A 56,302-nucleotide genomic window follows, 5' to 3' on the forward strand; every position below is an offset into this window, starting at 1 on the left:
GTGGTCTTGGCCATTTTCAGCCGGTTGGCGACGCCCGGAATGGTGCCCTCTGCGATCTTGTAGGATGCGGCAAGCGCGAACGGGTTCTCGGTCACGAAGAACGAGATCGAGCTCACCTTGTCGAGAGTCGTCGTCACCGACACCGGGACCACGCCGCCATTCTCGGCGATCTCGGGCGCATCCAGCTTGACCTTGTCGGAGGGCTCGGCGTTCCTGCCATAGAGCGCCTTGATCGCGTCGGCCTCGTTCTTCTGCTTGAAGGCCTCTTCCGGATATTTGTCATTGGCCGCGGCACGCGCGGGCGCGAATGGCAGATTGCCAAGGCCGAGCAGGGCGACGGAGGCCGCGCCCTGAAGGATCAGGCGCCTTGTCGCAAGCGGGCCGCTGGTCGTGGTCATCTCAAATCTCCTGGGCAGCCGGCCGTTATAGGGTTTGCAGGAAATCGACGATCGCGCTGATCTCCTGTTCGGTCAAAATCCGGTTCCGGCCGAACGGCGGCATCATGGTCTGCGGGTTGCGCTTGGTCTCGTCGAAGATGATCGCGGTGAGTTCGCTGCGATCGGGGTATTTGGTCTTGAGGTCCCTCAGTTCCGGCCCGATCGTTCCCGGCAGGTCGCCGCCCTTGATGACATGGCAGGTCAGGCAATTGCCCTTGCCGCGATCGAAAGCGAGCTTCTGGCCGTCGGCGACAGCGGATTGTGCCCGCGCCGGAGCCACAGCCGCTCCGGCGGAGAGGACCAGCGCCACCAGGACGGCAAGCTTGCAAGGAAAGGCGGTCAAGGCATCGTCCCAAGCGTTATGTCGATGATCTCGTTTGCGGAAATATAAGCGTTCCAAAGCACAAAGGGCATCGCCTGACAATCAAGACTATGCTTGCGGCAAAATGGAGTTAATATCCTCCGCATTGCAACCGGCGAGATAAAGTTCGTTCATCTAACGGGGCGGTATTAGCAAATTATTCCAGGGGCGTTTGGCCCTTCTGGCCGGCTTTTGTGTTTCGCATTCATTGGGGACTCACTTGACAGAATATGTCGTCGAATTTGGCAGGGACGGCGGACGGGTCGAGCCGGACGGGCGGCTCGATGCTCCGGCATTTCATCGCAATCACGAGCCGCTATGGACGGCGCTGGAAAAGCACCTCGCCGGGATGACCGGCGACGTGGTCGAACTCGGCAGTGGAACAGGCCAGCACGTGGTCCATTTCGCTCGCCATACGCCCGGCCTGATCTGGTGGCCCAGCGACCTCAACCAGCGCCACCTCAAGAGCATCGAAGCCTGGCGCGTCTATGCAGGCCTGCCAAACATCCGCAGCCCGCTGCGGATCGATCTCACCGATCCCGGCTGGTGTCAGGAGATGAAAAGCGGGCAGGCGCCGGCGAGCCTTGCGGCCGTGTTCTGCGCCAATGTCATCCACATCGCGCCCTGGGCGGTGGCCGAGGGTCTGTTCGCTGGCGCCGGCCGCTACCTGCGACCCGACGGCAAGCTGTTCCTCTACGGCCCGTTCAAGCGTGACGGCAAGCACACCGCGCTCAGCAATGCGGTGTTCGACACCTCGTTGCGTGAAGGCAATCCCGATTGGGGCGTGCGCGACATCGGCGATGTCGAGATGCTCGCGAAGGCCGCGGATCTTCGCCTCGTCGATTCCATCGACATGCCCGCGAACAATCTGACGTTGGTGTTTGCGCGATAGCTACGCGGCAGGTGCGCTCCCTCCCCCGCTTGCGGGGGGAGGGCTGGGGAGAGGGTGTCTCCGCAACGGGACAATCCCCCAGAGGAGAGAACCCTCACCCGGCGCGCGGGACGATGCTTCGCATCGCCCGGGCGCGCCGACCTCTCCCGCAAGCGGGCGAGGTGCACCGCCTGTTGGGCTCGTGCTCAGCAAATCAAGACTCAATCACGTCTCGCCATCCCGCCACCCGATCTTCTCCTTCAAGAACCGATAGCCGAGCACCTCGAAGCCGGCGCGCTCCCTGTTGTCCTTGCCGTAGCCGTGGCCGCCGGCTTCCGGCTCGTAGAACCAGGCCTCGTAGCCCATGGCCTGCAGCTTCGCCGCCATCTTGCGGGCGTGGCCGGGATGCACGCGGTCGTCACGCCGCGTGGTGGCGATCAGGATCGGCGGATAGGATTGGCCAGCCCTTACGTTGTGATAGGCCGAGTAGGTCTTCAGCCACTCCCAATCTTCCGCCTTGTCGGGATCGCCATATTCCGCGATCCAGCTCGCGCCCGCGAGCAGCTTCGTGTAGCGGCGCATGTCGATCAGCGGAATGGTGCAGAACAGCGCGCCGAAGCGCTCGGGATAGCGCACCAGCATGTTGGTGATGAGGATGCCGCCGTTCGATCCGCCCTGTGCCGCGATCCGTCTTGGGTTCGTCACGCCGCGCCGGACGAGATCGGCGGCGACGGCAGCGAAATCGTCATGCGAGAGTTTCTTGCCGGCGAGCCGGCCAGCATCGTGCCAGCGCGTGCCAAACTCGCCGCCGCCGCGCAAATTGGCCTGCACAATGGTGCCGCCGCGCTCCAGCCACAGCTTGCCGAGCGAGGAATTGTAGTACGGCTTCACCGAATGTCCGAAGCCGCCATAGGCGCTCATATAGACCGGCGCATCGCCCGTCTCGCCTCGCGGGCCGGTCTGGACATAGGGAATGCGCTCGCCGTCAACAGAGATCGCTTCGTGCTGCGTCACCACGAGCCCGTCGGCGGTGAAAATCTTCGGCGCCTGCTTCAGCACGACCGGGCTTGCGACGCCGCGTTCGATCAACAGCAGCGACGGAGGGGTCAGCGGATCCTGCACATTGGCGAGCAGATCGCCGTTGCTCTCGGATGGATGACGATCCAGCGGCCAGACGTCGACGACGCCGATCTCAGGCAGGCCGGGAAGCGTCGAGCGGCTCCAGCCGGTCGCGGATGGCGTGCAGATCTCGAAGCGCGGGCGCAGCTCGTCGAGGATCGACAGCACGAGCTTGCCCGCCGCCCAGAACAGGCCTTGCAAGGCGCGCCGCGGCGACGGCTCGAACAGCACCGAAAAATCGCGGCTGCCGTTGAGGAACGCCGACAGCGAGATGCCGAGCACGGTGTCGGTGGCGTAGGTCCGCCCCTGCACGGCCCAGTCCTTGCGGAGCTTCATCGCGAACCAGTCGCCATGGGCCTGCAGCCAGATCCCGGTCGGCAGATCGAGTTTCGTCATGTGACCGACCGCATCGCGCAGCCAGACCGCGTGATTGAAGAAGTCGATCTGCTCGACGATCCAGGCCCGCGGCTCAGGTCCGGTGTCGTCGGCGCTGCCATAGATCATCATGTGATCGGCGGTGGTCTCGATGATCACCTCAGCCTGATCGACCAGCTGGCCACGCCGCCACAGCCGAACTGTCCGTGCATAGCCGGAGCTCGTGACCATGCCCTCGCCATGGGCGCTCGACAGCAGCAGCGTATCGGCATCGAGCCAGTCCGCGCCGCCCTTGGCTTCCGGCAGCGTAAGGCCGTCCGCCACGAAGCTCTTCGTAACGAGGTCGAATTCCCGCAACGTCACGGCGTCGCTGCCGCCGCGCGACAGGCTCAAGATGGCGCGCGGGCTTCCCGGAATCGTGGCGATCCCGCTCAGCAGCCAATCCTCGCCTTCGCGCGCTGCGAGCTCGTCGATATCCAGCATGGTCTCCCACGCGGGAGCAGCCTTGCGAAACTCGGTCAGCGTGGTCCGCCGCCACAGGCCGCGCGGGTTGGTGGCGTCCTTCCAGAGATTGTGCAGGTCGGTGCCGCGCCGGCTGACATAGGGAATGTTGTCGGAGCGATCGTAGATCGAAGCGAGAATGTCGCGGTCGTGCTCGAAGGCCTTGCCGCCGAACGCCGTGAGCGTCAGCTGATTCTGCCGCGCGACGAAATCGAGCGCCTGCGTGCCCTCGATCTCCTCCAGCCACAGAAAGGGATCGTCGTCGGGAGCGCTGAGCGTGGGCCTGGCGTCGACGGTCATGAACGAAACTCCGAAAAATGGCGGCGGATAGGATTTGATCGAGCGCAAGCCGTCAAGAGCGCGGCCCGCTATCATCGCACCGATTGCGTCAGAGGCATGGCCTGCGCCCGTTTGCGCCGGTTGCCCGGCCACGCGCGTCCCTCCATAGTGCCGGGAATCAACAAAGCCCTTGAGCTCCTTGATAGTCCCCTCGGGGCGGAAATGCCGATGCTTGACGTGACTTCTGCCCATGAGATCGCCGACGACGCCCGCGTGCGCGCCAATGTGGTGCGCCTGGCCGCAGCCCAGGCGCTGACCGGTGCCAACTCGGCCGTGATCTTCGCCACCGGCGCCATCGTCGGAGCCACGCTCGCGCCCGACATGTCGTTCGCGACCGTGCCGATCTCGATGTATGTGGTCGGACTCGCGGCCGGCACGCTGCCGACCGGCGCGATTTCGCGCCGCTTCGGACGCCGCGCGGCCTTCGTCATCGGCACCGGCCTCGGCACGCTCACCGGCCTGCTCGGCTCGTTCGCGATCCTGCACGGCTCGTTCGCGCTGTTCTGCATCGCGACCTTCCTCGGCGGCCTCTACGGCTCCGTGGCGCAGTCCTACCGCTTCGCCGCCGCCGACGGCGCCAGCGCGGCCTGCCGGCCCAAGGCGGTGTCCTGGGTGATGGCGGGCGGGGTGTTCGCCGGCGTGCTCGGTCCGCAGCTCGTGCAATGGACCATGGATGTCTGGCAGCCCTATTTGTTCGCCTTCAGCTTTCTGGTCCAGGCCGCCGTTGCACTGATCGCGATGGGGATCGTCGCCGGCGTCGACATGCCCAAGCCCGCGCCGGCCGATCTGCATGGCGGCCGGCCGCTGCTCACGATCGTGACGCAGCCGCGCTTCATGGCCGCGGCGCTGTGCGGCATCATCTCCTATCCCATGATGAATCTGGTGATGACTTCGGCACCGCTCGCCATGAAGATGTGCGGCCTGTCCGTCTCCGATTCCAATTTCGGCATTCAATGGCACATCGTCGCGATGTACGGGCCGAGCTTCTTCACCGGCACGCTGATCTCCCGCTTCGGCGCGCAGAAGGTCGTCGCCGCCGGCCTGCTGCTGGAGGCCGGCGCCGCCGGCATCGGCCTCTCGGGTCTCACCGCGATGCATTTCTGGGCCACGCTGATCGTGCTCGGCGTCGGCTGGAATTTCTCCTTCATCGGCGCCTCCGCGCTGGTGCTGGAGACGCACCGCTCGCAGGAGCGCAACAAGGTGCAGGCCTTCAACGATTTCCTGGTGTTCGGCATGATGGCGATCGGCTCGTTCTCCTCCGGGCAATTGCTCGCCAATTACGGCTGGTCGGCGGTGAACCTGGTGGTGTTCCCGCCGGTGATTCTCGGCCTCGTCGTGCTCTCGCTGGTCTCCTGGGCCCGCCGCCGCAAGGCACGGCTGGAGGCGGCGATGGGCGAGTTCCCGGACGCGATTTGACTGGCAGCAGGCTGTCAGCAACGTTGACACTTCGGTCGCGGTCGAAGTGATTTTCTGAGGGAAGATAATAGATGCTGCGTCATGGCCGGGCTTGTCCCGGCCATCCACGTCTCAGGACGTCGAAGAAGGAACGTGGATGCCCGGGGCAGGCCAGGGCATGACGGAGTAAGCGGCATGCTCGATAATCCTCAGACCCCAGCGCTCGACGAATCCTCCCTCCGCTACGAAGGCTGGCGCATCGTCGCGGTCTGCTTCCTGCTCGCGACCTTCGGCTGGGGGCTCGGCTTCTACGGCCAGAGCGTCTATGTCGCCGAGTTGCAGCGCGCGCGGGGCTGGCCGACCACGCTGATCTCGTCAGGCACCACGTTCTTCTATCTGTTCGGCGCGCTGCTCGTCGTCTTCGTCGGCGAGGCCGTGAGGAGATACGGCCCGCGCCTCTGCCTGGTTGCCGGCACGCTGGCGATGGCGGCAGCCAGCGTTGCCATCGGCGCGGTGCGCGAGCCCTGGCAGCTTTATCTCGCCGACGCCGTGCTCGCCTTCGGCTGGGCCGGCACCAGTCTCGCCATGATCACCAACACGATCAGCCTGTGGTTCGACCACAAGCGCGGCATGGCGATCAGCCTCGCGTTGAACGGCGCCAGTTTCGGCGGCATCGTCGGCGTGCCGCTGCTGGTGACCCTGATCGGCCATATCGGCTTTGCCGGCGCGATGTATGCCGCCGCCGGCGCCATGCTGGTGTTGCTGCTGCCGGTGATCCTTCTCGTCGTCGGCCGGCCGCCCGATCTCCGCGGCCGGCACGCGTCGGCGAAGGCGAAGCCGCAATCATCGACGCAGATCCGCGCATGGGCGCTGCGCGACGTCGGCTTCCTCACGGTGACGATTGCGTTCGCGCTGGTGCTGTTCGCGCAGGTCGGCTTCATCGTCCACCTGATCTCGTTCCTCGATCCCGTGATCGGCCGCGAGCGCGCCGCGGTCGCCGTCGCGGTGCTGACTGCGATGGCCGTGGTCGGCCGCGTGCTATTCTCATTGGTGATCGACCGCCTCAACCAGCGCCTGGCCTCCGCGCTGTCGTTCCTCAGCCAGGCGGTGGCGCTTCTGGTCGTCATCAACCTTCATAACGACTATGTGCTGATCGCAGCCTGCGCATTGTTCGGCTTCTCGGTCGGCAACCTCATCACGTTGCCTTCGCTGATCGTGCAGCGGGAGTTCGATTCGGCGTCGTTCGGCGTGCTGATCAGCCTCAACACCGCGATCAACCAGGTGACCTATGCGTTCGGCCCGGGTGTCGTCGGGGCCTTGCGCGACTGGTCCGGCGGTTACGCGCTGCCGTTCTATCTCTGCATCGCGCTGGAGGTGGTGGCAGCTGCGCTGATCATGGTGCGCGGCGTGTCAAAAGCGAAGCTCTCGTAGCAACCATTAAGGTTCTCCCGATTTTCCGCAAGCATGACGCCGGGCTTGCAGCCGTCAAGGTGTGGCCTGGCGGCAGCGAGTTTGACGCGGGGCGTTCGCGACGGCCAACCTTGACGGCCGCGGCGCACGGCGTCGTCCAGGCGGAAGGTCGGGACGAAGAAACGGCCGCCTGATCGAACAAAGAAACGCGATCAGGTGGCGGGCAGCTTGGCAGTTTGAGGCGCTTCGGCGATCCACGGAGTTCCGCGGGCGACCACGGCGTTGATCGTGACGAGCAACTTTCTGGCGCAAGCGACCAGCGCGCATTTATGAGATTTTCCGGCGGCGATCAGCCTTGTATAGAGAGCCTTCATCTGCGGGTTCCATCGGGAGGATGCCGGAAGAGCCGCGTTGTAGAGCGCCCAACGCAGCCGCTCACGGCCACCTTTGATGTGACGGGCACCGGATCGTTCGCCGCTATCGTCGTCGTAAGGCGCCAGTCCACTGAGAGCTGAGGCCCGTTCGCGTGTGATGTTGCCGATCTCGGGCATCCTGATCAGGACGGCAGCCGCGGTCGGCAGACCGCAGCCGGCGACGCTGTAGATCAGATCGAGCCGTGCGGCGAGATCAGGATGCTTGCGGATCGCCGCCAGCAGCGCCTTGAACTCGGCTCGTTTGGACTTTGCCAACAGCGCGATCTGCGCCTTCCAAACCCCTTGAATCCGCTTGTCGCGGCAACTCTCGAGCCGGTTCTTCAGCCTTGCGATGTCTTCCGTGATCTGATCGATCATGGTCAGATGCTCGGCAAAGGGCTGCAACCGCGGATCCGGTGCAGGATGGATCGTCTTGACCGCGGCAGTGCACGTCGCGATCAGCGCCGCGTCGATCCTGTCGTTCTTAGCCAGCAGCAGACGGAACGTGGCATAGGCGCGGACCTGCTTCGGCTGAAACAGCACGACGACGAAACGCTTGCGCCGCAGCTCCGCAACGACCGCCTGCTCGTAGCCTCCACTTGCCTCGATCCCGACCCTCTTTACCTTGCGGCACTTCAACCACTCCACCAGCGCCTGGTGACCTCTTGCCGTGTTGTCGACCCGCAACTGCTCAGAGTTGCCATCGATCGCCACGTCGAGCTTGCGTTTGCCGGTATCGATCCCGGCACAGATCGTGTTACGCTTGGCCATCTTCCTCGACCCTCCCTTGTTATGCGAACCTGAAGTTCGTTCAACCATGCGGGTCCCGATGAAGTGCCGACCGCGATCTTGCTACGAAACGCAGCCCTCAAGGCTTCGGTGGGCATCGATCCGATCGATCGGCGGCCCAGCCAGGGTGGCCACCCGGGCTGGGCCATTCCTCACGGAACGGGGCCAATCCTATACCGATGCGCTAATACAAGGGTGGGTAAAGGCGCGAAGCGCCGTGCCCACCATCTTCCTCTCGACGCGCGATGAGAGAATCGGTGGGCACGCTACGCTTTGCCCACCCTACGGACTACGGCATCATGCCTCCCGCTCTCGCAACAACGCCTCCACGTCCAGCCGCTTGGTGAACATCGAAAGCTTGCCGTCCGGCCCGAGCGGCCATTGCTCCTTCGGCCTGTCGCGATACAGCTCGACGCCGTTCTGGTCGGGATCACGCAAATACAGCGCCTCGCTGACGCCGTGATCGCTGGCGCCGTCCAGCGCAATGCCGGCCGCGAGCACGCGGTGCAGCGCATCGGCAAGAGCTGCGCGCGTCGGATAGAGGATCGCGGTGTGATAGAGCCCCGTCGTGCCCGGCGGCGGCGGCGAGCCGCCCTTGCTCTCCCAGGTGTTGAGCCCGATGTGGTGATGATAGCCGCCGGCCGAGATGAAGGCCGCGCCGGAGCCCATGCGCTGCATCAGCTCGAAGCCGAGCACGCCGCAATAGAAGCCGAGCGCGCGATCGAGATCGGCGACCTTGAGGTGAACGTGGCCGATCCTGGTGCCGGCATCGACGGCTGGGCTTTGCGACATGGGATTGCTCCGTTGAAAGCATGCACATAGGGCGAGCACCGGCGCGGTGCTACGGTCGGTCCCGAAACCCAGCGTTTCCGGTTGCGCAATTGCATCCCGGGATCGGAAGCTATGTCAGCTCCGGCACCTCGCCCTCCGGCAGCTCGAACTCGAACGTGTTCAGCGTCATCGACACCATCGTGTAATAACCGCACAGGCCGATCACCTCGACCACGCCGCGCTCGCCGAGCAGCTTCACCGCCTCATTATAGAGACCCTTCTCGACGCCGTGGCCCTCGTGCAGCGACTTCGCCAGATCGTAGATCATCTGGCCCTTGGGATCGTCGAACGCGGGCGTGCGGCGGTCGCGGATGGCGTCGATGATCTCAGGCTTCATGCCGCCGGCGAGCGCGAGGCGCTTATGCGCGTACCATTCGTAATGCGCGGTCCAGTGCCGCGCCGTGACCAGGATCGCGATCTCCGAAAGTTTTGCGGGAAACATCGTGTCGTAGCGCAGCACCTCGCCGAGCCGCGTGGCGTGCCGGGCCATGTCCGGGCTGTTGAGCCAGGCCATCATCGGCGCCGGCGGCTTGCCGCGCTTGCCGGCGATCGACTCGTCATAGGTCTGCCGCTGGCTCTCGTTCATTTCGCCAGGCGAAAGAAGTTTCAGGCGCATGGTCGTTTCCTCCATGTTTTCAAGCACTCTGTTGGAGGCGACTATAGCCGAATGTGGGCTCGCGGAAGTGGTTGAATTCCACGAGGGCTTGGCCCAGAGTCGTGCCCAACAAGTCGATTTTGATTGATGGAAACGCGACCATGAGCGACACCGAATCCGCCGAGCTCGAAAAATTCCGCGCCGAGACGCGCGCCTGGCTGGAAGCCAATTGCCCGCCGGAGATGCGCAAGCCCGCAACCTCGGACGCGGACGTGTTCTGGGGCGGCCGCAACGCCAAATTCTCGTCCGAGCCGCAGCGCGTCTGGTTCGAGCGCATGCGCGACAAGGGCTGGACCGTGCCTGATTGGCCCAGGGAATATGGCGGCGGCGGCCTCAGCGCCGCCGAGCACAAGGTGCTGCGCGCCGAGATGGGCAAGATCGGCGCCCGCCCGCCGCTGTCGAGCTTCGGCATCTGGATGCTCGGACCGGCGCTGCTCAAATACGGCAACGACGCGCAGAAGAAGGAGCACCTCCCGAAGATCGCAGCGGGCGAGATCCGCTGGTGCCAGGGCTATTCCGAGCCGAACGCCGGCTCCGACCTTGCTTCGCTGCAGACCCGTGCCGAGAGCGACGGCGACGATTTCGTCATCACGGGCTCGAAGATCTGGACCTCCTACGCCAACTATGCCGACTGGATCTTCTGCCTCGTCCGCACCGATCCCGCGGCCAAGAAGCACGACGGCATCAGCTTCATCCTGTTCGACATGACCTCGAAGGGCGTGACGACCAAGCCGATCCTTCTGATCTCCGGCTATTCGCCGTTCTGCGAGACCTTCTTCGACGGCGTCCGCGTGCCGAAATCGCATGTGGTCGGCACCGTCAATCGCGGCTGGGACGTCGCGAAATATCTGCTGCAGCACGAACGCGCGATGATCTCGGGGATGGGCGAGCGCGGCGTCGGCCGGCCGCTCGGCCAGATCGCGGCGGATTCCGTCGGCACCGATGCGCAAGGCAAGCTGGACGATTCGATGTTGCGTGCAGAGATCGCGACGTTCGACGTCGATGAAGCCGCGCTTGCGGCCTGCGCCGAGCGCGCGGTCGATCTCGCCAAGGCGGGACAGGCCCATCCGGCGTTCTCGTCGGCGATGAAATATTACGGCACCGAGCTCAACAAGCGCCGCTATGAGATCCTGATGGCGGCCGGCGGCATCGATGCGCTGGAATGGGAGAGCGAGCGCTCCAGGCAGGGCGCCCGCCCGCGCGCATGGCTGCGCACCAAGGCCAACTCGATCGAGGGCGGCACGAGCGAGGTGATGCTCGGCATCGTCGCCAAGCGGATACTCGATCTGCCGGGGGCTTAAGACACACACACTCACGACGTCATTCCGGGGCGCGCAAAGCGCGAGTCCGGAATCCATCAGACGGCATTCTCTGCGGTGAAATGGATTCCGGGCCTGCGCCTTACGGCGGCGCATCCCGGAATGACGAAGACCAACAGATTTCGAATCGGAAACACGCACATGGCCCTCGTCCTCACCGAAGAACAATCGATGCTCCGCGATTCCGCGCGCGGGCTGATCAGCGACAAGGCACCGGTCTCGCATCTGCGATCGCTGCGCGATGACAAGGACCCGACCGGCTTCTCCAGGGAGCTCTGGCATTCCTTCGCCGAGATGGGTTTTGCCGGCCTGCTGGTGCCGGAAGAATTCGGCGGCAGCGGGCTCGGCTATGTCGAGGCCGGTGTCCTGATGGAGGAGATCGGCCGCACCCTGATGCCGTCGCCGTTCCTCGCCACCTCCGTGGTCGCGGCCTCGGCGCTGAGCCGCGGCGGCAATGCCGCGCAGAAGTCGGAATATCTGCCGAAGATTTCGAATGGCTCGCTGCTCGCGACGCTGGCGATCGACGAAGCTGCAAAGCACCGTCCGCTTCAGATCAATTTGCAGGCCGTGCGCGCCGGCAACGGCTTCAAGCTCTCGGGCGCCAAAGCGCTCGTGCTGGACGGTCATGTCGCCGATCTCCTCATCGTCGCCGCGCGCACCGCTGGCGCCGCCGGTGAGCGCGACGGCTTGACGCTGTTCCTCGTCAGTCCCAAGGCCAAGGGCGTCGCGATCGAACGCACCATCATGGTCGATTCGCACAATGCGGCGCGGCTCGAACTCACCAATGTCGAGGTCAATGCCGACCATGTGCTCGGCGAGGTCGATCAGGGCGCCGCCCTGCTCGACGGCGTGCTCGATATCGGCCGCGGCGCGGTCGCCGCCGAAATGGTGGGCTTGAGCGAGGAAGTCTTCAATCGCACCGTCGAGTATCTCAAGAGCAGGAAGCAGTTCGGCAAGCTGATCGGCGAATTCCAGGCGCTGCAGCACCGCGCCGCCGAGCTCTATGTCGATATCGAGATCACTCGCGCCGCCACCATGAAGGCGCTGCAGGCGCTGGACGCCGATGTTGCCAAGGCAACGTCAGCCGTCGCGGTGGCAAAGGCCCGCGCCGGCACCACCGCCACGCGCGCGGTGCAGGAGGGCGTGCAGATGCACGGCGGCATGGGCATGACCGATCAGTTCGACATCGGCTTCTTCATGAAGCGCGCAAGGGTGTGCGAGGAGCTGTTCGGCGACGCCAATTACCACACCGAACAGCTGGCGCGGGCGCGGGGATATTGAGGCTGGCCATCGGGTAGGGCTTGTAGCCCGGATGAGCGAAGCGACATCCGGGAATGTCGCGCGGCCGGCCCCGCATATCGCTTCGCTCATGCGGGCTACGGTGCTGGCACGAGCCGTCATGGCCGGGCTTGTCCCGGCCATCCACGTTCGTAGCGTGCCTCCAAAACGTGGATGCCCGGGACAAGCCCGGGCATGACGACGGAGAGTGTGGCGCGACTCTGTATCAACCTCGTCATTGCGAGGAGCTCTTGCGACGAAGCAATCCAGTCTGTCACCGCGGAGGGATTCTGGATTGCTTCGCTGCGCTCGCAATGACGGCCGATAGACCGCCCTTACCTCATCGGCGGTGCATACTGCACGCCGCCCGCGTTCCACAGCTGGTTCATGCCGCGCGGGATCTTCAGCTTCGACTTCTCGCCGATGTTGCGCTCGTACATCTCGCCGTAATTGCCGACGTGGCGGATGATGCGGACGGCCCAATCCTTGGTGAGGCCGAGCTGCTCGCCGTAATTGCCTTCGGTGCCGACCAGCCGCATCACTTCCGGCTTCTTCGACTTCAGCGCCTCGTCGATGTTCTCCGAGGTGACGCCGAGCTCCTCGGCGTTGATCATCGCATAGAGCGTCCACTTCACGATCATCATCCAGTCGTCGTCGCGCTGGCGCACCACGGGGGCGAGCGGCTCCTTGGAGATCATGTCCGGCAGGATCATGTTGTCGCCGGGCTTCGCCAGGTTGATCCGCAGCGCGTAGAGCTGGGAGACGTCGGCGGAGAGCGTGTCGCACTTGCCGGTGTCGTAAGCCTTCACGACATCGTCGAGCTTGTCGAACTTCATCTCCTCATACTTCATGTTGTTGGCACGGAAGTAATCGGCGACGTTGAGCGCGGTCGTGGTGCCGGCCTGGACGCAGACCTTGCTGCCATCGAGGTCCAGCGACGTCTCCTTGTTGCGCGAACGCGGCAGCATGAAGCCGGCGCCGTCGTAATAGGCGACGGCGGGGAAATAGAGGTCGTAATCGAGCTCGCGCGCCATGCTCCAGGTCGAGTTGCGCGAGAGGATGTCCACCTTGCGGCTCTGCAATTCCTTGAAGCGTTCCCCGGCATCGAGCGGGATGAACTTCGCCTTGCCGGGGTCGTCGAAGATCGCCGAGGCCACCGCGCGGCAGAAATCGACGTCGAAGCCGGTCCAGGTCTTGTTGTCCTCGGAGTAGGAGAAGCCCGGCAGGCCCTTGTTGACGCCGCACAGCACCTCGCCGCGGCGCACGGTGCGCTTCAGCGTGCGGGTGTCGTAGAATTCGTAGATGATGGCCACAACGGCGACCAGCACGGCGACCGCGAGCCCGATCAGCAGGCCGCCACGAAAAGTGCGCATCATTTTTGATCTCTCGAATAATCGGGAAAAGGAATTAGGAAGGAGAGGCGACGAGCATGCTCCGGAGGACCATGCCCGGATCAAAGCCTCAGAGTTCGGGCTTCTGCCGGATCACCACCTTGGTGCCGACAGGGACGCGGTTGTAGAGATCGGCGACGTCGTTGTTGACGAGGCGGAAGCAACCCGAGGACACCTTGGTGCCGATCGTGTCGGGGCGGTTGGTGCCGTGGATGCGATAGACGGTGGTGCCGAGATACATCGCGCGGGCGCCGAGCGGGTTGCCGGGGCCGCCGGCCATGAAGCGCGGCAGATAGGGCTGGCGCTGGATCATCTCCGGCGGAGGCGTCCAGTCCGGCCATTCCTTCTTATTGGTGATGGTCACCAGCCCCTGCCACTGGAAGCCGTCGCGGCCGACGCCGATGCCGTAGCGGATCGCGCGCCCGCCCGGCTGCACCAGATAGAGATGCCGCTCGGCGGTTGAAACGATGATTGTGCCCGGCGCTTCGGTGGTGCGGAAATAGACGACCTGCTTCTGCCATTCCGGGTCGAGCTGGTAGGCGTCGTCGGCGACCAGGCCCGGCTCATCGCCGCGGTCGGGCTGCTGGGCGAAGGCCTGCGGGGCGGACAGGATAAGCCCCACCGCAGCCATGAAAATCCCGGTCAGGCGACGAAAATCCGTCATTTCAAAGCTCTCCCCACTGCCACGGCGCAAATCATTCGGAACCATCAAACCTGAGGGGCATGTTCATGGCAAGTTGATGGCGCGCCGTCCTGATATGTCACGAGAATGCTTTGGTTTTTTGACGGTATCGGAGAATGCCACAAACAGGGGATGGCGCGAAAAGCAGTATTCGTCGCCACGAGGGCGGTGTGCTCCCTCCCCCGCCTGCGGGGGAGGGCTGGGGAGAGGGTGTCTCCGCAACGGGGCACCCCAAGCGGATAGAACCCTCACCCGGCGCTGCGCGCCGACCTCTTCCGCAAGCGGGAAAGGCTCAGACCGAACGCGCGGTGAAATCGAACTGCGCCAATTGGCACGCGATGCCAGCTAAATCTTGTTGCTCTCCGCCCCAATCCCCAGCCGCCGCACGATCTCCGTCCCCACCGCCCGCGCCTCCAGCCGTGAGCCGATGCGCGGGCTGCGAAATCGTCGCCCCGAGTGCAGCCGGATCACGACGATGCAGTGCTCGTCCTCGGATCGGCCGCGGCGCTCGACGTTGATCGTCTTCACGTCGGGTCCTGCGATATGATCGGCGCGCAGGCTGCCGTCGCCCCACAGGCGTTCGACGCGAATGTCGGCCTGCCGGATGATCCAGAACGCGCCGGTCACGAGGTTGGCGTATCGGTAGACGGCGAACGCGGCGATCGCGCCGATCGGCAGCAGCATGATATCGACCGGGCCGGGCGGCAGGCCACGCCAGAGCTTGTAGGCATAAGGAACCGCGCACAACGCCACGGCGATCATCGCGACGATCCGGATGTCCCTGGCGGGGAACGGCTCCAGCGGCTCGCCGAGACGCATCTCGGCATTGCTGGCATCGAGCGGATTGATCGGGGCCTCGACGTCGGGAACGTCGAACTGGGCGGCGATCCGGGCCACGGTGTCATGAACATGCGTGACGTCGGAGATCGGCGGCGACGTCAGCCGTTCGCCCGAGGCCAGCGTGAAGGCCAGCTGGAACCGCGCCTTCGCCCGCTTGCTGCCGGGAACCTGTAATCCCGCGATGTCGTCCTTCGCGACGACCCTGGTGTGGAGTTTTCCGAACGGGCGCTGCTGACCAATCAGGATTTCGTCCGGCGTGATGATCCACACCACCGCCGGCGCCATCATGATGCCGACGACGAACACGGCACCGAGGACGAGCGCCACGACAGAGATGATCACCTCCGTCGTATCATGCGTGAACAGGCCCGGCGTGAAGCAGAGCGCGACGGCAGCGGAGAAGCCGGCCATCACCAGCCGCTGCGCGATCGAGGCGCCTTCACGAAGGCGAATGTCGGTGGTGGTGATTGTGTCGTCCATTGCGGGCGGCTGATTGCGTCAGCGCGAAACTCCACGGACGGGTCCGTGGAGTCAAGCAGCATCAAGGCCCGCTTCATCCAGCATCAGCTGTCGGCGTTGAGCAGCGGCGTACGAGGTTCCGCTCAGGGTGGCGGCCGGCCCGATCATTTCGGTGCAAGCCACAGTCTGAGACCGAATGAAATCACGGTGACTGCGCCCACGCCGCCGAGCCAGAGAACGGCGAACCATATCAGCCGTCGCCCCAGCGGCCTTGCTTCTGCTTTGTGCGGCATCAGTGATAACCGCTTCCGGCCCGGACCTTGCCGCGGAAGACCCAATAGGCCCAGCCGGTGTAGCCAAGAATGAGAGGCACCAGTCCGGCCACGCCGACGAGCATGAAGATCTGGCTGTTCTGCGGCGCAGCCGCCTGCCAGATCGTGATGCTCTGCGGCACGATGAAGGGATACATGCTGATACCCAGCCCGGCATAGGACAGCGCGAACAATGCCAGCGCGAGAAAGAACGGCCGGGAGTCCTGCTTTTGCCCGAGGCTGCGAATCAGAAGTACGGTGACGGCGGCGACCGCGATCGGCACCGGTGCGGCCAGGGCGACGTTCGGCCAGGCGAACCAACGCTGCGCGTATTGAATGCTGAGAAACGGCGTGGCGATGCTGACCAGTGCGATCGCCGCAAGCATCGCGAACAGCAGAACCCAGCTCAGCCGGTAGGCCTTCTCGCGCAGCGCGCCCTCGGTCTTCAGTATGAGCCAGGTGGCGCCAAGCAGGGAATAGCCAATCACCAGGGCAACACCCGTCAGCAGGCTGAACGGCGTCAGCCAGTCCCACCAGCCGCCGGCATAATGCCGGCCCTCGACATGCACGCCTTGCAGGATGGCGCCAAGGGCGACGCCCTGTGCCAGCGTCGCCAGCAACGATCCTCCGGCAAAGGCGATGTCCCATCGGTTTCGAGCGGCGGTGGTGCGCCAGCGGAACTCGAACGCGACACCGCGGAAGACCAGTCCGATCAGCATGGCGATCATGGGTGTGTAGAGCGCCGGCATCAGCACCGCATAGGCGAGCGGAAAGGCGGCCATCAGGCCGCCACCGCCCAGCACCAGCCAGGTCTCGTTGCCATCCCAGACGGGTGCCACGCTGTTCATCATGACGTCGCGGTCGGCCTTGGCGGGAAACAAGGGAAACAGCATGCCGAGACCGAGATCGAAGCCGTCCATCACGACATAGACGAATACCGCGAAGGCGATGATGAAGGCCCAGACAGTGGCAAGGTCGACGGCGGCAATCATGACAGCGCCCCCTGTCCCGCAACGCCCGAGGCCGGTGTGATGCCGGCGGCGCGCGCCGGCATGTCGCCGCGCGGCCCTTCCTCGCCGTGATGGGGCGAGGCCGCCATCAGGCGCAGGATGTAGATGGCGCCCGCCGCGAACACGATGAAATAGACGACGACGAAGGCCAGCAGTGACGAGCCGACCGCGGGCGCGGCCAGTGGCGAGACGGCGTCCGCGGTTCGCAACAGGCCGTAGACCGTGAAAGGCTGCCGGCCGGTCTCTGTGGTGATCCAGCCCGCGAGCACCGCGATGAAACCCGCGGGCCCCATCGTCAGCGCGAAGATGTGCAGCGGCCGGGAGTCGAACAAGGTGCCGCGCCAGCGTGTCCACAGGCTGAACAGCCCGAGCGCGAAGATCAGGAAGCCGAGCGCGACCATGATGCGGAACGACCAGAACGTGATAGCTACCGGCGGCCAGTTTTCGCGCGGTACGGTATCAAGTCCCGCCAGCGGCGCATCGAGGGAATGCTTGAGAATGAGCGAAGACAGCTTCGGGATCTCGATCGCGTAGTCGACCCGGCCGGCCTCCTGATTGGGCAGGCCGAACAGAATCAGCGGCGCACCGTCCTTGTGGCTCTGGTAATGCCCTTCCATCGCCATCACCTTGGCCGGCTGATGCTCCAGCGTGTTGAGGCCGTGCTGGTCGCCGGCCAGGATCTGGATCGGCGCGATCAGGGCCGCCATCCACATCGCCATCGAGAACATCACCCGCGGGCCGGCAAGATGCGGGTCGCGCAGCAGGTGATATGCGCCGACCGCGCCGACCACGAGCGACGTCGTCAGGTAGGCGGCGAGCACCATATGCACGAGGCGGTATGGGAAGGACGGATTGAAGATCACCTTGAACCAGTCGGCGACCACGAACTGGCCGTCGGGATTGATTGCGTAGCCGGCCGGGGTCTGCATCCACGAATTGGCGGAGAGGATCCAGAACGCCGAGATCAGCGTGCCGATCGCGACCATCAGCGTCGCGACGAAGTGCAGCCGCGGGCCGACGCGTTCGAGACCGAACAGCATGACGCCGAGGAAGCCCGCCTCGAGGAAGAACGCGGTCAGCACCTCGTAGGCCATTAACGGACCGATGACCGGTCCGGTCTTGTCGGCGAACACCGACCAGTTGGTTCCGAACTGGTAGGACATCACGATGCCCGACACCACGCCCATGCCGAACGCGATCGCGAAGATCTTCAGCCAATAGTGGAACAGGTTGAGGAATACCTCGCGGCCGGTCCACAGCCAGAGGGCTTCCAGCACCGCAAGATAACTTGCAAGCCCGATCGAGAACGCAGGAAACACGATGTGGAACGACATCGTGAAGGCAAATTGCGCTCGTGCGAGTACGATGGGATCAAGGTTCGATAGCATCGGCGCTCCCGTCACAACGCGACAAGTTGTGGGCTGCGGGGGCGCCGATCTCGCTGCTCAGCTATACTATCGCGCCCGGCCTATGCATGATGACCCATGCCGGGCTCTTATCCTATAGGACTCTTTGTCTAACCTGTATGACATCAGCTGTTCGCATTCAGTAGCCGCGCCACGGTGCGGTCGATCTCGTCGTAGCGGCCTTCGCCCGCGTGCTGAAATACGATCTTGCCATTCTGGTCGATGATGTATTGGGCCGGCCAATACTGGTTGCGGTAGGCATTCCAGGTCTTCGAATCGTTATCCTGCGCCACCGGATAGGTGATGCCGTGGCGCTTCAGCGCGGCCTGGACGTTGGAGGCCGAGCGCTCGAACGGAAATTCCGGCGTGTGGACGCCGACCACGACGAGGCCCTTGTCCTTGTATTTGGCGTAGAGATCGGTGACGTGCGGCAGCGTGTTGACGCAGTTGACGCAGCCATAGGTCCAGAAGTCGACCAGCACGACCTTGCCCCGGAGGTCTGCCAGGCTCAGCGGCTTCGAGTTGAACCAGTTGTTGATGCCGGTGAAATCGGGCGCGGTCTGCTGGCTTGCGGCCGCGGTGACGACGGGCGTGGCGCGCGCGGCCTCCTCGCAGATGCCGGGGATGACCGCGCCGGTGACGGTGATGCCGATCAGGGCGGCCGAGACGGCGAGCAATTTGAAAGTCATGGAAGCGTCCTCCGGTGATGATGAGGGATGATCACAGGCCGATCTGGCCGGTGGGATAGAAGCCGGTGAGCCACGCCACGATCAGCGTGTCGTATTGGAAATAGGCGGCGACCGCGAAGCCGATCACGACGACGCCAAAGCCCTGCTGAAGCCGCGGCGATATCCGCGCGAGGCTGCGCACCCGCGTGGTCGCGGCCTGTCCGCCATAGGCGATCGCCAGCATCGGGATCGCCGCACCGATGGCGTAGGCAATCAGCAGCGTGCCGGCCCAGACGGCATTCGTCGATGTCGCAACCAGGGTCAGGATCGAGCCGAGCACGGGCCCGGCGCAGGGCGTCCAGACCAGCCCGAGCGTGGTGCCGAGAATGAGGCCGCCGAGCGCGCCCTCGCGCTGGGTGGCGCTGGAATTGCCCAGATCGAGCCAGCCGTTGAGCCGGCTCGACAGCCATTCGAACGGCGCCGGCCACAGCATCAACAGGCCGAAGCCGAGCAGCAGGATCGACGCGGCCTCGCGCAGCACATTCGGATCGAAATCGAACAGCCGCGTGATCGCGCCCAGCAGCAGCGCGGTCGCGGAGAAGGACAGCACAAAGCCGAGCGCGATCATCGCCGGCCGCAAATGTCCCGCGCGCCCGATCGAGGCGCCGAGCAGGATCGGCAACATCGGCAGCGTGCAGGGCGCGGCGATGGTGAGGATGCCGGCGAGGACGGCGAAGAGAAGTTCGAGCATGGCGCACTCGTGATGGAGGTCACGAGGGTGGTTCGGAGGCAGGTGGGATGTCGTTACGCGGCGTCACGCCTTCGTGACGGGGGCGGCGCTCGGGTCACGGAGACGGTGCGCTCCCTCCCCCGCCTGCGGGGGAGGGTTGGGGAGAGGGTGCTTCCACAACGGGATACTCCCCCAGAGGAGAGAACCCTCACCCGCCGCTACGCGTCGGCCTCTCCCGCAAGCGGGAGAGGCGGGAGCCTGCGGCGGCCACCTCGGGCCCCCAAATACAAAACGACCCGGACGGGGGCATCGTCCGGGTCGCTGGAGGTCTTGGGAGGTTTAACGAAACCGTATGTGAGATTTATAGGAGGGAAGTTTTTCCGCCTGATGTTGTGCTTTGTTTCAATTGTTTCGTCGGCGGTAACACTTCCGTGTCCGGGGAGGGGCCAGATCGGCGGCCCTATCCCTCTGAATTCATTGACCTTAGGCGGCGAAGCGCTCGACGCCGGCTCCTTTAAGCAATTCGGCCAGCTGCTTGCGGGCGTAGAACATCCGCGTCTTCACCGTGCTCTGCGGGATGCCGATGATCTGGCCGACCTCCTCCACCGACTTCTCGTGGTAGTAGACGAGGGTGATGATCTCACGATGCGCGGGCGACAGCTTCTGCACGCAGGCGCGCAGGATGGCGCTGGTGTCGCTGCGGTCGAGCGACGTCTCCGGCGTATCGGAACCGTCGGGAATCTGGCGCACGTCCTCCTGGTCGATGTCCTCGAAGCGGCGCTGGCGCATCGCGGTCAGCGCCTTGAAGCGGGCGATCGACAGCAGCCATGTCGAAACCTGCGAGCGGCCCTGGAACTGTCCTGCGGTCCGCCACACGTCCAGGAACACCTGGCTGACGAGGTCTTCGGCCGCGGTGGCGTCGCGCACGATGCGCAGGATGAAGCGGTACACCCGCACATTGTGGCGGCAATAAAGGATATGCATCGACGTCCGGTTGCCGTCGGCAATGCTCTCGAGAAGCATATCGTCCGAAGTCGCCTGAGCGGCGATGATGCTCTGGCTGGCCTGGGCGTTGATGGCGATGACGTTCCGCATTGACTTGGCTCCCCGTAGCGCCGCAACCGAGCGGCGTTTCCTTGGATCAAAGTGTTAATGAGCCAACGTTTCGGGACGTCTGCACGAAAAGCGGAAAATGGTTTCGTGCGCCGCCAAATTGTTTCGTCGGAAGGGGCGCGACGAAACAATCGGGGTAAAAAAGCGTGGAATTTCAATGTGCGGAAAATACGGGAGTGGGGGCTTGGCGGCGCTCTGAACCGCCGGGAACGAATTTTTGGGTTGGGCGTTCGGTCGCGCCAGGCACTCTCCTGTCGTCCCGGGCGCGAAGCGAGCCCGGGACCCATAATCCCAGGGAGCAGTTTGACGAAGACTCGGAGCTACCAGCTCGGCGTCATCACCACACTCTGTGGTTATGGATCCTCAGATGCGCAATTCCGCATCATAGCTCGCGCTGTGCGCGCCCCGGGATGACAGCTGTAATTGCCGCCCGCCTTTAAGCCTTCTCGCCAGCGGGCGAGAACAGATAGCCGCCGCCGCGGATGGTGCGGATCACGGCGGGCTTGGCGGGATCCGGCTCGATCTTGCGGCGGATGCGCATGATGCGGAGATCCACCGCGCGGTCGAAGGCTTCGGCGTCGCGCGCATTGGCGAGTTCGAGCAGCCGCTCGCGCGACAGCACGCGCTTCGGATTGGCCGCGAACACCTTCAGGAGCCCGAACTCGGACGCGGTCAGCGGATGCTCGTTGCCCTCGTCGTCGCGCAAGGCCTGGGCTTCGAGGTCGAGCCATTTGGTGCCGAAGCGCACCAGCTGCTCCTTGTCCGACTTTGCGGCTGCAGCTTCGGGCGCCGCGGCCCTGGCGGGCACGCTCCTGCGCAGCACCGAGCGGATGCGCGCCATCAGCTCGCGCAGCTCGCAGGGCTTTGCCACGTAATCGTCGGCGCCAAGCTCCAGCCCCACCACGCGATCGATCGGGCTCGCGGTTGCCGTCAGCATGATGACGGGCACGTTGATGCGGCTCTTGAGGTCGCGGATGATCGAGAGGCCGTCTTCCTCGGGCATGTTGAGGTCGAGCACGACGAGGTCGGGCATGCGGCCCTGGATCGCTGCGCGAAGCGACTTGCCGCCGTCGCACAGCGTCACGGCGAAGCCGTGCATCTTGAGATAATCGCCGACCATCTCCCGGGCGGGGGCTTCATCGTCGACGATCATGATGTGCTGGCTTTGGGTCATGGCTTCACGGCAGTTCGGTCGCGGGGAGGGTGATGGTGAAGGTCGAGCCCTTGCCGGGGCCCTCGCTGTCGGCGGTCACCTCGCCGCCATGCATGTCGACGATGCGCTTGACGATGGAGAGGCCGAGGCCCGTCGAGCTTTCGCCGGCGGTCGGCTTGGCCGACAGCCGCTGGAACCGGCCGAACAGGCGGCCGAGATCCTCCGGCGACAGGCCGGCGCCCTCGTCGCTGACACGGACAATGGTCTCGCTGCCTTCGTGGCTGACGACCACGTCGATCCTGCCGCCGATCGGCGAGTATTTGATGGCGTTGCTGATGAGGTTGTCGATGGCCTCGCGGATGCGGTCGGTGTCGCACATGGTGACGATGTTGGGCGGCGCGGTGACGCCGATCGCCTGCTGCTTGTTGACGGCGAGCGGCTGGTTGGCCTCGGCGACCTCCTTGACCAAAGCGGCGACGTCGACCGGCTCGCGGCGGATGGTGATGTCGAAGGCGTCGGCCATCGCGTCCGAGATCAGATGATCGACCATCGTGGTCAGGCGCTTGGTGGCGTCGCGGATGTGGTCGACCTGGGCGACCACGCCGCTTTCCGAGGCGCCGGTCGAGATCAGCTCCTTCAGCATCTCGGTGCGGCCGAGGATGACCCCGAGCGGGTTCTTCAGATCGTGCGCGACCGTGCCCAGGATCTCGTTCTTGAAGCCGTTGGCGCGCTGCAGCCGCAGCCATTGCGCCGACAGGCGGCGGTTGGCCTGCATCAAGGCGCGGGTACGCTGGGCGACGCGGTCCTCCAGCTGGGTGTTGGCGTCCTGGAGCTGCTGATAGAGGATGACGTTATCGAACGCGATCGATAGCCTGGAGGAGAAGATCTCGACCAGCGAGCGGTCGGTCTCGGACAGTTCGCGCTCGGCCTGCAGCAGCACCACCACCTCGCGGCCGCTTCCGGTGCGCAGATAGATCACGCTGCGGTGGTCGGCGAATTCGTTCTTGCGGCCCTGGAAGGCGGCTTCCACCATCGCGCGCAGATCGGGGTCGAGCGCCTTCGACGAGGTGGTGCCGATGAAGCGGCTGTAGCAGCCGCTGCCGGCGAGCACCGAGAGTTCGGGGTCGATGCCGCCATTGTCGCGCAAAACCAGGATACCGGCGCAATCGACGTTGAGCAGCGAGGCGAGCTGGGTCAGCACGCCCTCGGCGAGCCGCTGCATCGACTTGAAGTCGTACAGCGTCGAGGCCGCGTCGATGATGATCTCGAGCCCGCGCCTTGTCTGCAGCATGCGCTCGAGCTGCTGATAGGAGCGCAGCGCCGCGGTCAGCGAGGTGAACAGCTTGTCGGCGGTGAGCTCGGTCTTGGCCTTGTAGTCGTTGATGTCGTACTGCACGATCACGCGCCGTTCAGGCGCCTGGCCGGGCTGGCCGGTGCGCAGGATGATGCGCACGGTCTCGTTCTTGAGCTCGTTGCGGATGTATTCGACCAGCTCGAGGCCGGCGACGTCGGTCTCCATGATGACGTCGAGCAGCACCGCGGCGATGTCGTTGTGCGCGGCCATCAGCTTGCGGCCTTCGGCCGCGGAATGCGCCGACAGGATCTCCAGGCCCTGGCCGTTCAGGCTGTAATCCGAGAGGGCAAAACGGGTGCCGTCATGCACGGCCGGATCGTCGTCGATGACGGCGATCTTCCATTTCCGGGCGTTGGCATCCTCCGACGCGGTACCGGTATCGTCGATCAGGTGGAGGACATCGTCCTGTTCGGCCATTGAGAAGTCCCGTCACTTTCTGTGCTTTGCGCGCCGCCCTTGGCGACCCGGGGCATGATAATGCGAAAAGTGGTGCCTTGTCCCAGCTTGGATTCCAGCATCATGCGCCCGCCGAGCTGCTGGGTGACGAGGTTATAGACGATATGCAGGCCAAGTCCCGTACCGCCTTCATTGCGCCGGGTGGTAAAGAAAGGGTCAAAGGCCTGGCGCTGCACGTCGGGGGTCATGCCGGCCCCGTCGTCGGTGAAGATGATCTCGATGTCGTCGGCCCCGCGCGGCCGCGCCGAGATGATGATCGTGCCGGCGCGCCCGTCGGCGAAGGCATGGTTGGCGGCGTTGAGGAAGAGGTTGGTCAGGATCTGGCCATAGGAGCCGGGATAGCCGTCGAGCAGCAGCCCCTCGGGCACGTCGACTTGAAGCGTGATCGGCGAGCGCTTCAGCACTGGCCTCAAGCTCGCGATGATCTGGTCGGTGGCCTCGCTGAGGGAGAATTGCCGCCGCTCGGCATGCGAGCGGTCGACCGCGACCTGCTTGAACGACTGGATCAGCTCGCCGGCGCGCTGCAGATTGGCGACCAGCTGCTGCGAGGCGTCGCGAGAGGACTGCACGAACTCCTCCAGCTGCGAGCGGCGCAGGCCCCCGTCGCCCCTGAGCTGGGCCTCGAAGATCTCGCTGCGCCGGGCAAAGCTCGATGCCACCGTGAGGCTGATGCCGATCGGGTTGTTGACCTCGTGCGCGACGCCGGCGACGAGGCCGCCGAGCGCCGCCAGCCTCTCGGCATCGATCAAATTCTGCTGGGCGGTATTGAGCTCGAGCAGCGCGCTTTCGGCCTTCTCCTTGGACGCGCGCAGCTCGTCCTCGGTCTCGCGCTTCGCGATCGCGTTCTCGCGGAACACCTCGACCGCGCGCGCCATGGCGCCGACCTCGTCGCGGGCCTTGGTGCCCTGTACCTCGCGGCCGAGGTCGCCGAGCGTGATCGCGCGCATCGCGGTCAGGATCTGCTGCAGCGGCAGGCGGATCGACAGCGCGATCATCACGCCCGCGGTGAGGATGATGCCGAGGAAGATCACCGCGATCGTCAGCACCCGCCGGGAAATATCCGCCAGCGTGCGGTCGAAGGTCTCCTGCGCCTTCTGCTCGCGCTGGCGCATCTTGCCGGAGAGGTCGTCGATGGCGCCGATCGCCTCGGCCTGGCTGGCGTCGATGGTGTTGCGGAGCAGCTCGGTGCGGCTCGCAAGCTGCTCGGAGAGTTTCGCAAAGCCCTCGCGCAGCGCGGCGGTGCGGGCGCCGAGTCGCCGCAAGGCCATCTTCTGCAAATCGTTGTCGGCGAGATCGATCATCACGGGGATGGTCTTCTCGATCGTCTCGGTGTTGCGGCGCGCGTCGTCGGCTGCGCCCGTCGACAGCGACAGGTAATAGGAATTGGCCGCCACCAGCATCGCCGTGAAAGCCTCGCGGGATTTGCCGAGCGAAGGCCAGATCAGCGCGTCGCGATGGCCGGTGGCGCCTTCGATGATGGAATAGAGGCCGGCCATGTCGCGGGCAGGCCCCTGCACCTGCTCCTCATAGGTCTTCGCGATGGTCGCCTGCACGCTGCGCAGCTCGCCGAAGCCGTTGAGGAAGCGGTCGGTGGTGCGCTCCAGCTCCTCGACCGAGCCCGACAGCATCGGGTCCTTGGCGGCGCGGTTGGTCAGCGTGCCCAGCACCGCCTCGCGCAGCAGCAGGATCTCGGCGAACAGGTCTGGACTCGGCTGGTTGATGTAGCGGTGGATCAGGTTCTGCAGCCGCCCGGTCTCGCTTTCGAGCAGCGCCAGGATCCGGTCGGATTCGCGCACCTGACGCACGTCGTCCCAGGCCGAGCCCAGCACCTGCGCGCCGTTCCAGATCATCGCCACCAGCACCACCACCACGGCGGAATTCAGTGCCGCGATCGACAGGATGCGCCAGCGGATCGGCACCGCGCGCAGCACGCCGACGAGGCGCGCGCGCAGCCGTCCGACCGGGCCCGACGGCCGCTCTGCGTGCTCGCTGTGTCCAAGCCCGGTCAACAGGCCTCACTCCACCTTGCGAATGCGTTCGATCAGCGCGGCCGCGGCGGGATCGCGCGCCGCCTTGGCGTAGATCGGGACCATCGCGTCCTCGAACGGCTTGCGGTCGATATCCCTGACGATGGTGACGCCGGCTTCCTCCGCCTTGCGCTGCGACTGCTCCTCGAGGTCGCGCCATTTCTCGCGCATGAACCGGCTGGAGCGCTGCGCGGCCTCCCGGAAGATGGTCTGATCGTCTGGCGACAGGCTCCGCCAGGCCTTCAGCGAGATCACCAGCACCTCGGGGCTCATCGTGTGCTCGGTAAGCGTATAATGGCCGGCATGCTTGAAATGGTCCGTCGTCACGAAAGATGGCCAGTTGTTCTCGGCGCCGTCGACCAGATGGTTGGCGAGCCCGGTGAGGACCTGCCCATAGGGCATCTCGACGGGCTCGGCGCCGAGCGAGCGGATCATCTGGCTCATCAACTCCGACTGCTGCACCCGGATCCGCAATCCCTTGAGATCCGCGATGGACTTCACCGGCCGGACGCCGTTGTAGATCGACCGCGCCCCGGAATCGTAGAAGGCCAGCCCGACGAAGCCATAGGGCTCGAAACTATCGAGGATCTCGCTGCCGACGGGCCCGTCCAGCACCTTCTGCATGTGCTCGAAGGACCGAAACAGGAACGGCATGGCGAGCACGTTCATCGCCGGCACGAAATTGCCGATCAGCGCGACGTTGGTCCGGTTGAGGTCGATCGCACCGACCCGGGTCTGCTCGATGGTCTCCTTTTCCTCGCCGAGCTGGCGGGAGTGGAACACCTTGATCTCGTGGCGGCCGCCGCTGCGCTCGGCGATCAGGGCGCCCATGTAGCGCAGCGCCTGGACCGTCGGGTAATCCTCGGTCTGGGTATCGGCGGCGCGAAACTCGCGTGCACCGGCGCCCGTCATGCAGACGGCAAGCAGAAGCGCGACGAAGATCACCCCGGTCCGCGAGAGTTCGGCACGGTTCAGCACTGGCACACTCAACCCCTCAGTGATGGAGTCTATGGCGGGAGCAAAAGGTTCAATGCAATCTAGCAGATGGGAAGGACAAGGCTACCCGCTGCGGGCACGGCCGATTGTGCAGCGCGGCCGGGACGCATTGCCGGTTGAAACCGCACCGGAGGCGCCGTAAGCAGGGTCGCCGCCGGTTGGCGCTGGAAACGAGAAAAGCCATCGTGACGTCAGCATTGCGCCCCTTGTACCTCGCCATTCTTGCGGCGCTCTCCTTGGCAGCTCCTGCTCGCGCCACGACCGACATCGCCTGGTGGCACGCCATGTCCGGCGAACTCGGCCGCCAGCTCGGGAAGCTCGCCTCGGACTTCAACGCCTCGCAGTCCGACTACCGCATCGTGCCGGTTTACAAGGGCAACTACACCGAGACGGTGACTGCCGCGATCTTCGCCTTCCGCTCGCGCAGCCAGCCCGCCATCGTCCAGGTCAACGAGGTCGCCACCGCCACCATGACCGCGGCCAAGGGCGCGATCTATCCGGTGTTCAGCCTGATGCGGGACATGAACGAGCCGTTCTCGCTCGACGACTACCTGCCCGCCGTCTCCGGCTATTACACCGATGCGGCCGGCAATCTGCTGTCGTTCCCGTTCAATTCCTCGACGCCGATCCTCTATTACAACAAGACCATGTTCCGCGATGCGGGTCTCGATCCGGAGACGCCGCCGAAGACCTGGCCGGAACTGGGCGCGGCTGCAAAGCGCTTGCGCGACCGCGGTGCCGCGTGCGGCTTCACCACGTCCTGGCCGTCCTGGATCCATGTCGAGAATTTCTCCGCTTTCCATGATCTGCCGCTGGCGACGCGCGGCAACGGCTTTGCCGGGCTGGACGCGGAATTGACCATCAACAATCCGGTCGTGGTCAAGCACATCGCCCAGCTCGCCGAATGGCAAAAGACAAAATCGTTCGACTATGGCGGCCGCGGCCAAGCGGCCGAGCCGCGTTTCCAGAACGGCGAATGCGGCATCTTCATCGGCTCCTCGGCGACGCGCGCCGACATCAAGGCGAATTCGAAATTCGAGGTCGGCTACGGCATGATGCCATATTGGCCCGACGTGAAGGGCGCGCCGCAGAACTCGATCATCGGCGGCGCAACCCTGTGGGTGCTGCGCGACCGCCCGCGCGAGGAATACAAGGGCGTGGCGCGGTTCTTCGCCTATCTGGCGCAGCCCGGCGTGCAGGCCGCCTGGCACCAGAACACCGGATACTTGCCGATCACCCGCGCCGCCTCCGAGCTGACGCGCGCGCAGGGCTTTTACGAGCGCAATCCGGGCGCCGCGATCTCGTTCGAGGAGATCACGCTCAATCCGCCGACGGAGAACTCGAAAGGCATCCGGCTCGGCTCCTTCGTCCTGATCCGCGGCGCGATCGAGGACGAGCTGGAGCAGGCCTTCGCCGGGCAGAAGAGCGCGCAAGCCGCGCTCGATGCAGCGGTCGAGCGCGGCAACAAGATCTTGCGCCAGTTCGAGCGCGCCAGCCCGGATCGGTAGTGTGCTGCGATTGAACACCGCTGCAGCCGCGCGGGCCGTGCGCTCCCTCCCCCGCTTGCGGGGGAGGGGTGGGGAGAGGGTGTCTCCGCAATGGGACAATCCCCTAGAGGAAAGAACCCTCACCCGGCACTACGTGCCGACCTCTCCCGCAAACGGGAGAGGTGCACCGTCTCCTTGGCTCGGACTGAGCCAGCCAAAAGCAGCCGAATGACCATGGCTTCACCGCAAGAACTGCCAGCTTTCACCGACGCCGAAAGCTTCCGCGCCTTTCGCTTCGATCCCGCGCAATGGCTCCCGATCGCGCTCGACATCGCGCGCAGCCACGGCTTCGATACCAGCTCGCCGCATGTGTTCGCGACCGGCACCAATCTCGTGGTTGGCCTCGGCGACAAACTGATCCTGAAAATCTTCCCGCCGATGCTGCACGCACAATTCGTCTCCGAGCGCGGCTCGCTGACGCAGCTCGCCGGCCATCTCGATCTACCGATCCCCGAGATCGTCGCCGAGGGGACGCGCGACGGCTGGCCCTATCTCGTCATCACACGTCTCACAGGCACGCTCGGCTCGGACGTCTGGCCGCAATTGCCGGAAGACCAGAAAGAGCGGCTGCTGCGCCAGATCGGCGAGACCATCGCGAGCGTCCAGCGCGTCCCGCTCGGACCGCTCGCGAGCATCGAGCCGCGCTGGAACGATTTGATGCGTGCCCAGATGCAGGGCTGCAAGGCCAGGCACACCCGTCTCGGTCTCGCGCCGAAATTCCTCAAAGGCCTCGACGATCTGCTGCGCGACGCGGAAAAGCTCATTCCGAAGGATGCGCCGCCGGTCTTTCTGGTCGGCGAATACATTCCGGAGAACTTCCTGCTCGCCTGCGATGACGGCCAATGGTCGCTCGCCGGCCTGTTCGACTTCGGCGACGTGCTGGCGGGATGGCGCGAATACGATCTGCTCGGCCCCGGCGCGTTCATGGCGGCGGGCCGGCCGGGCAGGGTAAAGAGCCTGCTCGAAGGCTTTGGCTACGAGAAGCTCGAAACCACGCTCAAGCGCCGGCTGATGGCCCTGATGCTGCTGCACCGCGCCAGCGACCTCAACAGCCACATCTGCATCGAGGGCTGGCAGGAGCAGGCGGATGATCTGATCGAGTTGCAGGAGTTGATCTGGGCGGAGTGAGCGGGCGCGCTCCACCTCTCTTCGTCATTCCGGGGCGCCGCGCAGCGGCGAGCTATGGTGCGCAATTGCGCACCTGAAAATCCATTGTCCCGCGCACGCTGCCGCCCCCGATGGAGTCCGGGCTCGATGCTGCGCATCGGCCCGGAATGACATGATGCTTATTGGGAGGGCGCCCATCAAATGTCGCTTATTAAATGAGCAAATATGCATCTTTGTATGCAATTCCACGAGATCAAGGCGAAGGCCGCACGTGTGCAGAATCGATATTTCATGAGTGGATGCAGTATCTTAAACCGATTTCAAGCTCCCGTTAAGCCTTGGCACGAACCTTGCGAATCCGGTTCCAACCAAAAACGTCGTGTTGGAGCAATTGCCATGAAGCGCCGCGATTTCCTCAAGTCCGTTTCCGGATTGGCCGCCGGAGCGGCACTTCCGGCCATGCCGTCCGTGGTCTCCTCGGCCTATGCCGACGCCCGCTCGGAGACGCTGCTGATCGTCTCGGAAGGCGGCCCCAACAATCTCGACATCCACGGCGTCGGCACCAACGTGCCCGGCTATGAAGTGTCCTGGAATTGCTACGACCGGCTGATCAGCCACGAGATGAAGAGCGGCCCCGGCGGCGTGCCCTATTACGACCGCGACAAGTTCAAGGGCGAGCTCGCCGAGGAGTTCAAGATCGACGACAAGTCGGTCACCTTCAAGCTGCGCAAGAACGCCAAATTCCACGACGGCACGCCCGTGACCGCGAAGGACGTGAAGTGGTCGCTCGATCGCGCCGTCAGCGTCGGCGGCTTCCCGACCTTCCAGATGAGCGCGGGGTCTCTCACGAAGCCCGAGCAGTTCGTCGTCGTCGACGACCACACCGTGCGCGTCGACTTCCTGAAGAAGGACAGGCTGACGATCCCCGATCTCGCCGTGATCGTGCCCTGCATCGTCAATTCCGAGCTGGTGAAGAAGCACGCCAGCGAGAAGGATCCCTGGGGTCTCGAATACACCAAGCAGCAGACCGCGGGCTCCGGCGCCTACAAGGTGACGAAGTGGACCGCCGGCACCGAAGTCATCATGGAGCGCAACGACGACTGGGTCTGCGGTCCGCTGCCGAAGATCAAGCGCGTGATCTGGCGCATGGTGCCGCAGGCCGGCAACCGCCGCGCCCTGCTGGAGCGCGGCGACGCCGACATCTCCTACGAGCTGCCGAACAAGGACTTCCAGGAGATGAAGGCCAACGGCAAGCTCAACGTGGTGTCGCTGCCGTTCTCCAATGGTATCCAGTATATCGGCATGAACGTCACCAAGCCGCCCTTCGACAATCCGAAGGTGCGACAGGCGGTGGCCTACGCGCTGCCCTATCAGAAGATCATGGACGCGGTGATGTTCGGCCTCGCCAACCCGATGTTCGGCGCGCCGAAGGACAAGGCCACTGAAGTCGCCTGGCCGCAGCCGCACAAATACAACACCGACATCGAGAAGGCGAAGGCGTTGATGGCCGAAGCGGGCATGGCCAACGGCTTCGAGACCACGATCTCGTTCGACCTGAACTTCGCCGGCGTCAACGAGCCGCTCTGCGTGCTGGTACAGGAGAGCCTGGCCCAGATCGGAATCAAGACCACCATCAACAAGGTGCCCGGCGCCAACTGGCGCACCGAATTGAACAAGAAGGAGATGCCGCTCTTCACCAACGTGTTCTCGGGCTGGCTCGATTACCCCGAATACTTCTTCTACTGGTGCTATCACGGCAACAATTCCGTCTTCAACACCATGAGCTACAAGTCGGCGGAGATGGACAAGCTGATCGACGGCGCGCGCACCGCGGCAGCAAGCGGCGACACCGCCACCTACGACAAGGACGTGAAGGGCTTCGTCGATCTCGCCTTCACCGACATCCCGCGCATCCCGCTCTACCAGCCCTTCGTCAACGTCGCGATGCAGAAGAACATCAGCGGCTATCAATACTGGTTCCACCGCAGGCTGGATTACCGTGCGCTGGTGAAGGGGTGAGACCAGGCGAATAGGGAGTGGCGAGTGGCGAATAGGGGAGCAGGGACTATGACCGTCAGCCGCGAACGATCATTCGCCATTCGCCATTCGCTATTCGCCAGCGCGGAGCGCGGCGCATGCTGACCATGATCGGCAAGCGCCTGATGTTCGCGATTCCGTCGCTGATCGGCGTCGTCATCGTCACCTTCCTGCTGACGCGCGCGCTGCCGGGCGATCCCGCCGCCTACTTCGCCGGTCCCGCCGCGACCAAGGAGGCCGTCGAGCAAATCCGCAAGAAGCTCGGCCTCGACAAGCCGCTGATCGAGCAGTTCTTCCGCTACACCAACGATCTCGCCCACGGCGATTTCGGCAACTCGCTGACCACGGGCCAGCCGGTCGCGGCCGAGATCCGCAACCGCCTGCCGGCCTCCGCCGAGCTGACGCTGCTCGGGTTGATCGTCTCGGTCGTCATCGCCATTCCGCTCGGCGTGCTGGCGGCAACGCGGCCGGGATCATGGGTCGATCATTTATGTCGCATCACGACGACGGCCGGGGTCTCGCTACCAGTGTTCTTCACCGGCCTCGTGCTGGTCTATGTCTTCTATTTCCGACTCGGCTGGTCGCCGGCACCGCTCGGCCGCCTCGATGTGTTCTACAGCGCGCCGCCGACGGTGACGGGCTTCTATCTGATCGACACGCTGATCGCGCGCGACCTCGAGGCGTTCCGCTCGGCACTGAGTCAGCTCATTCTGCCGGCGACGACGCTTGCGATCTTCTCGCTGGCGCCGATCGCACGCATGACGCGCGCTTCGATGCTGGCGGTGCTGTCGTCGGAATTCGTCCGCACCGCCCGCGCCAGCGGCCTGTCGCCGGCGACCGTGATCGTCACCTACGCGTTTCGCAATGCCATGCTGCCTGTCATCACCACGCTCAGCATGGTGTTCTCGTTCCTGCTCGGAGCGAATGTGCTGGTCGAAAAAGTGTTCGCCTGGCCCGGCATCGGCTCCTATGCGGTGGAAGCGCTGATTTCGTCGGACTTCGCACCGGTGCAGGGCTTCGTGCTGACCATGGCGGTGATGTACGTGCTGCTCAATCTCGTGATTGACATTTTGTACGGCGTGATCGATCCGCGCGTCCGGTTGGAGGGCTGAACCAATGAGGTTTCGTCCGATGCAAACCCCATCGAGGGTGCGCCCCCTCTCCCGCTTGCGGGGGAGGGTTAGGGAGGGGGTATCTCCGCGGGCGAGGGTCCCGATGTGGAGAGAGCCCCCACCCGGCGCGTTGCGCCGACCTCCCCCGCAAGCGGGAGAGGTAAGGCTCCCCCGCGGCGTGCTGGTTCGGCCAAACAACATCCGGGTGATGTCATGAGCTCCGTTGCGCCTGCTGTTGAACCCGCCGGTCCCGCACGCACCTCGGGACTGACTGCGATCCTCGAACAGACCCGCTACGTGCTCGGCGAGAACAAGGTCACGGGCTTCGCCTTCGCGCTGCTGGTTCTGATCCTGGTCGCCGCGATCTTCGGCCCCTACGTCGTGCCCTACGATCCACTCGCCTCGGATACAGCTGCTGCTCTGAAGCCGCCGTCGGCCGCGCACTGGTTCGGCACCGACCAGCTCGGCCGTGACATTTTCAGCCGCGTCATCGTGGCAACTCGGCTCGACGCCTTTATCGCGGTCGCCTCCGTCGTGCTGGTGTTCCTGATGGGCGGCCTCGCCGGCATCGCGGCCGGCTATTTCGGCGGCTGGACCGATCGGATCGTCGGCCGCATCGCCGACACCATCATGGCCTTCCCGCTGTTCGTGCTGGCGATGGGCATCGTCGCCGCCCTCGGCAACACCGTGCAGAACATCATCCTCGCCACCGCCATCGTGAACTTCCCGCTCTATGCCCGCGTCGCGCGCGCCGAGGCCAATGTCCGCCGTAATGCCGGCTTCGTGCAGGCCGCGCGCCTCTCCGGCAACGGCGAATTCCGTATCCTCCTGGTGCATATCCTGCCGAACATCATGCCGATCATGATCGTGCAGATGTCTCTGACGATGGGATACGCCATCCTCAATGCCGCAGGCCTCTCTTTCATCGGCCTCGGCGTCCGCCCGCCGACCGCGGAGTGGGGCATCATGGTCGCCGAAGGCGCGGGCTTCATGGTCTCGGGCGAGTGGTGGATCGCGTTGTTCCCCGGGCTCGCGCTGATGATCGCGGTGTTCTGCTTCAACCTCCTCGGCGACGGCCTGCGCGACATCGTCGACCCCCAGCGGAGGACGTGATGGCAAATTTCCGTCCAAAATTCCTCAACGAATCCAATCCCGTTCTACTGTGCATGGGGTTGTTTTCGCACTTTTTGGGTGACGGGAGCCGTTCATGACCGCCCAGCCCTTGCTCGACGTCCAGGACCTCACCGTCGAATTCTCCACCCGCCGCGGCATCGTCAAAGCCGTGCAGCATGTCAGCATCTCCGTCGCCAAGGGCGAGACGCTCGCCATCGTCGGCGAGTCCGGCTCCGGCAAGTCGGTGACGTCCTATGCGGTGATGCGCATCCTCGACCGTGCCGGGCGGATCGCCGAGGGCTCGGTGATGTTCTCCGGCATCGACGTCAAGGCCGCGAGCGAAGACCAGATGCGCGATTTGCGCGGCCGCGAAGTCTCGATGATCTTCCAGAATCCGCGCGCGGCGCTGAACCCGATCCGGAAAGTGGGCGACCAGATCGAGGACGTGCTGCGCACCCATGTGCAGCAGGCCCAGGTCGCCGATCACGGCGAGAAGGCAATCGAGGCGCTGGAACAGGTCAAGATCGCCCGCCCGCGCGAGCGCTATCACGCCTATCCGTTCGAGCTGTCCGGCGGCATGTGCCAGCGCGTCGTCATCGCGCTCGCGCTGGCCTGCAATCCGCAACTGCTGATCGCGGACGAGCCGACCACCGGCCTCGACGTCACCACCCAGAAGGCGGTGATGGATTTGATCGTCGAGCTGACAAAACGCAAGGCGATGTCGACCATCCTGATCACACACGATCTCGGCCTCGCCGCCGCCTATTGCGATCGCGTGGTGGTGATGGAGAAGGGCCGCGTGGTCGAGACCGCCAAGGCCGCCGACATCTTTGCGAGCCCGCAGCACCCCTACACCAAGAAGCTGATGCGCGCGACGCCGCGGCTCGGTGTGAGCCTGCGGGATTTGCTGCCGGAGGAGGAGGGCGCTGCGCAGCCCTCAGCCGTCATGGCCGGGCCTGACCCGGCCATCCATCACACTTTGCAAAACCCCTCTCTTTCGATGGACCCCCGGGTCAAGCCCGGGGGGGACGAGAATTCAAAGCCCCTCCTCCTCATCGAAAAGCTCGTGAAGGAATACCCCCGCCAAGGGGCCACCGCCACGCTCGGAAAGTTGTTCGGCCGCAAGCCACCGCTGGAGCCCGACGTGTTCCGCGCGGTGGATGGCATCAGCTTCTCGATCGGTCACGGCGAGAGCGTCGGCCTGGTCGGCGAATCCGGCTGCGGCAAATCGACCACGTCGATGATGGTGATGCGGCTGCTCGACCAGACCTCCGGCCTGATCCAGTTCGACGGAGAGGACATCGGCGCTATCCAGCCTGCGTCGTTCGCCCGGCTGCCGCAGCGCAGCCGCATCCAGATGGTGTTCCAGGACCCGACCGACAGCCTCAACCCGCGCTTCACCGCCGCGCGTGCGATCGCCGATCCGATCATGCAACTGAGCGACATCAGCGGCCGCGATGCGCTCCGCGCCCGCTGCGAGGAGCTGGCCACCATGGTCGGCCTGCCGCACAATCTGCTGGATCGCTTCCCGCACCAGCTCTCCGGCGGGCAGAAGGCCCGCGTCGGCATCGCCCGCGCCATCGCGCTGCATCCGAAGCTGGTGATCCTGGACGAGCCGACCGCGGCGCTGGACGTCTCGGTGCAGGCGGTCGTGCTGAACCTGCTGCAGGACCTGAAAGCACGGCTAGGTATGAGCTATCTGTTCGTCTCGCATGATTTGAACGTAGTGCGCTTGTTGTGCGATCGTGTCATTGTGATGCGGACGGGTCGAATCGTCGAGGAAGGCTCTTCCGAGCAGGTCTTGAGCGATCCGCAGGACGACTACACCAAGGAGCTGCTGACGGCGATCCCGCATCCGCCGTTGCAGGTGCATTAAGCCGAGAGAGTGATGGCCGAACCGCTGGACGATTATATCGACGCCGTATCGAAAGCGCTGGCGCTGCCGGTCGAGGAGGCCTGGAGGCCCGCGGTGCGTGCCAATCTCGAAGTGTCGCTGCGGCTCGGCCGCCTGGTCGACGAATTCGCGCTGCCGGACGAGACCGAGCCGGCGCCGATCTTCACCGCCTGATGCTGCCATGACCAGCAAGCCAGAGATGACGGCCGCCGAAATCGCGAAGGCGGTGGCGGGTGGCAAGATGTCCGCGCTCGATGCGACCGAAGCCGCTCTCGCGCGCATCAAGCAGCACGACGGCATCCTCAATTCCTTCACCGACGTCACCGCCGACCGCGCCCGCGCCAAGGCACGTGCGATCGATGCCGATATCGCCGCCGGCAAGGATGTCGGCCCGCTTGCCGGCGTTCCCTTCGCGGTGAAGAACCTGTTTGACGTCGCCGGGCTTCCGACGCGCGCAGGCTCGAAGATCAACCGCGATCGCGCGCCCGCAGCGCGCGATGCGACGCTGATCGAGCGCATGGAAGCCGCCGGCGCCGTCCTGGTCGGCGCGCTCAACATGGGCGAATACGCCTACGACTTCACCGGCGAGAACGTCCATGACGGCCCCTCGCGCAATCCGCACGACACCACGCGAATGACCGGCGGCTCGTCTGGCGGCTCGGGCAGTGCCGTCGGCGGCGCGCTGGTGCCGATCGCGCTTGGCTCGGACACCAATGGTTCGATCCGCGTGCCGTCCTCGTTCTGCGGCATCTTCGGTCTGAAGCCGACCTATGGCCGGCTGTCGCGCGCGCGCTCGTTTCCTTTCGTGGCGAGCCTCGATCATCTCGGTCCGTTCGCGCGCTCCGTCGCCGATCTCGCACTCGCCTATGATGCGATGCAGGGCCCGGACGCGGAGGACAGCGCCTGCACGATGCGCGGGCTGGAGCCGACGCTGCCGCTGATCGCCAATCCGGTCTCGGATCTGCGCATCGCCGTCGCCGGCGGGTATTTCCAGAAGAACGTGTTTCCGGAAGCGGTCGAGGCCGTCAGCCGTGTCGCCAGGGCGCTCGGCGCGACGAAGGTGGTCGACATTCCCGAAGCTGCGCGCGCACGCGCGGCGGCTTATGTCATCTCCACCACCGAAGGCGCCTCGCTGCATCTCGATCGCCTGCGCCAGCGCGCGAACGACTTCGATCCGGCCGTGCGCGACCGGCTGATCGCGGGCGCCATGGTGCCGGCAGCGCTGGTCGACCGCGCGCAGAAATTCCGCCGCTGGTATCGCGCCGAGCTCGCCGAGATCTTCAGGTCGGTCGACGTGCTGCTCGCGCCGGCGACGCCCTGCACCGCGCCGAAACTCGGCCAGGTGAATTTCAACCTCGACGGCGTCGAGCTGCCGGTGCGTGCCAATATCGGCATCCACACCCAGCCGATCTCCTTCATCGGTTTGCCGGTGGTCGCTGTCCCGGTGCCGCTCGAGCCGCTGCCGATCGGCGTGCAGATCATCGCGGCGCCCTGGCGCGAAGACATCGCGCTCCGCGTCGCGCACGCCTTGGAAAAGATGGGCGTAGCCGCTGCGCCGTCGCCGAGAGGAATCTGACATGGAGATCGATCTCCCCGAGGTGATCGCGGAAGTCAAAGCCGCATTCGACCGCTATGAGCAGGCGCTCATCACCAATGACGTCGCCGTGCTCGGCGAGCTCTTCCGCAACGATCCCCGCACGCTGCGCTACGGCATCGGCGAGAACCTCTACGGCTATGAGGCGATCAACGGCTTCCGCGCCGCGCGCTCGCCGGTCGGCCTCAATCGCCGCACCGCAAAGACCGTCATCTCCAGCTATGGCCGCGACACGGCCGTTGCCTCCACTTTGTTCTATCGCGATACGGCGCCCGGCAAGGTCGGCCGGCAGATGCAGACCTGGATTCGCTTCCCGGAGGGCTGGCGCGTCGTCGCCGCCCATGTCAGCATCATCGACGAGCCGAAAGAGACCTGACCGTATGACGCTTGACGACTTTCCGCCCGGAACATTGCCGGCTGAGCCGGTGGTGCCGCGCGTCGACCGGGCCTCGCCATCGGTGCAGAAGGTCACGCGCGCCGAAGAGTTGCGCCTGCAGCTCGCCGACGAGATCGTGCGCGGCACCCTGGCTCCCGGCTCGCCGCTGGACGAGACCGACATCGCGCGCCGCTTCAGCGTGTCGCGGACGCCGGTGCGCGAGGCGTTGCGCCAGCTGGTGGCGAGCGGCCTCGTCGAGGCGCGTGCCCATCGCGGCGCGGTGGTGGCGCAGCCCTCGGTCGAGCGTCTGACGAGCATGTTCGAGGCGATGGCCGAGCTCGAGGCGATGTGCGCAGGTCTTGCCGCCGAACGCATGTCGGCGGCCGAGCGCCACGGTCTGGAGGCCGTGCACGAGGAGTTGAGGGTGCTGAGCTACGCGGGCAATCCCGAGCGTTTCCACGAGGTCAACGAGCGCTTCCACAACGCGATCTACGCGGGATCTCAGAATGGCTACATCGCCGAGATCACGCTGGCGACGCGGGTGCGCGTGCAGCCGTTCCGCCGCGCCCAGTTCCGCAATCTCGGCCGTCTCGCCAAATCGCAAGCCGAGCACGACCGCGTCGTCGTCGCCATCATGCGCGGCGACAAGCAGGGTGCCGCCGCTGCGATGCGCGCGCATATCGAGCTGGTGCGCGGGGAGTACGAGATCTACGCGGTGTCGGTGTGAAGTCGTAGGGTGGGTTAGCCGAAGGCGTAACCCACCACTTCTGTCTCCGCGGAAACTAAAGAGGTGGGTTACGCTGAGCTAACCCACTCTACGAGACCTGCTTTGTTGCAGCTTCCGCCATGAATTTCCGCCAGCCGCCATACCCCGTGATGTCCCGCGCCTCGCCCAGCACCTCGGGCTCGACGAGAAATCCCTTCACGCTGCGGCCATCGGCGAGGCGCACCGTGCCGATCGCCATCGGCGCGGGGATCGCGTTGACGAACTTGCCGAACGCGGAGGACGACAGCGACCAGACCTCCAGCTCGATCGACGCCCCGTGCCCGGCCGCAACCCGCAGCATGCCCGGCTTCGGCGGCGTGGTCTTGAGCGCGTAGAGCTTGTAGTCGGGCGTGGTCTTCGTCGCCTCGATCAACTTCGCGTTCAACGCCGTCAATTCACCGTTCAACGCCATGCCAGAGAGATGTGCACCGACGACCGCGATCGGGATCTCGTCGCCGCCACTTGCCGGCAAGGGCGGCAGCGGTGCTTGCGCCGTGCCCTTCGCGCCGAGGCTCAACTTTGTATCCGCATGAAAGACCCGGCCGATGCTCGCCAGCAGCGCGTCATGTCCCGCGGGCGCGAGCAGCGTGATGCCGAACGGGATGCCGTCGCCGCGCATTTCTGCCGGCAGAGCGAGGCCGCAGAGGTCGAGCAGGTTGACGAAATTGGTGTAGGTGCCGAGCCGGCTGTTGAGCTCGATCGGATTGGCGAGCACCTGCGCGGTCGTATAGGCGGTCGGCGCCGTCGGCAGCACCAGCGCGTCGATATTGGCAAAGGTGCGCTCGGCAATCTTGCGCAGGCCCTGCAGGCGGTAGAGCGCCGAGAACGTATCCGCTGCGGTGAGCCGCGCTCCCGCGGCGGTGATCTCGCGCGTCACGGGGTGAATCGAATCGGGCGCGGACGCCAGCAGATCCTTGATCACGAGATAGCGCTCGGCGACCCAGGGACCCTCATAGAGCAGTCGCGCCGTCTCATAGAACGGCTCGAGGTCGAATTCGACCAGCGTCGCGCCGAGCGCAGTCCAGCGCTTCAACGCATCGGCGTAGGCGGCTTCCGCCTTCTTGTCGCCGAAGAAGATCAGTTGACCCTTGCGCGGCACGCCGAGCCGCAAGCCTGCCGGGAACGGCGTGATAGCGCCCAGCGGCCGGTCGCGTGAGAACGGATCGGCTGCGTCCGGCCCGGCCATCACGGACAGCGCCAGCGCCGCGTCGTCGACCGTCAGGGCGAAGACCGAGATGCAATCGAGCGTGCGGCAGGCCGGCACCAGCCCGGCATTCGAGATCATGCCGAGGCTCGGCTTCAGCCCGACGATGTTGTTGAGCATCGCCGGCACGCGGCCCGAGCCGGCGGTGTCGGTGCCGAGCGATAGCGGCACGAGGCCGGCGCCGACGGCGACGGCGGAGCCCGAGCTGGAGCCGCCGGGAATGAGATCCTCGCGGATCGAATTTCTGGGGATGCCATAGGGCGAGCGCACGCCGACGAGACCGGTCGCGAACTGGTCGAGATTGGTCTTGCCGATGATGATCGCGCCGGCCACGCGCAACCGCGCCACCGCCGTCGAATCGTGTGTGGGCGTAAAGGAGAAGGCGGGGCAGGCCGCCGTGGTCGGAAAGCCCAGCGCGTCGATATTGTCCTTCACCGCGACAGGCACGCCGTGGAGCGGCAGGTTGTCGGCGTCCTTCGTCGCAAGCCTCTTGGCCTCCGCGATCGCATCCTTTTCGTCGCGCAGGCTGATGAAGATGGCGGGATCATCATGGTCGCGGATGCGCTGATAGGTCCGCGCGATCGTCTCTGCCGGCGTCAACGTGCCCGCGCGATGCGCGGCCACGATCGCGGCGATCGTTTCAGGCTGCTCAGCCCTCATGGCGACAAAACTCCGGCAATCTGTCTTCGCCCGGAGCGAAGCAAGCGATGTGCCATTGTGTACATTATCCGGCCAGGAATGAAGCTGCGGATATTATCCGTCTGATCAGTGGCTTGGGGGATAATTCGACAGGCGGGCGGGCCGTGATGTCAGCGCCCTGTGACGGGCATCTGCTCAAATCATAGGCAGTCGAGATCAGGTGAAGCCGGCGAGAATTCGCAGCAGCTGCGCCCGGTTTTCCTTGCCGATCTTCGCCTCGACATGCCGTTCGTGCTCGGCCGCGAGGCGCTTGAACTTTGCCAGCGCCGTCTCGCCCTGGATCGTGAGATGCAGCGCATGGGAGCGACGGTCCGCCTTCGACTTGACCCGCTTCACGAGCTTGCGCTGCTCCAGGCTGTCGAGCAGGTGCACCAGCCGGGCGCGCTCGATGCCGAGGCGTTTCGCCACCGCCATCTGCGACAGACCCGGATTGGCGCCGATCACCGTCAGCACCGAATATTGCGTCGGCCGGATGTCCACCGCGCCAAGCGTCCTGATGAAGTCCTGAAAGATCCAGATCTGGAAGCGCCGCACCGCATAGCCGGCGTGCCCCACCAGCGCGTCGAGGCCGATCTCGTCGGCGTCGATCCGCCGCGCGGTGCCGTTGCTCGCTCGTTTGCGTGGGGAGGTCTGGGGCGCGGTGGCTGTCACATCGTGTCTCCTGCCGGGCAAGCTTAGCGCCTCGGGCGCCGTCGCGAAAGATTGTTGTTGACGACAACAATTGTCCTGCCCAACATTATGGCCAAAGCAGCCCGGAACGAGGCTGCCGCCGATCCGGGCGGAGGAGGAAATCATGACAACCGCCGCACGCGGTGACGCTGCAAGCCTGTTCGCAACACCCAGAACCGTCGCCGAGCATCGCGCCGACGGAAGCATCGTGCTGCGCTCGCCCGAACCGTTGCGCGATGGCGCGCGCTGCGTCGGCGACTGGCTGGAGCAATGGGCGCGGCAGACGCCGGATACGATCTTCCTGGCCGAGCGCGGCCATGTCGAGGCGCCCTGGACCACCGTCACCTATGCGCAGGCGCAGCACCGGGTGCGCGCGGCGGCGTCCTGGATCCTGGCGCAGGGCTTGAGCGCCGAGCGCCCGCTGGCGATCCTCTCCGACAACAGCATCGACCATGCGCTGTTCGCGCTTGCCGCCCAGCATGTCGGCGTGCCCTCGGCGGCGATCTCGCCGGCCTATTCGCTGATGTCGAAAGATTTCGACAAGCTCAAGAGCATGGTCGCGCTGCTCGATCCGGGCGCGATCTATGTCTCCGCGACCAAGTCATTCGCGGCAGCGCTGGCCGCGATCAAGCCGCTGCACACGGCGCAGATCATCAGCGGCAACGCCGGCGATGGCGACGCGCTCGCCTTCCGCACGATCGCGGCGACGCCGGAGGGCCCCGACGTCGCAACGGCGTTCGCCGCGGTGACGCCGGATACGATCGCAAAACTCCTGTTCACGTCAGGCTCGACCGGCACGCCCAAGGCTGTCATCAACACCCAGCGCATGCTGACCTCGAGCCAGCAGGCCAAGGCGCAGACCTGGACCTTCCTGCAGCAGGGCCGCGGCGATCTCGTCATTCTCGACTGGCTGCCCTGGAGCCACACTTTCGGCGCCAACCACAATTTCAACCTCGTGCTGCGCAACGGCGGCTCGCTCTATATCGACGGCGGCAAGCCGGCGCCTGGGCTGTTCGCGACGTCACTGGCGAACCTCAGAAGCGTGATGCCCACGGTCTATTTCAACGTGCCGCGCGGCTTCGACATGCTGATCGCGGCGCTGCGCGGCGACCAGGAGCTGTGCCGCCGTTTCTTCGGCGAGGTAAAGTTTGCCTTCTATGCCGGCGCGGCGCTGCCGCAGAATCTCTGGGACGCGCTCGAAGAGCTCTCGCTCAAAACGGTCGGCCACGCGCTGCCGATGGTCTCGGCCTGGGGCTCGACCGAGACGTCGCCGCTCGCAACCGACTGCCATTTCCTCGCCGAACGCTCCGGCAATATCGGCGTGCCCATTCCCGGCACCGAGCTGAAGCTCGTGACGTCCGGCGACAAGCTGGAGGTGCGGGTGCGCGGCCCCAACGTCACGCCGGGCTATTGGAAGGCGCCGGAGCTGACCAGGCAGGCTTTTGATGAAGAGGGCTTCTATCTGATCGGCGATGCCGTGAAGCTCGCCGACAGCGCGCGGCCGGAGCGTGGCCTGTTCTTCGACGGCCGCGTCGCCGAAGATTTCAAGCTCAATTCCGGCACCTGGGTCAATGTCGGCACGCTGCGCGTTGCCGGCATCGCCGCGCTGGCGCCGCTGGCGCAGGACATCGTCGTGTCAGGACACGGCGGAGACGAGGTGCGTTTCCTCGTGATCCCGAACATCGCGGCCTGCCGCATCCACGCCGGTCTGCCTGAGACGGCCGATGTGAACGAGGTGCTTGCACATGACAAGGTCAGGAGCGCGATTGCGCAGGGCCTGGCGAAACTGAGGCAGCAGGGCCCCAACTCCTCCGGCCACGCCACGCGCGCGCTGCTTCTCGCCGAGCCGCCGTCGGTCGATGGCGGCGAGATCACCGACAAGGGCTACATCAACCAGCGCGCCGTGCTGACGCGTCGCGCCGATGCGGTGGCGCGCTTGAACGATGATGCGTCGGCGGAGTGGATTGGGTGCGTCGGATAGGCCGTTCCGTCCACCGCTAGCGGCTCTCGTGCCCCGGCTCTGCGCAGCAGCGTTTCCACGCTGCAGCGCGTCCGGGACACGAGAGCTGGGCGTGCCCAATAGGCCAGCAAGCCTGCAGCAATATCCTGCCGATTCTTTTGTTGCTTAAGCAACTAATCTATGCGAACCGTTCCAGGCAGAGATGACGGCGGGAAAAACCGCCGCGTCTGATCCTGGAGGAAACGATGCTCGGCCCGAATGGTGCCGTCGGCCAACGCCGGCGCATGCCTGGACGTGACGGCAGCTGGCGCCCCGCCCACGACCTGTCAGGTCGCGGTGCCGCCGGTGACCGCGCCGAGATTCTCGTGCAGCCGGCGCAGCAGATCGATCAGCACCTCGCGCTCGTCCTTGCTCAGACAGGACAACAGCCGCCGTTCGCGCTCGAGCGCAGCGACGATCACCTTGTCGTGGGTCGTGCGGCCCTTCGCCGTCAGCGCGATCGAATGGGTGCGGCCGTCATGGGGATCGGTGCGGATCGAGACCAGCCCGCGCTTCTCAAGGCCCGCAAGCGTCCGGCTCACCGGTCCCTTGTCGAAGCCGATGACGTGGCAGATGCGCGAAGCTGGAATGCCGGGCTCGATCGCCAGCAGCGACATGATCCGCCATTCCGTGACGTTGACGCCGAACTCCCGCTGATAGAACGCGGTCGCGCTGTTCGAGAGCTTGTTGGCGATGAACGTGACGAACGCCGGGACGTAGCGGTCGAGATCGAGCGTCGGTCCCGCATCGTTCGGCGCGGGCTTCTGGCGGGATCTGGTCGAAGGCGAAGGCATGTCGGGGGTCTGACTCGCGGTGGGGCGACCGACCTAAGGGCAAGCGCCATCCTTTCACAAGATCAAAATGAGGGAGGTCTCCTATGAGCGTATCCGGCTCCCCGATATCGTCCGGCTCCGCAGCCGTTCCGCATCTCGACGTCGATCCCTTCGCGATGGATTTTTTCGCCGATCCCTATCCCACGCATGAACGGCTGCGGGAGGCGGGGCCGGTGGTCTATCTCGACAAGTGGAACGTCTACGGCGTGGCGCGCTATGCCGAGGTCCATGCGGTGCTGAACGATCCCGCGACCTTCTGCTCCAGCCGCGGTGTCGGCCTCAGCGATTTCAAGAAGGAGACGCCGTGGCGGCCGCCGAGCCTGATCCTCGAAGCCGACCCGCCCGCGCACACCCGCACCCGTGCCGTGCTGTCGAAGGTGCTGTCACCGACCGTGATGAAGGGGCTCCGCGACCGCTTTGCGGCGGCGGCTGAAGAACGAGTCGATATGCTGCTCGCCAGGCCCAGTTTTGACGCCATCACGGATCTGGCGGAAGCCTATCCGCTCTCGATCTTCCCGGACGCGTTGGGGCTGAAGCCCGAAGGCCGTGAGCATCTCATCCCTTATGCGAGCGTCGTGTTCAACGCGTTCGGCCCGCCCAATGAGTTGCGCCAGGAAGCCATCGCGCGCTCGTCGCCACATCAAGCCTATGTCACCGGGCAATGCCAGCGTGACAATCTCACGCCCGGCGGCATCGGGGCCTGCATCCACGCCCATGTCGATGAGGGCGCGATCACCGCGACTGAAGCGCCGCTACTGGTGCGCTCGCTGCTATCGGCCGGCCTCGACACCACGGTCAATGGCATCGGTGCCGCCGTCTATTGCCTGGCGCGTTTCCCCGAGCAATGGCAGCGCTTGCGTGATGACCTGACGCTGGCGCGCAATGCCTTCGAGGAGGCCGTGCGGTTCGAAAGCCCGGTGCAGACCTTCTTCCGCACCACGACGCGTGAGGTCGAACTGTCAGGCGCGACCATCGGCGAGGGCGAGAAGGTGCTGATGTTCCTCGCCGCGGCCAATCGCGATCCCAGGCGCTGGGACAAGCCCGAAAGTTACGACATCACCCGCCGCACCTCCGGCCATGTTGGCTATGGCTCCGGCATCCACATGTGCGTCGGCCAGCTCGTGGCGCGGCTCGAAGGCGAGACCATGCTGTCGGCGCTGGCCCGCCGTGTCGCCAGCATCGAGATCACGGGCGAGCCGAAGCGCCGCTTCAACAACACGCTGCGCGGGCTGGACAGCCTGCCGGTGACGATCATTCCGGCCTGACACGACCGGAAACAATAAAGCAGGGGAGATACCAATGAAAAATCTGAAGTGGACTCTTGCGCTGGCCGCGAGCCTGGTGTCCGGCGCCGCAAGTGCTGAGATATCCGACAATGTCGTGCGCGTCGGCGTGCTCAACGACATCTCCGGCATCTTCCAGGACACCAACGGCATGGGTTCGGTGGAAGCCGCGCGCATGGCGGCGGAGGATTTCAACGGCGGCGGCAAGGGCATCAAGGTCGAGATCGTCTATGCCGACCACCAGAACAAGGCCGATGTCGGCAATGCCATCGCGCGCAAATGGCTCGATGTCGAAGGCGTCGATGCCATTGTCGACGTGCCGAACTCGGCGGTCGGCCTCTCCATCAACACGCTGCTGCGCGACAGCCGCATGACGTTCCTGGCGTCTTCGACCGCAAGCTCCGATCTCACCGGCAAGGCCTGCTCGCCCAACACCATCCAGTGGGTCAACGACACCTGGGCGACCGGCAACACGACGGCAGCCGCGATGATCTCGCGCGGCGGCAAGGACTGGTATTTCCTCACGGTCGATTACGCGCTCGGCAAGGGCATCGAGGCGGAAGCGCAGAAATACATCGAGGGCCACGGCGGCAAGGTGCTGGGCTCCTCCAAGCATCCGCTCGGCACCTCCGACTTCGCCTCCTTCCTGTTGCAAGCGCAGGGCTCGAAGGCCCAGGTGATCGGCCTTGCCAATGCCGGCGGTGATACCATCAACGCCGTGAAGCAGGCCGCCGAGTTCGGCATCCAGCAGAACGGTCAGAAGCTGGTCGCCTTCTTGCTTTTCATCAACGACATCCACGGCATGGGCATCAAGGTCGCGCAGGGACTCCAGCTCATGGAGGCCTTCTATTGGGACATGAACGACGACACCCGCGCCTTCGCGAAGCGGTTCGCCGCGCGGCCCGGCATGAACGGCAAGATGCCGAGCGGCAACCAGGCCGGCGTCTATGCCTCGACGCTCGCTTATCTCAACGCGGTTGCCGCCACCGGCAGCGACAACGCCAAGGACGCGGTGCCCGAGATGAAGAAGTTCAAGGGCAAGGACAAACTGTTCGGCGACACCACGATCCGCCAGGACGGCCGCGTCGTGCATCCGATGTATCTGTTCGAGGTGAAGAAGCCGGAGGAGTCGAAATATCCCTACGACTATTACAAGCTGGTCTCGACCATTCCCGCGGAGCAGGCGTTTCGCCCACTGGCCGAGGGTGGCTGCGAACTGATGAAATAGGGGGCTAGTTTGCTTACGACGTAGCCGCACACGCCGCTGCACCCTCTCCCCTTTTTGGGAGAGGGTGGATTCGCGAAGCGAAGCCGGGTGAGGGGTTCTCTCCTCACGGACGATCTCGCGAGTTGAGAGAGCTCCTCATCCGGCGTCACAGCTGGAGCTTCGCTTCGGCGTGTCCTCATCGGGGCCTACGCGACTGGTTTAGGCAGATGAGCCAGACGCGCCCACATCTTCGCAAGGGACATGGCGTGGCGCGCGTACCCCCTGGGGCTAGTGGCAAGGCTTGCCGGACATCATGGCCGGTCTGCCGTAGCAGTCATCCTTCGTGGGCCAGTCATTCTTTGTGGGCTTCGTGCTTTCGCGGCTGTTCACCTTGCCACGCGCATCGTAGGTCGTCGCCGTGCCTGGGCTGTCGGTCGTGGACCGGCCAACGACGTTGCCGCGCGAGTCGTAGAATGTACGCTGTTTCGCCGACGCTGCGGCGGTCGTCAGCGCGAACGCCAGCAGGGCAGCCGTCGTGATTTGCCGGTAAATCGTGGGGAACGACATCTCAATTCCTTGAAACGGGTGCCTTTCCGCGCCACCTTGCGCGACCCTGACGGCTTTGACCTAATGGGCGAATGATTTGGCAGTTTGAGCACTCTTGGAAGGCGGGCTCGGCTCTCCGTTGCTGTTTTCACCGGAGATGCTTTTGCATGTCCATCACCACGAAGGAGACCCTAGCTTGGCTGGTCCTGTCGTTCAAGACAACGAACCCCGCAAAACCAACCAAGTTCATATTCGAAGAAGCTGTTGACGTCTGGCTGCGCCGCTGGAGCGGCCAGTACCAGCACGAGATCGCAGCGGCCTATGTGATCAATCGGCGCGCCGTGAACCAAGTGCTCAAGGGCATCACACACGCCGGAAGCAAGGACGAAGCCGCCCAACGAACCGGGCGCACGGCATAGTCACCGCGACGATTCCGGCGAGCGGCTCCGGTCGCTCGCCTGGTTTGCCCCCACAAGGAACCGGCTGCAAGGGACGCTGGACGGACGCAAGGTTGCGTTTCCAACATCATCTCAACGGATTAGATAGACCCTCGTTCTCCCACAAGGGGAAGGAAGAAGGCTTACACCACCTTGCTGCTCCCCTGCGTGATCAACCTCGCCGCGCGTTGATCGCGCGCGTAGATCCACAACCAGCTCAGCGCGACGCTGAGACGGTGGCGGAGGCCGATCAGGAAGTAGATGTGGGCGATGCCCCAGATCCACCACGCAATGGTGCCGCGCAGCTTGAAGCGGCCGAAGTCGATTACAGCGAGCCGCTTGCCGATCTGGGCGAGGCTGCCGGCGTGCTTGTAGCGGAACGAGCCGGTGGCAGCGCCGCGCAGGCGTGCCTTGATGGTCTCGGCGACATGCTTCCCCTGCTGCTTGGCGGCCGGCGCGATGCCCGGCACCGGCTTGCCGTCCCAGGCGTTGATGCTGACAGTATCGCCGATCGCGAAGATCTCGGGATGGCCGGGGATGGTCAGGTCCGCCTCGACCTGCACGCGTCCGGCGCGGTCGGCTGGTGCGCCCAGCCATTCGGCGGCGGGCGAAGCGCGCACGCCGGCGGCCCAGATCCGGGTCTTGGCCTCGAGCAGCTTGCCGCCGAACACCACGCCCTCGCGATTGATTTCGGTGACGGCCTGTCCCAGCACGACCTCGACGCCGATCTTCTCCAGCGAGGCCTGCGCATAGGCCGAGAGGTCGTCGGCAAAGCCTGCGAGCACGCGTGGCCCCGCCTCGACCAGCACCACGCGTGCTTTCGTCGTGTCGATGTTGCGGAAATCGCCGGGCAAGGTGTGATGCGCCATCTCGGCGATGGTGCCGGCGAGCTCGACGCCGGTGGGGCCGGCGCCGACGATGACGAAAGTCAGCCGTGCCGCGCGTTTGGCCGGATCGGTCTCGCGCTCGGCGCGCTCGAACGCCACCAGGATGTGACGGCGCAACGTGGTCGCGTCTTCCAGCGTCTTCAGGCCCGGCGCGAACTGCTCCCATTCGTCGTGGCCGAAATAGGCGTGACGCGCGCCGGTCGCGAGCACCAGCGTGTCGTAGGGCACCTCGCTGCCGTCGTCGATCAGCACGCGGCGCCTTGCCGCGTCGACGCCGCTGACGGTCGCGAACAGCGTCGTCACCTCGGGCCGGTCGCGCATCAGGTGCCGGATCGGCCAGGCGATCTCGCTGGTGGCGAGCGAGGCGGTCGCGACCTGGTACAGCAGCGGCTGGAACAGATGATGGTTACGGCGGTCGATCAGCGTGATCTCGACCGGCGCGCCCGCAAGCCGGTAGGTCGCCTCCAGCCCGCCGAAGCCGGCCCCGACGATGACGACGCGATGCGGTGTCGTGGTCATGACGTACCCTCGAATCTCGCTGCTCCACACCCCCATTTAAGTGCGGTTCGGGCGCTGCAGTCCAATAGCCGTCACCAATCGCCGCATAGGCCGGATGTATCGATCAGGCGCGAGAAAGCGCCGCAGGGTTGGCCGAAGTATGTAGAATTATATTTCTTGCCTTCGCCGATTAGGGCGAAATATGGTGCAGGGCAGGCGCTGAGCCATTGGCGGCTCGATGAATTTTGCGTTCAATAGAGACGACCCGGGGCGGCGATCACCGCGTTTCGGGGCTCAATAATGTGGAGGGGATTGGTTATGAGGACGGCATTCTGGCTGGCGGGCGCAGCGGCGCTGGTGCTGGCGAGCCCGGCATTCGCCGGCGACACCATCAAGATCGGTTTCGTTTCGACCTTCAGCGGCCCGACCGCCGTGATCGGCAACGACATGCGCAACTCCTTCGAGCTGGCGCTCGACCACATCGGCCGCAAGATGGACGGCAAGCCGGTCGAAGTCATCTACGAGGATGACGGCCAGAAGCCCGACGTCGGCAAGCAGAAGACCGAGAAGCTGGTGCAGTCCGACAAGGTCGATTTCATCGTCGGCTATATCTGGTCGAACGTGCTCTTGGCCTCGCTGAAGACGGCGGTGGACTCGCAGACTTTCCTGATCTCGGCCAATGCCGGTCCCTCGCAACTCGCCGGCGAGCTGTGCAGCCCGTACGTGTTCTCGACCTCCTGGCAGAACGACCAGACGCCGGCCGCCATGGGCCTCTACATGAACCAGAAGGGCGTCAAGAGCGTGTTCCTGATCGGGCCGAACTATGCGGCCGGCAAGGACATGCTGGCCGGCGTGAAGAGCACCTTCAAGGGCGAGGTCAAGGGCGAGGAATACACGGTCTGGCCGAGCCAGCTCGATTTCTCCGCCGAGCTCTCCAAGGCGCGCGCCTCCGGCGCCGAGTCGATCTTCGTGTTCTATCCCGGTGCGGCCGGCGTGCAGTTCCTCAACCAATATGCCCAGGCCGGCCTGAAGAGCACGATGCCGCTCTACACGGCGTTCACGGTCGACGAGCTGTCGCTGCCGCTGCAGAAGGAGAACGCGCTCGGGGTGCCCGGCGCGCAGGAATGGGTCAACGACCTCCCCAACGAGCAGAACAAGCGCTTCGTCGCCGACTACCGCAAGAAGTACACCGGCCTGCGCCCGACCTATTACGGTGCGCAAGCCTATGACGCCGCGCAGCTGATCAACAGCGCGGTGGTCGCGGTGAAGGGCGACACCAGCAAGAAGGACGCGATGAAGGCCGAGATGGAGAAGGCCAATTTCAAGTCGCTCCGCGGCCCCTTCAAATACGGCAACAACCACATCCCGGTGCAGAACTTCTATCTGCAGGACGTGGTGAAGGACGGCGAAGGCCAGCTCTCGCTGAAGACGGTCGCGACCATCGTCGAGAACGACCAGGATCGCTTCCACGACAAGTGCAAGATGAAGTGAGCTGGCGCTTCTCCCTCTCCCCGCTTGCGGGGAGAGGGAGAAGGCCTACGCCCGCGGCATGCTCGCGGGCCGCACTTCGCACGATTGCGCCGCGAGCCTGATCCCGGCATTGGCCGCACCGAACCCCTGATAATCCCTGCGCTCGACGATCTCGAAGAAGAAGCGCTCGTCGAAGATGTGGGTGTAGACCTGGAAGAACTCGCCGTCGCCCTCGCGGTCGTTGAGGATGTGATTGGCGCGCAGCTGCGTCATCAGGTCGGGCGCGAGATCGTATCTGGCCTCGACGGTGGCGCCGCCGCTCGAGAGCTCGGCGACGTCGGCGAGCTTGATAGCCTGGCCGTGGACGCCGGTTGTGGTTGCGAAGGCAAGCAGGGCGTCTGCCAGGATGTTACGCTGGGTGATAGGCCGAGCTTCGTGCCGCCATCACCTCGTCGAATGCCTCTCCCATGATCTCGGTCGATGGGGCAAGGCCCGTGAACAGTTCGAACGCGTCGACGGCCTGATAGATCGCGAGCTCGCGCCCGGTCATGATCCGCGCGCCCCTGGCTTGCGCCGCCGCCAGCAGCGGCGTGATCAGCGGCGAGTAGACGGCATCCGCGACCCACAATCCTTCGTGCAGCAAGGTGGCTGCAACCGGCATGCCCCGGTCCGGCAGCATGCCGACCGGCGTGCCGTTGACGAGGCCGGTTGCGCCGTGCAGCGCATCCTCGACGCTTGCGGCGATCCTTGCGCCGCACCGTGGCGCCAGCAGGGAGACGAGCGTCGCCGCGCGCGCCGGCTCGCTGTCGAAGATGCGGATGTCGGACCCCTCCAGGCTCGCCAGCGCAAACGCGATCGCCTTGCCGACGCCGCCGGCGCCGATCACCGCAACGGCATTCCCCGCGGGCGCCAGCAACGGCGCCACCGCGCGGGCAAAGCCCGTGGTGTCGGTGTTGTGGCCGGTCAGGCGGCCGTCCTTGACGACGACGGTGTTGACCGCGCCCATGCTGGCCGCGCCCGGCGCCAGCTCGTCGAGCAGCGGGACCACCGCTTCCTTGTAGGGGTAGGTGACATTGACGCCGGCAAAGCCGAGCCGCCGCACGCCCTCGAGCATCATGCGAAGCCCCGCCGCATCGGCACCGGCAACCTCGATGAGCTGGTAGTGGCCGCGCAGGCCCAGCGCCTCCGCGGCGCGCTCATGCATGGCGGGGGACGCGGAATGCGCGATCGGCGCGCCGATAAGGCCGGTGAGGAGCTTCTTGCTGGCGGCGTATCCGCGCTTGACCATGGTTCGCTATCGTCTCAAACGGAGCGTTCGGTCCCGGCCATTAGCGGGGAAATTCCCGCAAGTCCGAGGGCAGTTCCTGGCGCGACGATAGCCTTTCCCCCGCCTAGCACAATTGCCCTTTTATCACTCGCCGCGGCCGATCTTGGAGATGATCTCGGAGAGATCGTCGACCTTCTTGTAGACGCCGTTGATCTGCTCGAAGATGTTCTCTCGGCTTCCGGCGTCGGGAAGTAGCGCCCGTTCTGGCGCTGGAAGAAGCGGATGCCGAGCGAGCGCTCGGTGTATTTGACGAGGCGGCTGATCCCCGGCGCCGAGACACTGAGCAGCTTCGCGGCGCCGCCGATGGTGCCCGTCACCATCACGGCACGGATCACTTCCACCTGGCGCAGCGTCATCATGTCTGGATGTCCCGGATGGTCTTCCGGGATCATCTCATGGAAGGCGCGCGGCCATCCAGCGACAATATTCTAGGAATGGAAGTGGCCGTATTTCGGAATCAGGATCTGGCAGACCACGCCAGTCGGCCGGTATTCGAGCTTCGTGCCGCCATTGGGACCGCTGCCGAGGCTGCGCGAGATCAAGGTCTGGCCGAAGCCCGTGACCGTCGGCGGAGTCACCAGGGGCCCGTCGCGCTCTTCCCATTCGATTTGCAGGGCGCCGTCATCGAGCAGGCCGATCCGCCGCACCGTCAGCTTGCCGGCGCGGGTCGAAAGCGCGCCGTACTTCACTGCGTTGGTCGTCAATTCGTGGAAGACGAGCCCGAGCGAGACGGCCGTCTTGGAGTCGACGGAGATATCCAACCCTTCCATCGAGATGCGTCCGCTGGAGAGCGTCGCATAGGGCGCCAGCTCGACGCTGAGCACGTCCTTGATCTGGAGGTTTTCCCAGGACGCGTTGGACAGCAACGTATGGGTGGCCGCCAGGGCCTGGATGCGGCCGGAAAAGGACTTCTGGAAGTCCTCGATCGTGCGCTCGTGGGACGCGGTGCGCGCCGAGATCGCCAGCACCATGGCCAGCGTGTTCTTGACGCGATGATCGAGCTCGCCCATCAGGAGAGCCTGCCGACGCTCGGCGGCCTTGCGCTGCGACAGGTTGATCAGCGTGACCACGCAGCCCTGGGTCCGGTCGCCGGATACGACGAGCGGTGCCGCGCTGATCATGACGTCGGTGACGTCGACGGCGGATGTCTTCACTGCCGCTTCCAAGCCCTGCACCGGCGTGCCCCCGACGGCCATCGCGACGATATCGGCACCCGACATCAGCTCGGCCGCATCGGCGAAGGTCAGCGCGATCGCCTCTTCAAACCGCTTCCCGATCGGAGCCTCGGCGCAGATCCGTTCGGCGGCCGCATTGATGTGCGTGACCATGCCGGAGCGGTCGCAGACGATGACGGCCTCGTTGGCGGAGGCGAGAACGGACCGCGCCAGCCGCTCGGACTCCCTGGCGGCCGCCGTCTGCTCGCGCTCGCTGATGTCGGTGAAAGTGATGGCGACGCCGCTCACGATGCCGAAATCGATCGGAGCGCCGGTGAGAAGGAAGCTGCGCTCGCTGTCGCCGACGCGAACGTGAATTTCAGAGGATTGCCGCTCCCGCAGCGCCTGGGCGAGCAGCCGGCGGAATGTGGTCTGGTTGACGGCGTCGAATCCACGTTGGCGATGATGTCGACGGGACGCTCCTCGAACGTGACGAAGACGCCGGGCTCGTCGTAGATCTTCGCGCCGTTGAAGAGGAAGGTCGAAGCAAACAACGTTTTGCCGCAGCCGGCCGACCCGCACACCAGGCTCGGTCGCCCGGTGGGAAGGCCGCCAAGCGTCAGGTCGTCAAAGCCGTCGATGCCGGTTGGAGATTTCGTGATGCCGTCAGTCATGCCCTGCCCTGGTTCCAGACGATTTTTCTAGGCAAATATTGGCGAGCCGCGTAGAGGGAAGCAGCTGCAATTTTGTCGCTTGGCCCAGGAACAGAATTGGTTGATTGGAGTTTGTTTGCTCTGCCGACTCCCATCTGATCGGCTGGCATGATGTGGGCTCAGTGGCCGCGCACAGACAGCACTCCCCCCGACACGATGCCGCTTCAATCACCAGAGTTTTGCGTTCACTTGTGAACATACGAGTTTACCGCGCCGGCGCATAAGGGGCCAGCTGGGCGCGGGGGCGCATTGGTGAGACCATGAACGAGTTGGAAGGCCGCATTCAAGCCATTTTGGATGCGGCGCTTGATGCTGCCTTCAGTCACGTCAGGCATGGCGGTGATCACGAGAGCCGCAAGCTCGTTGCGGCTCGTCTGCTCGACGCGGCTCAGTCCGGCATGACGACTTTGGACGAATTGACGTCGGTCGGACGTCGCGCGCTTATCGACCTCAAGGCTAGGTCGCGCGCCTAAGCCACCGGCCGTGACCAGCGCGAGCTGGGCTGCAATTGCGTTCTAGCCCGCCGGCCCTTCCGGCAATACGCTTTCGGCCAGGTCCTCGCGCTCGCCTTGCAGCACCTCGCGCGCGAACTCGATGATCTTCTGCTTGTTTGCCGTTTCGCGGACCGCGAAAAACACGCGGTTCAATTCCAGGCCGAGCACGCTGTTGAGGGCGATGTCCTCGTCTTCCATCGTGGTTTTCCCGCTTCGGTCGCCTCAGGTGTATCGTGACGTCAATTCTGCCACAAGTAGTTTAAATCTTCGGGGCGGATGAGCACGGGAAACTACGGCAGCAGCGAATTGAGGCAGTCCCCGAATACGTGCTATACGAGGCCGTGTGGGTCAGGAAACGCACCGATGTCTGCCGTAGATTATGGCCGGGAGGCGCTCGACTTCATTGAGGGGCTGGGGACCTATCGCAAGGTGCCCGAGGCCATGGATGCGCTCGAAACAGCGTTCGGTCGATTCGGCTTCGAAACCATCATCGTGACCGGATTGCCCAATCCCGACCAACGGTTTGCGCAGATGGTGCTCGCCAAGCGCTGGCCGGCCGGCTGGTTCAGCCTCTACACCCAGAATAATTACGACCGCTTCGATCCCGTGGTGCGGCTGTGCCGGCAATCGGTCAATCCGTTCGAATGGTCGGAAGCGCCCTATGACGCCGAGCTTGAGCCCGATGCGGCCGAGGTGATGAACCGCGCCAGCGAGTTTGGCATGTCGCGGGGCTTCATCGTGCCGATCCACGGGCTCACCGGCTATGAAGCCGCGGTGTCGGTTGGCGGCGTTCATCTCGACCTCAATCCGCGAAGCAAGCCGGCGCTGCACCTGATGGCGATGTATGGCTTCGACCACATTCGCCGTCTGCTCGAGCCGACGCCTTATCCTCCGGCGCGCCTCACCCCGCGCGAGCGCGAGGTGATCTCCTGGGCCTCACAGGGCAAGTCGGCCTGGGAGATCGGCGAGATTCTGCACATCACGCAGCGCACTGCGGAAGAGCATCTTGCGACTGCCGGGCGCAAGCTCGGTGCCGTCAACCGCACGCATGCGGTGGCGCTGGCGATTCGGAACAAGATCATCAATCCGTAAGTGCCGTACTGGGAAATTTCCCAATATCGAACCCGGCTCTTTTCGCCGACTCTGCCTCCATTGAGGATGAATGGGGGATTTCATGATTCATGCTATTTCTGCGGTCAATCGCCACCTTTATGAAGACGTGATCGAGCAGCATTTCCGGTTGCGCCACGATGTCTTCGTCGAAGAGCGGCACTGGGAGGCGCTGCGCAGGCCGGATTGCCGCGAGATCGATTCCTACGACGACGAGGATACCGTCTATCTGCTTGCGCTCGAGGGGCGGCGGATCATTGGTGGTCACCGGCTCTACCCGACGACCAAACCCTCGATGATGAGCGAGGTGTTCCCGCATTTGGCGTCGGTGCGCGGTTGCCCCGCGGATCCGCTGGTCTGGGAATGGTCGCGCTACTTCGTCGTGCGTGATCGCCGCGACGGCGCGCTCAACCTGCAACTGATGGCGGCGGTGCAGGAGTTCTGCCTCGCGCAGGGGATCGCGCAGGTCAGCGCGATCATGGAGACCTGGTGGCTGCCACGCTTCCACGAGGCCGGCTTCGTGGTGACCCCGCTTGGCCTGCCGGCTCTGGTGGAGAACGCGTGGACCATGGCGGCAACCATCGACATTCGTCGCGAGACCCTCGATGCCCTGCACGATCGTATCGGCATGAATTCGGTCGTGTGCCATGACGGCCCGCATCTCGACGCCGTCGCCCGTGCCAACCTCTGCGGCCTTGCCGCGCAACGAAAGAGCGCCTGAGATGTCGAACATGATGCGGGACAGCCAGATCATGGCGCAGATCAGGGACGAGAATCTCGGCTACATGTCGGACATGGCGCTCGAGCTGGCACAGATGGCGGAGGACACCGGATTGGCGACGCTCGCCTATCTGTTCCGGATGGCGGCGCTGGAGGCCTCGACGGCCAACAGCGTGCTCGCCGAACCGGATGACCTTTCCCGGCAGGTGACGTCGCACTAGACGCATCTGATCGATCCCAAGAATTCCACACCCTCTTCCCGGCGACGGGGGGAGGGCGATCGTTTGGGTGCGGCAGGTTGCCCCAGCCGGCGCGGCAGCCTTCTTGCAAGGGCGTTCTGCGAGGCCAATTCGATCACATGCACCGGCATGCAACAAAGTGCATGTTCGGTGTCGAATCGCTCTTGCCTCGGAACGATACTGCCATTACCCATTTTTCCGCCTTGATGAGGCAAGGGGGAGCTCTTTCACTGATGGCGACAATGTTCGAACATCGGCGCGACACCGCGTGCGCCTGAAAGAGTCTTGATGCTGCTCGTCGTCGAACAGTTCCTGAACGGATTGCAGTTCGGCCTGCTGCTGTTCCTGCTCGCCGCCGGCCTGACGCTGGTGTTCGGGATCATGGATCTCGTCAACCTCGCGCACGGCTCGCTCTATATGATGGGCGCCTATTTCGCAGCGACCTTCGCGGCCTGGACCGGCAGCTTCCTGCTCGGCGCGCTGCTGGCGCTTGGCGCCACGCTGATCCTCGGCATCGTGCTCGAAATGTCGGCGCTGCGGCATCTCTATGGGCGAGATCATCTCGACCACGTGCTCGC

52 protein-coding genes and 3 pseudogenes (2 of these 55 running past the window's edge) are annotated in these 56,302 nt (G+C 64.9%); 25 read left to right on the plus strand and 30 right to left on the minus strand.

Annotated features, from left to right (window positions below):
* On the minus strand, window positions 1-398 hold the 5' portion of the coding sequence (soxY, locus tag IVB24_RS04485; RefSeq protein WP_094976289.1) for a thiosulfate oxidation carrier protein SoxY. It extends 88 nt beyond the left edge of the window; 398 of the gene's 486 nt are visible here — the first part of the coding sequence; the start codon lies at window positions 396-398; its stop codon lies off the left edge, out of view.
* Between the two features lie 25 nt (window positions 399-423).
* Window positions 424-780 carry a sulfur oxidation c-type cytochrome SoxX gene (gene soxX / locus IVB24_RS04490; protein WP_094976290.1) on the minus strand — a complete coding sequence of 119 codons (357 nt, stop codon included), beginning with the start codon at window positions 778-780 and terminating at the stop codon, window positions 424-426.
* Window positions 781-1,018: 238 nt separating this feature from the next.
* On the opposite strand from soxX, the gene IVB24_RS04495 reads away from it, so the two are divergent.
* Window positions 1,019-1,690, plus strand: coding sequence for a DUF938 domain-containing protein (locus IVB24_RS04495; RefSeq protein WP_247772172.1), 672 nt, complete (start codon window positions 1,019-1,021; stop codon window positions 1,688-1,690).
* 204 nt (window positions 1,691-1,894) lie between these two features.
* Here IVB24_RS04495 and IVB24_RS04500 read toward each other — a convergent pair whose 3' ends face one another.
* Window positions 1,895-3,964 carry a prolyl oligopeptidase family serine peptidase gene (locus tag IVB24_RS04500; RefSeq protein WP_247772173.1) on the minus strand — a complete coding sequence of 690 codons (2,070 nt, stop codon included), beginning with the start codon at window positions 3,962-3,964 and terminating at the stop codon, window positions 1,895-1,897.
* 207 nt (window positions 3,965-4,171) lie between these two features.
* Here IVB24_RS04500 and IVB24_RS04505 point away from each other — a divergent pair, with 207 nt between their 5' ends.
* Both IVB24_RS04505 and IVB24_RS04510 read left to right on the plus strand, forming a co-directional pair.
* Window positions 4,172-5,419 (plus strand): MFS transporter, encoded by a 1,248-nt coding sequence (locus IVB24_RS04505; protein ID WP_247772174.1) that lies wholly within the window; start codon window positions 4,172-4,174, stop codon window positions 5,417-5,419.
* Between the two features lie 174 nt (window positions 5,420-5,593).
* A complete protein-coding gene (locus tag IVB24_RS04510) occupies window positions 5,594-6,829 on the plus strand; it encodes an MFS transporter (RefSeq protein WP_247772175.1) in 1,236 nt (411 codons plus the stop codon).
* Window positions 6,830-7,020: 191 nt separating this feature from the next.
* Here IVB24_RS04510 and IVB24_RS04515 read toward each other — a convergent pair whose 3' ends face one another.
* From IVB24_RS04515 to IVB24_RS04525, 3 genes are all read right to left on the minus strand, one after another.
* Window positions 7,021-7,992 (minus strand): IS110 family transposase, encoded by a 972-nt coding sequence (locus IVB24_RS04515; RefSeq protein ID WP_247768358.1) that lies wholly within the window; start codon window positions 7,990-7,992, stop codon window positions 7,021-7,023.
* A 315-nt stretch (window positions 7,993-8,307) separates the two neighbouring features.
* Complete coding sequence (locus tag IVB24_RS04520) at window positions 8,308-8,802, minus strand: VOC family protein (RefSeq protein WP_247772176.1); 495 nt, start codon at window positions 8,800-8,802, stop codon at window positions 8,308-8,310.
* Between the two features lie 109 nt (window positions 8,803-8,911).
* Window positions 8,912-9,457, minus strand: a complete 546-nt coding sequence (locus IVB24_RS04525; protein ID WP_247772177.1) for a carboxymuconolactone decarboxylase family protein — start codon at window positions 9,455-9,457, stop codon at window positions 8,912-8,914.
* Window positions 9,458-9,597: 140 nt separating this feature from the next.
* Between IVB24_RS04525 and IVB24_RS04530 the strand changes: the two genes are divergently transcribed.
* Together IVB24_RS04530 and IVB24_RS04535 are read left to right on the plus strand one after the other, a co-directional pair.
* Window positions 9,598-10,797 (plus strand): acyl-CoA dehydrogenase family protein, encoded by a 1,200-nt coding sequence (locus tag IVB24_RS04530; RefSeq protein ID WP_247772178.1) that lies wholly within the window; start codon window positions 9,598-9,600, stop codon window positions 10,795-10,797.
* Window positions 10,798-10,956: 159 nt separating this feature from the next.
* Window positions 10,957-12,096 carry an acyl-CoA dehydrogenase family protein gene (locus tag IVB24_RS04535; protein WP_140481569.1) on the plus strand — a complete coding sequence of 380 codons (1,140 nt, stop codon included), beginning with the start codon at window positions 10,957-10,959 and terminating at the stop codon, window positions 12,094-12,096.
* Window positions 12,097-12,428: 332 nt separating this feature from the next.
* Here the strand turns inward: IVB24_RS04535 and IVB24_RS04540 are convergent, their stop codons facing one another.
* The 13 genes from IVB24_RS04540 to IVB24_RS04600 all read right to left on the minus strand — a co-directional run bounded on the left by IVB24_RS04540 (window position 12,429) and on the right by IVB24_RS04600 (window position 26,677).
* Entirely contained in the window at window positions 12,429-13,466 is a 1,038-nt protein-coding gene (locus IVB24_RS04540) for an amino acid ABC transporter substrate-binding protein (protein WP_247774281.1), read from the minus strand.
* 88 nt (window positions 13,467-13,554) lie between these two features.
* Window positions 13,555-14,148, minus strand: a complete 594-nt coding sequence (locus IVB24_RS04545; RefSeq protein ID WP_094976298.1) for a L,D-transpeptidase — start codon at window positions 14,146-14,148, stop codon at window positions 13,555-13,557.
* Between the two features lie 363 nt (window positions 14,149-14,511).
* Window positions 14,512-15,486, minus strand: coding sequence for a hypothetical protein (locus IVB24_RS04550; RefSeq protein WP_140481566.1), 975 nt, complete (start codon window positions 15,484-15,486; stop codon window positions 14,512-14,514).
* Between the two features lie 143 nt (window positions 15,487-15,629).
* On the minus strand, window positions 15,630-15,758 hold the full coding sequence (locus tag IVB24_RS04555) for a DUF2474 domain-containing protein (RefSeq protein WP_094892577.1): 129 nt from the start codon (window positions 15,756-15,758) through the stop codon (window positions 15,630-15,632).
* A complete protein-coding gene (gene cydB / locus IVB24_RS04560) occupies window positions 15,758-16,768 on the minus strand; it encodes a cytochrome d ubiquinol oxidase subunit II (RefSeq protein ID WP_247772179.1) in 1,011 nt (336 codons plus the stop codon). The genes IVB24_RS04555 and cydB overlap by 1 nt, the downstream gene beginning before the upstream one ends.
* A complete protein-coding gene (locus IVB24_RS04565) occupies window positions 16,765-18,174 on the minus strand; it encodes a cytochrome ubiquinol oxidase subunit I (RefSeq protein ID WP_247772180.1) in 1,410 nt (469 codons plus the stop codon). Before IVB24_RS04565 ends, cydB begins: the two co-directional genes overlap by 4 nt.
* A 143-nt stretch (window positions 18,175-18,317) precedes the next feature.
* Window positions 18,318-18,881: a thioredoxin family protein gene (locus IVB24_RS04570; protein WP_247772181.1), complete on the minus strand. Its 564-nt coding sequence runs from the start codon at window positions 18,879-18,881 to the stop codon at window positions 18,318-18,320.
* 31 nt (window positions 18,882-18,912) lie between these two features.
* On the minus strand, window positions 18,913-19,611 hold the full coding sequence (locus tag IVB24_RS04575) for a cytochrome c biogenesis CcdA family protein (protein WP_247772182.1): 699 nt from the start codon (window positions 19,609-19,611) through the stop codon (window positions 18,913-18,915).
* A 462-nt stretch (window positions 19,612-20,073) separates the two neighbouring features.
* Window positions 20,074-20,685 carry a sigma-70 family RNA polymerase sigma factor gene (locus IVB24_RS04580; protein ID WP_094892568.1) on the minus strand — a complete coding sequence of 204 codons (612 nt, stop codon included), beginning with the start codon at window positions 20,683-20,685 and terminating at the stop codon, window positions 20,074-20,076.
* Window positions 20,686-21,139: 454 nt separating this feature from the next.
* Window positions 21,140-21,877, minus strand: coding sequence for a response regulator (locus IVB24_RS04585; RefSeq protein WP_094976305.1), 738 nt, complete (start codon window positions 21,875-21,877; stop codon window positions 21,140-21,142).
* A gap of 4 nt (window positions 21,878-21,881) precedes the next feature.
* Entirely contained in the window at window positions 21,882-23,627 is a 1,746-nt protein-coding gene (locus IVB24_RS04590) for a DUF3369 domain-containing protein (protein WP_094976306.1), read from the minus strand.
* On the minus strand, window positions 23,597-25,675 hold the full coding sequence (locus IVB24_RS04595) for a HAMP domain-containing sensor histidine kinase (protein ID WP_247772183.1): 2,079 nt from the start codon (window positions 25,673-25,675) through the stop codon (window positions 23,597-23,599). Before IVB24_RS04595 ends, IVB24_RS04590 begins: the two co-directional genes overlap by 31 nt.
* A gap of 6 nt (window positions 25,676-25,681) precedes the next feature.
* Window positions 25,682-26,677, minus strand: a complete 996-nt coding sequence (locus IVB24_RS04600; RefSeq protein WP_247772184.1) for a TRAP transporter substrate-binding protein — start codon at window positions 26,675-26,677, stop codon at window positions 25,682-25,684.
* 197 nt (window positions 26,678-26,874) lie between these two features.
* On the opposite strand from IVB24_RS04600, the gene ugpB reads away from it, so the two are divergent.
* The 10 genes from ugpB (at window position 26,875) to IVB24_RS04650 (ending at window position 38,196) form a co-directional block, all read left to right on the plus strand.
* A complete protein-coding gene (gene ugpB / locus IVB24_RS04605; RefSeq protein ID WP_181956172.1) occupies window positions 26,875-28,197 on the plus strand; it encodes a sn-glycerol-3-phosphate ABC transporter substrate-binding protein UgpB in 1,323 nt (440 codons plus the stop codon).
* Window positions 28,198-28,404: 207 nt separating this feature from the next.
* Window positions 28,405-29,364 (plus strand): aminoglycoside 3'-phosphotransferase/choline kinase family protein, encoded by a 960-nt coding sequence (locus IVB24_RS04610; protein WP_247772185.1) that lies wholly within the window; start codon window positions 28,405-28,407, stop codon window positions 29,362-29,364.
* Between the two features lie 375 nt (window positions 29,365-29,739).
* The gene (locus IVB24_RS04615) at window positions 29,740-31,362 is read left to right on the plus strand and encodes an ABC transporter substrate-binding protein (protein ID WP_094976308.1); all 1,623 of its coding nucleotides are present in this window, start codon (window positions 29,740-29,742) and stop codon (window positions 31,360-31,362) included.
* 116 nt (window positions 31,363-31,478) lie between these two features.
* On the plus strand, window positions 31,479-32,492 hold the full coding sequence (locus IVB24_RS04620; protein WP_166467797.1) for an ABC transporter permease: 1,014 nt from the start codon (window positions 31,479-31,481) through the stop codon (window positions 32,490-32,492).
* A 213-nt stretch (window positions 32,493-32,705) separates the two neighbouring features.
* A complete protein-coding gene (locus IVB24_RS04625; protein WP_140481559.1) occupies window positions 32,706-33,605 on the plus strand; it encodes an ABC transporter permease in 900 nt (299 codons plus the stop codon).
* Window positions 33,606-33,699: 94 nt separating this feature from the next.
* On the plus strand, window positions 33,700-35,481 hold the full coding sequence (locus IVB24_RS04630; protein WP_247772186.1) for an ABC transporter ATP-binding protein: 1,782 nt from the start codon (window positions 33,700-33,702) through the stop codon (window positions 35,479-35,481).
* 12 nt (window positions 35,482-35,493) lie between these two features.
* Entirely contained in the window at window positions 35,494-35,673 is a 180-nt protein-coding gene (locus IVB24_RS04635) for a DUF4089 domain-containing protein (protein WP_128930863.1), read from the plus strand.
* A gap of 7 nt (window positions 35,674-35,680) precedes the next feature.
* Window positions 35,681-37,075, plus strand: coding sequence for an AtzE family amidohydrolase (locus tag IVB24_RS04640; RefSeq protein WP_247772187.1), 1,395 nt, complete (start codon window positions 35,681-35,683; stop codon window positions 37,073-37,075).
* A gap of 1 nt (window position 37,076) precedes the next feature.
* On the plus strand, window positions 37,077-37,469 hold the full coding sequence (hpxZ, locus tag IVB24_RS04645; RefSeq protein ID WP_094976312.1) for an oxalurate catabolism protein HpxZ: 393 nt from the start codon (window positions 37,077-37,079) through the stop codon (window positions 37,467-37,469).
* 4 nt (window positions 37,470-37,473) lie between these two features.
* Window positions 37,474-38,196: a GntR family transcriptional regulator gene (locus tag IVB24_RS04650; protein WP_162308798.1), complete on the plus strand. Its 723-nt coding sequence runs from the start codon at window positions 37,474-37,476 to the stop codon at window positions 38,194-38,196.
* Window positions 38,197-38,284: 88 nt separating this feature from the next.
* Here the strand turns inward: IVB24_RS04650 and atzF are convergent, their stop codons facing one another.
* Both atzF and IVB24_RS04660 read right to left on the minus strand, forming a co-directional pair.
* Window positions 38,285-40,099: an allophanate hydrolase gene (gene atzF / locus IVB24_RS04655; protein ID WP_247772188.1), complete on the minus strand. Its 1,815-nt coding sequence runs from the start codon at window positions 40,097-40,099 to the stop codon at window positions 38,285-38,287.
* A gap of 195 nt (window positions 40,100-40,294) precedes the next feature.
* Window positions 40,295-40,789, minus strand: coding sequence for a MarR family winged helix-turn-helix transcriptional regulator (locus IVB24_RS04660; protein WP_162308796.1), 495 nt, complete (start codon window positions 40,787-40,789; stop codon window positions 40,295-40,297).
* Window positions 40,790-40,931: 142 nt separating this feature from the next.
* Between IVB24_RS04660 and IVB24_RS04665 the strand changes: the two genes are divergently transcribed.
* Window positions 40,932-42,788, plus strand: a complete 1,857-nt coding sequence (locus IVB24_RS04665) for a feruloyl-CoA synthase (protein WP_247772189.1) — start codon at window positions 40,932-40,934, stop codon at window positions 42,786-42,788.
* A gap of 305 nt (window positions 42,789-43,093) precedes the next feature.
* Here the strand turns inward: IVB24_RS04665 and IVB24_RS04670 are convergent, their stop codons facing one another.
* Window positions 43,094-43,600 (minus strand): MarR family winged helix-turn-helix transcriptional regulator, encoded by a 507-nt coding sequence (locus tag IVB24_RS04670; protein ID WP_247772190.1) that lies wholly within the window; start codon window positions 43,598-43,600, stop codon window positions 43,094-43,096.
* Between the two features lie 83 nt (window positions 43,601-43,683).
* On the opposite strand from IVB24_RS04670, the gene IVB24_RS04675 reads away from it, so the two are divergent.
* Window positions 43,684-44,904, plus strand: a complete 1,221-nt coding sequence (locus IVB24_RS04675; protein WP_247772191.1) for a cytochrome P450 — start codon at window positions 43,684-43,686, stop codon at window positions 44,902-44,904.
* 34 nt (window positions 44,905-44,938) lie between these two features.
* Window positions 44,939-46,150: an ABC transporter substrate-binding protein gene (locus tag IVB24_RS04680; protein ID WP_247772192.1), complete on the plus strand. Its 1,212-nt coding sequence runs from the start codon at window positions 44,939-44,941 to the stop codon at window positions 46,148-46,150.
* Window positions 46,151-46,417: 267 nt separating this feature from the next.
* Here the strand turns inward: IVB24_RS04680 and IVB24_RS04685 are convergent, their stop codons facing one another.
* Window positions 46,418-46,696, minus strand: coding sequence for a hypothetical protein (locus tag IVB24_RS04685; RefSeq protein WP_247772193.1), 279 nt, complete (start codon window positions 46,694-46,696; stop codon window positions 46,418-46,420).
* Between the two features lie 146 nt (window positions 46,697-46,842).
* Here IVB24_RS04685 and IVB24_RS04690 point away from each other — a divergent pair, with 146 nt between their 5' ends.
* Complete coding sequence (locus IVB24_RS04690; protein ID WP_247772194.1) at window positions 46,843-47,094, plus strand: hypothetical protein; 252 nt, start codon at window positions 46,843-46,845, stop codon at window positions 47,092-47,094.
* A gap of 161 nt (window positions 47,095-47,255) precedes the next feature.
* Here the strand turns inward: IVB24_RS04690 and IVB24_RS04695 are convergent, their stop codons facing one another.
* Window positions 47,256-48,518 (minus strand): NAD(P)/FAD-dependent oxidoreductase, encoded by a 1,263-nt coding sequence (locus IVB24_RS04695; protein WP_247772195.1) that lies wholly within the window; start codon window positions 48,516-48,518, stop codon window positions 47,256-47,258.
* Between the two features lie 297 nt (window positions 48,519-48,815).
* Here IVB24_RS04695 and IVB24_RS04700 point away from each other — a divergent pair, with 297 nt between their 5' ends.
* A complete protein-coding gene (locus IVB24_RS04700) occupies window positions 48,816-49,988 on the plus strand; it encodes an ABC transporter substrate-binding protein (RefSeq protein WP_094976320.1) in 1,173 nt (390 codons plus the stop codon).
* A gap of 45 nt (window positions 49,989-50,033) precedes the next feature.
* Here IVB24_RS04700 and IVB24_RS04705 read toward each other — a convergent pair.
* The 5 genes and pseudogenes from IVB24_RS04705 to IVB24_RS04725 form a co-directional block, all read right to left on the minus strand.
* Window positions 50,034-50,273: pseudogene (locus IVB24_RS04705) on the minus strand (3-keto-5-aminohexanoate cleavage protein); the annotation flags it as partial.
* Window positions 50,274-50,376: 103 nt separating this feature from the next.
* Window positions 50,377-51,255 carry a shikimate dehydrogenase gene (locus IVB24_RS04710; protein ID WP_247772196.1) on the minus strand — a complete coding sequence of 293 codons (879 nt, stop codon included), beginning with the start codon at window positions 51,253-51,255 and terminating at the stop codon, window positions 50,377-50,379.
* Between the two features lie 129 nt (window positions 51,256-51,384).
* Window positions 51,385-51,653 (minus strand): annotated as a pseudogene (locus IVB24_RS04715) (LysR family transcriptional regulator); the annotation flags it as partial.
* 69 nt (window positions 51,654-51,722) lie between these two features.
* Window positions 51,723-52,757, minus strand: coding sequence for a sensor histidine kinase (locus IVB24_RS04720; RefSeq protein ID WP_247772197.1), 1,035 nt, complete (start codon window positions 52,755-52,757; stop codon window positions 51,723-51,725).
* Window positions 52,758-52,909: 152 nt separating this feature from the next.
* Window positions 52,910-53,122 (minus strand): annotated as a pseudogene (locus tag IVB24_RS04725) (ATPase domain-containing protein); the annotation flags it as partial.
* A gap of 299 nt (window positions 53,123-53,421) precedes the next feature.
* Here IVB24_RS04725 and IVB24_RS04730 point away from each other — a divergent pair.
* Window positions 53,422-53,634 carry a hypothetical protein gene (locus IVB24_RS04730; RefSeq protein WP_140481545.1) on the plus strand — a complete coding sequence of 71 codons (213 nt, stop codon included), beginning with the start codon at window positions 53,422-53,424 and terminating at the stop codon, window positions 53,632-53,634.
* Window positions 53,635-53,676: 42 nt separating this feature from the next.
* On the opposite strand, the gene IVB24_RS04735 is transcribed toward IVB24_RS04730, so the two are convergent.
* Window positions 53,677-53,853: a hypothetical protein gene (locus tag IVB24_RS04735; RefSeq protein WP_140481544.1), complete on the minus strand. Its 177-nt coding sequence runs from the start codon at window positions 53,851-53,853 to the stop codon at window positions 53,677-53,679.
* Window positions 53,854-54,018: 165 nt separating this feature from the next.
* Between IVB24_RS04735 and IVB24_RS04740 the strand changes: the two genes are divergently transcribed.
* The 4 genes from IVB24_RS04740 to IVB24_RS04755 all read left to right on the plus strand — a co-directional run.
* A complete protein-coding gene (locus IVB24_RS04740; RefSeq protein ID WP_247772198.1) occupies window positions 54,019-54,747 on the plus strand; it encodes a LuxR family transcriptional regulator in 729 nt (242 codons plus the stop codon).
* Window positions 54,748-54,829: 82 nt separating this feature from the next.
* Complete coding sequence (locus tag IVB24_RS04745; protein ID WP_247772199.1) at window positions 54,830-55,486, plus strand: acyl-homoserine-lactone synthase; 657 nt, start codon at window positions 54,830-54,832, stop codon at window positions 55,484-55,486.
* Window position 55,487: 1 nt separating this feature from the next.
* Window positions 55,488-55,706: a hypothetical protein gene (locus IVB24_RS04750; RefSeq protein WP_247772200.1), complete on the plus strand. Its 219-nt coding sequence runs from the start codon at window positions 55,488-55,490 to the stop codon at window positions 55,704-55,706.
* A 306-nt stretch (window positions 55,707-56,012) separates the two neighbouring features.
* On the plus strand, window positions 56,013-56,302 hold the beginning of the coding sequence (locus IVB24_RS04755) for a branched-chain amino acid ABC transporter permease (protein ID WP_140481542.1). 628 nt of this gene lie beyond the right edge of the window; only the first 290 of its 918 coding nucleotides appear in the window; it begins with the start codon at window positions 56,013-56,015; its stop codon lies off the right edge, out of view.

This window comes from Bradyrhizobium sp. 192, from assembly GCF_023100965.1.
GTDB lineage: Bacteria > Pseudomonadota > Alphaproteobacteria > Rhizobiales > Xanthobacteraceae > Bradyrhizobium > Bradyrhizobium symbiodeficiens.

What these genes read in the sequence shown, in the direction of transcription:
- IVB24_RS04735 (WP_140481544.1), bottom strand. Translation starts at nt 53,853, where the DNA reads ATGGAAGACGAGGACATCGCCCTCAACAGCGTGCTCGGCCTGGAATTG.
- IVB24_RS04675 (WP_247772191.1), top strand. Translation starts at nt 43,684, where the DNA reads ATGAGCGTATCCGGCTCCCCGATATCGTCCGGCTCCGCAGCCGTTCCG.
- IVB24_RS04530 (WP_247772178.1), top strand. Translation starts at nt 9,598, where the DNA reads ATGAGCGACACCGAATCCGCCGAGCTCGAAAAATTCCGCGCCGAGACG.
- IVB24_RS04555 (WP_094892577.1), bottom strand. Translation starts at nt 15,758, where the DNA reads ATGCCGCACAAAGCAGAAGCAAGGCCGCTGGGGCGACGGCTGATATGG.
- IVB24_RS04545 (WP_094976298.1), bottom strand. Translation starts at nt 14,148, where the DNA reads ATGACGGATTTTCGTCGCCTGACCGGGATTTTCATGGCTGCGGTGGGG.
- IVB24_RS04590 (WP_094976306.1), bottom strand. Translation starts at nt 23,627, where the DNA reads ATGGCCGAACAGGACGATGTCCTCCACCTGATCGACGATACCGGTACC.
- IVB24_RS04615 (WP_094976308.1), top strand. Translation starts at nt 29,740, where the DNA reads ATGAAGCGCCGCGATTTCCTCAAGTCCGTTTCCGGATTGGCCGCCGGA.
- IVB24_RS04730 (WP_140481545.1), top strand. Translation starts at nt 53,422, where the DNA reads ATGAACGAGTTGGAAGGCCGCATTCAAGCCATTTTGGATGCGGCGCTT.
- IVB24_RS04630 (WP_247772186.1), top strand. Translation starts at nt 33,700, where the DNA reads ATGACCGCCCAGCCCTTGCTCGACGTCCAGGACCTCACCGTCGAATTC.
- IVB24_RS04745 (WP_247772199.1), top strand. Translation starts at nt 54,830, where the DNA reads ATGATTCATGCTATTTCTGCGGTCAATCGCCACCTTTATGAAGACGTG.
- hpxZ (WP_094976312.1), top strand. Translation starts at nt 37,077, where the DNA reads ATGGAGATCGATCTCCCCGAGGTGATCGCGGAAGTCAAAGCCGCATTC.
- IVB24_RS04700 (WP_094976320.1), top strand. Translation starts at nt 48,816, where the DNA reads ATGAGGACGGCATTCTGGCTGGCGGGCGCAGCGGCGCTGGTGCTGGCG.
- IVB24_RS04650 (WP_162308798.1), top strand. Translation starts at nt 37,474, where the DNA reads ATGACGCTTGACGACTTTCCGCCCGGAACATTGCCGGCTGAGCCGGTG.
- IVB24_RS04620 (WP_166467797.1), top strand. Translation starts at nt 31,479, where the DNA reads ATGCTGACCATGATCGGCAAGCGCCTGATGTTCGCGATTCCGTCGCTG.
- IVB24_RS04525 (WP_247772177.1), bottom strand. Translation starts at nt 9,457, where the DNA reads ATGCGCCTGAAACTTCTTTCGCCTGGCGAAATGAACGAGAGCCAGCGG.
- IVB24_RS04535 (WP_140481569.1), top strand. Translation starts at nt 10,957, where the DNA reads ATGGCCCTCGTCCTCACCGAAGAACAATCGATGCTCCGCGATTCCGCG.
- IVB24_RS04585 (WP_094976305.1), bottom strand. Translation starts at nt 21,877, where the DNA reads ATGACCCAAAGCCAGCACATCATGATCGTCGACGATGAAGCCCCCGCC.
- IVB24_RS04685 (WP_247772193.1), bottom strand. Translation starts at nt 46,696, where the DNA reads ATGTCGTTCCCCACGATTTACCGGCAAATCACGACGGCTGCCCTGCTG.
- IVB24_RS04640 (WP_247772187.1), top strand. Translation starts at nt 35,681, where the DNA reads ATGACCAGCAAGCCAGAGATGACGGCCGCCGAAATCGCGAAGGCGGTG.
- IVB24_RS04695 (WP_247772195.1), bottom strand. Translation starts at nt 48,518, where the DNA reads ATGACCACGACACCGCATCGCGTCGTCATCGTCGGGGCCGGCTTCGGC.
- IVB24_RS04665 (WP_247772189.1), top strand. Translation starts at nt 40,932, where the DNA reads ATGACAACCGCCGCACGCGGTGACGCTGCAAGCCTGTTCGCAACACCC.
- IVB24_RS04750 (WP_247772200.1), top strand. Translation starts at nt 55,488, where the DNA reads ATGTCGAACATGATGCGGGACAGCCAGATCATGGCGCAGATCAGGGAC.
- IVB24_RS04580 (WP_094892568.1), bottom strand. Translation starts at nt 20,685, where the DNA reads ATGCGGAACGTCATCGCCATCAACGCCCAGGCCAGCCAGAGCATCATC.
- IVB24_RS04680 (WP_247772192.1), top strand. Translation starts at nt 44,939, where the DNA reads ATGAAAAATCTGAAGTGGACTCTTGCGCTGGCCGCGAGCCTGGTGTCC.
- IVB24_RS04505 (WP_247772174.1), top strand. Translation starts at nt 4,172, where the DNA reads ATGCTTGACGTGACTTCTGCCCATGAGATCGCCGACGACGCCCGCGTG.
- IVB24_RS04540 (WP_247774281.1), bottom strand. Translation starts at nt 13,466, where the DNA reads ATGCGCACTTTTCGTGGCGGCCTGCTGATCGGGCTCGCGGTCGCCGTG.
- IVB24_RS04500 (WP_247772173.1), bottom strand. Translation starts at nt 3,964, where the DNA reads ATGACCGTCGACGCCAGGCCCACGCTCAGCGCTCCCGACGACGATCCC.
- atzF (WP_247772188.1), bottom strand. Translation starts at nt 40,099, where the DNA reads ATGAGGGCTGAGCAGCCTGAAACGATCGCCGCGATCGTGGCCGCGCAT.
- IVB24_RS04635 (WP_128930863.1), top strand. Translation starts at nt 35,494, where the DNA reads ATGGCCGAACCGCTGGACGATTATATCGACGCCGTATCGAAAGCGCTG.
- IVB24_RS04690 (WP_247772194.1), top strand. Translation starts at nt 46,843, where the DNA reads ATGTCCATCACCACGAAGGAGACCCTAGCTTGGCTGGTCCTGTCGTTC.
- IVB24_RS04625 (WP_140481559.1), top strand. Translation starts at nt 32,706, where the DNA reads ATGAGCTCCGTTGCGCCTGCTGTTGAACCCGCCGGTCCCGCACGCACC.
- IVB24_RS04550 (WP_140481566.1), bottom strand. Translation starts at nt 15,486, where the DNA reads ATGGACGACACAATCACCACCACCGACATTCGCCTTCGTGAAGGCGCC.
- IVB24_RS04510 (WP_247772175.1), top strand. Translation starts at nt 5,594, where the DNA reads ATGCTCGATAATCCTCAGACCCCAGCGCTCGACGAATCCTCCCTCCGC.
- IVB24_RS04575 (WP_247772182.1), bottom strand. Translation starts at nt 19,611, where the DNA reads ATGCTCGAACTTCTCTTCGCCGTCCTCGCCGGCATCCTCACCATCGCC.
- cydB (WP_247772179.1), bottom strand. Translation starts at nt 16,768, where the DNA reads ATGATTGCCGCCGTCGACCTTGCCACTGTCTGGGCCTTCATCATCGCC.
- IVB24_RS04710 (WP_247772196.1), bottom strand. Translation starts at nt 51,255, where the DNA reads ATGGTCAAGCGCGGATACGCCGCCAGCAAGAAGCTCCTCACCGGCCTT.
- IVB24_RS04570 (WP_247772181.1), bottom strand. Translation starts at nt 18,881, where the DNA reads ATGACTTTCAAATTGCTCGCCGTCTCGGCCGCCCTGATCGGCATCACC.
- IVB24_RS04520 (WP_247772176.1), bottom strand. Translation starts at nt 8,802, where the DNA reads ATGTCGCAAAGCCCAGCCGTCGATGCCGGCACCAGGATCGGCCACGTT.
- IVB24_RS04740 (WP_247772198.1), top strand. Translation starts at nt 54,019, where the DNA reads ATGTCTGCCGTAGATTATGGCCGGGAGGCGCTCGACTTCATTGAGGGG.
- IVB24_RS04670 (WP_247772190.1), bottom strand. Translation starts at nt 43,600, where the DNA reads ATGCCTTCGCCTTCGACCAGATCCCGCCAGAAGCCCGCGCCGAACGAT.
- IVB24_RS04565 (WP_247772180.1), bottom strand. Translation starts at nt 18,174, where the DNA reads ATGCTATCGAACCTTGATCCCATCGTACTCGCACGAGCGCAATTTGCC.
- IVB24_RS04610 (WP_247772185.1), top strand. Translation starts at nt 28,405, where the DNA reads ATGACCATGGCTTCACCGCAAGAACTGCCAGCTTTCACCGACGCCGAA.
- IVB24_RS04515 (WP_247768358.1), bottom strand. Translation starts at nt 7,992, where the DNA reads ATGGCCAAGCGTAACACGATCTGTGCCGGGATCGATACCGGCAAACGC.